Source organism: Rahnella inusitata (assembly GCF_965118895.1).
In the GTDB taxonomy this organism is placed as follows: Bacteria; Pseudomonadota; Gammaproteobacteria; order Enterobacterales; family Enterobacteriaceae; genus Rahnella; species Rahnella inusitata_A.
On sequence record NZ_CBCPJJ010000026.1, the window covers coordinates 1 to 57,671 of the forward strand.

Here is a 57,671-nt window from a genome sequence, read left to right on the forward strand (position 1 = left end):
AAGTGGAAAGCCCTGTACGAAAGTACAGGGCTTTTTGCTGTCTGGAATTTGAGGGAGAATTGGCAAATAAATACATTCTATTTGCTCTGGTTTTCCAGCCATGTAACGATAAATTCTCCGATTTCATCAATCTTATTAAGATCAAGTATCTTAATTGATTCCATGACGAGGGCTGGCAAACGATTAGTGGCCACGGCGATGACATGAGAATCGATGAGCCGCTCTAAAGATCTGCCGTTTTCCTCTCTGTGCAGCACAATTTTGTCGATTTCTTCATGTTTAAATCCTTCGACCAAAACCATATCCAGATTACTACGATCAAAACGCGATGCCAGATACCCAAGATCAGGAGCTTCCTGTTGTGGTGTTTCTGTCATTAAGGCCCATCGATGACTGCTAGCGACCATCGTCTGGTCCGCTCCTGCCTTTCTTAGCTCAAAACTGTCTTTACCGGGCGTATCGACGTCGACCTCATGATGAGTGTGCTTTATCAATCCGGTGCGGATACCGCGCTGTCTGAGATAAGGAATTAGCTGTTTCAGTAATGTTGTTTTACCTGTTCCACTGTATGCAACTATGCCAAGAAGTGGGATATCCGCTTTTTTCATTGTGGATGCCCTATCTGGTTGTTCTGCCAAAGTAAAACATCTCCCTGAGTATTGAGATTGGAGAACTGTGAAGCATCCTGAAATAAAACGGTTTTAGCATCAATATTATTGAAGAAAATCATCACTTTCCGGTCACCGTTTTCCAGATATGTTTTTAGTGTCGGGATAAGGCTACGGTTTAGCAAACAAAGAGTAGGGTGCTCGCGCACGGGATCTCGCGCATAGGCAGCTTGCTGGCCTGCAATTTCCGCCAGAAAAGCATTTGCTAAGTTGTATGGGAATCCAGGGACATCACAAGGTACGAACAACACCCATTCTGTTTTGCTTACTGTTAAAGCGGCCAACATCCCGGCGAGAGGGCCAGAGAAATTCTGGATAAGATCAGGGACAGTCCGGAAATCTTTGCCGTACCGGTCTGTGTTCTGATTGCAGCTGATCAGGATCTCTCCCACCTGCGGACGAAGCCTTTCAGCGATGTGTTCAAAGAGAGGCTTACCGTTAACCTTAACCAGCCCCTTATCCTCTCCCATTCTGCTCGACAGGCCACCGGCTAAAATGACGCCGGTAATACAACTGCGCTCCATGATATTCCCCTGCTAAAGTCTCAGTATTCTGGCCATTGTAACGTCTAACTTCCAACTCAAGCAGGTTTAACTTTGCCGCAATAAGCTTGTTCTTTCCCTAAGGAAATAACCCTGTTATTTTTAAGGTCTGATAAATATGGAAAGAGAACATCATGAAAGAACATCGCGTAAACGAGTTGATTGAGTTAATACACCCAGCATGGAAAGAAGACTGCGACCTTAACCTGATGGAGTTTATTCAGAAACTGGCGGGAGAGTGCGGATATCAGGGACCATTAACGGAATTGAGCGACGATACCTTGATTTACCACCTTAAAATGCGTGGCACTGACAGTTCAGCGGAAATCCCAGGTATGAAGAAAGACTATGAGGATGATTTTAAAACTGCGCTTCTGCGCGCCCGCGGCGTGATTAAAGATTGATGTAAACTTATGTGAACTTCATGCGAACCGCGAAAAATAGATGATACTATTTCCCATTGTCATTTTTCTGCGCGGCCAATCCGAATGAAGTTATGAATAATTCAGCTTTCAATTTTCAGGCATTGTCGCCGGATCTTATCCTTGATGCGCTAGAGAGTGTCGGACTGCGCGCAGACTCCGGCCTCACTGCATTAAACAGCTATGAGAATCGGGTATATCAGTTTCTCTGCGAAGACAGAAAACGCTATGTGGTGAAGTTCTATCGTCCGGAACGTTGGACTGAAGAGCAGATTCATGAAGAGCACCGTTTTTCACACGATATGTCTGAGGCTGAAATACCTGCAGTAGCCCCGCTTACCATCAATGAAAATACTTTACATCACCACCAGGGTTACATGTTTACTGTGTTTCCCAGCGTTGGTGGCCGTCAGTATGAAATTGATAATCTCGATCAGCTGGAGTGGGTTGGACGTTTCCTGGGGCGTATTCATCAGGTTGGTAGAGAAAGTCTCTTTACTGCCCGCCCGACGATAGGGTTGGACGAGTATCTGGCCCAGCCGCGTGAAGTTCTCGCGCAATGCTCATTGATCCCCAAAACCCTGCGTGAGCCATTCTTACTGGCAACAGATGATCTGATCAACACGACAAAAGAGTGTTGGCATACCGACTGGCAGCCGCTGCGTCTGCATGGCGATTGCCATCCGGGCAATATTCTCTGGCGTGATGGCCCGCTTTTTGTCGATATGGATGATGCACGCAATGGCCCCGCTATACAGGATCTCTGGATGTTGCTTCATGGTGATCAGAGCGAACAGCGCCTTCAGTTAGATGTCTTGCTGGAAGCGTATGAAGAATTCGCAGATTTTGATGCCCGCGAACTTGCATTAATTGAACCGCTGCGCGGGATGCGAATGGTCTATTATCTGGCCTGGGTAGCTCGCCGTTGGGAAGATCCTGCGTTCCCTAAAAGTTTTCCATGGATGACGGACGAAGACTTTTGGCGAGGTCAGATTGCTGCTTTTAATGAGCAAATTAAGAAACTAAAGGCACCTCCTTTGCAGTTGATGCCAATGTATTGAGTCATGATTAACGTCGAAATTTAATTAATTGGAGATAGGCTTTATATGAAAAAGATATTCCTGGCACTGGTTGGTATGGTTATGGCCTTCAGTGTATCTGCGGCACAATTTTCTGATGGTGCGCAGTACGTAACTTTAGATAAAACCGTTGCTAATGAGCCACAGGTACTCGAGTTTTTCTCATTTTATTGCCCACACTGTTATCAGTTTGAACAAGTCTGGCATGTTTCTGACAGCATCCGTAAGAACCTGCCTAAAGATGTTAAATACACCAAATATCACGTCGAATTCTTGGGTCCTTTAGGCAAACAATTAACTCAGGCGTGGGCTGTGGCCATCGCGCTGGGCGTAGAAGATAAAGTCAGCCCACTGATGTTTGATGCCGTACAGAAGCAACAGTCTGTGCAGAATGCTGATGATATTCGTAAAGTCTTTATTCAGGCAGGTGTGAAAGGCGAAGATTATGATGCAGCACTGAACAGCTTCGTGGTGAAATCTCTGGTTGTACAACAAGAGAAAGCTGCCGCTGACCTGGGTCTGCAAGGCGTTCCCTCTGTATTTGTAAATGGCAAATATATGGTGAAAAACGACGGCCTGGATACCAGCTCTATGGATATGTATGTCAAACAATATTCAGATGTGATCAATTTCCTCGCGACCAAAAAATAAGATTTTATCATCCCAATGCCAGCTAACAAGCTGGCATTATATCCTTCCCAAAATGGATGTTTAACCTTAAGAAAAAACCTGAAGTATAAATGATTTTAATAATGTTCCTCTTCCAATGAATATTACTATCCACAATACCTATTAAGTTTCTATTACATCAGAGTCTCATGTGAAAACACGATAACCTGATGATAGCAGTAGTTAAAATTAGCGATTATTTTCTCAACATCTTCAACCAATCAATTCTAATAAAAACTATTCACAAACTTATCCACAGGATGATCCTTCGAGATCTTCCGCAAGTTTGCAATGAATTTCCTTCGCAAGGTTCGTCTTTCCCGCCGGCTATGGCATCCTTAGAGCATGTCTGATCACGAATAAAGAAGAGTTATGGCCCAGATAGCAGAAAACCCATTGATCCTGGTAGACGGTTCGTCTTACCTCTACCGCGCTTACCATGCGTTTCCCCCGTTGACCAACTCCCAGGGTGAACCGACGGGCGCGATGTACGGCGTGCTGAATATGTTGCGCAGTTTGTTGCTGCAATACACGCCGAGCCATGTTGCTGTGGTGTTTGACGCGAAAGGCAAAACCTTCCGTGATGAACTCTTTGATCAGTACAAATCTCACCGTCCCCCAATGCCTGACGATCTGCGTTCGCAAATTGAACCCCTGCACCAGATGGTAAAAGCGATGGGATTACCGTTACTGGTGGTGTCGGGCGTAGAAGCGGACGACGTGATTGGCACACTGGCACTTGAAGCTGAGAAGGCTGGTCATGCCGTGCTGATAAGCACCGGCGACAAAGACATGGCGCAACTGGTCACGCCGGGTGTGACGCTGATTAACACCATGAACAACGCGGTCCTCGGGCCTGATGAAGTCGTTGAAAAATATGGCGTGCCCCCGGAACTGATTATCGATTTTCTGGCCTTGATGGGTGATTCCTCGGACAATATTCCTGGTGTGCCGGGCGTTGGCGAAAAAACTGCACAGGCATTATTGCAGGGGATTGGTGGACTTGATGCGCTGTATGCCGATCTTGATAAAATTTCTACATTAAGCTTCCGTGGTTCTAAAACTATGGCAGCGAAACTGGCTGATAATAAAGACGTTGCTTACCTCTCTTACCAGCTGGCGACGATCAAAACTGACGTCAAACTCGATGTAACCTGCGCCGAGCTGACAGTCTCTGAGCCGGACGCCGATGAACTTCATCAGCTGTTTGGCCGTTATGAATTCAAGCGCTGGCTGGCTGATGTTGAGTCTGGCACGTGGTTAAGCGGCAAGAAATCGGCGACTAAAACGACATCCTCCGCCAAAAAAGGCGCAGCAGCAGATGATCTACCCGACGCTGAACCTGTCGAACGTAACCAGCTAACTCAGGACGGCTACGTCACCATTCTCGATCAGGCCACGCTTGATGAGTGGATTGGCTACCTGAAAGCGTCGGAAGTTTTTGCATTCGATACTGAAACCGATGGTCTGGATACGCTGACCGCTAATCTGATTGGCTTATCGTTTGCGACCGAAGCGGGTAAAGCGGCTTATCTTCCCGTCGCACATGACTATCTGGATGCGCCGCTGCAACTGGATCGCACGGACGTACTGAAACAGCTCAAGCCTTTGCTGGAAGATGAGAAGCAGTTGAAAGTCGGACAGAACCTGAAATTCGATCGCGGCATCTTGCTGCGCTATGACATCGAAATGAAAGGAATTGCGTTTGACACCATGCTCGAATCCTACGTGCTCGACAGTGTTTCAGGTCGGCATGATATGGACAGCCTGGCAGATCGCTATCTGGGCCATAAAACGGTCGGTTTCGAAGAGATCGCCGGCAAAGGTAAAAACCAGCTGACTTTCAACCAGATCGCGCTTGAACAGGCTGCGCCTTATGCAGCGGAAGATGCCGATGTCACGCTACAACTGCATCAGACACTCTGGCCGCGTATTCAGGAAAGCGAATCGCTGAAGAAAGTATTCACCGATATCGAAATGCCGCTGGTGCCCATTCTGTCTCACATTGAACGTACTGGTGTCCTGATAGACCAGCATATTTTAGCTGCCCATTCCAAAGAACTGGCTATCCGCCTGAATGAACTGGAAAACAAAGCGCATGAGCTGGCGGAAGAACCTTTTAACCTGTCGTCGACTAAGCAGTTGCAGGCCATTTTGTATGAAAAACAAAAGCTGCCGATACTGAAAAAAACGCCGGGTGGTGCACCTTCGACAAACGAAGAGGTACTGGCTGAACTGGCACTGGATTATCCACTGCCGAAAGTCATTCTTGAGTATCGCGGTCTGGCGAAGCTGAAATCCACTTACACCGACAAACTGCCGTTGATGATCAATCCGCAGTCTGGCCGCGTACATACGTCTTATCACCAGGCTGTCACGGCGACCGGACGTCTGTCATCCAGTGATCCAAACTTGCAAAATATTCCGGTGCGTAATGATGAGGGCCGTCGTATCCGTCAGGCATTTATTGCGCCGAAAGATTACTGCATTCTGGCTGCCGACTACTCCCAGATCGAATTGCGCATCATGGCGCACTTATCGAAAGATGAGGGGCTGCTGAAAGCCTTTGCTGAAGGGAAAGACATTCACCGGGCCACAGCCGCGGAAGTCTTTGGCACGCCGCTGGAGAGCGTCACCGGCGAGCAGCGTCGTAGTGCGAAGGCCATCAACTTCGGCCTGATTTACGGCATGAGCGCATTTGGTCTCTCGCGGCAGCTGAACATTCCGCGTAAAGAATCCCAGCGTTATATGGATCTCTATTTTGAACGCTATCCGGGCGTTCTCGAATATATGGAACGCACGCGGACGCAGGCTTCTGAACAGGGCTACGTTGAAACACTCGACGGTCGCCGCTTGTATCTGCCGGACATTAAATCCAGCAACGCCATGCGTCGTAAAGGGGCCGAGCGCGCCGCAATCAATGCCCCGATGCAGGGAACGGCTGCTGACATCATCAAGCGCGCGATGATAAACGTCGCGGACTGGCTGAAACAACCTGATGCCCCGCGTGCCCGCATCATTATGCAAGTACACGATGAACTGGTTTTTGAGGTTCACAATGACGACGTTGAGGCTGCAAGTGAGAAAATCCGCAATCTGATGGAATCGAGCATGGAACTGGCCGTTCCGCTGAAGGTGGATGTAGGTACTGGCGAGAATTGGGATCAGGCTCACTAAGTGGATAGTTATTAAGCTTTTTTTGTAATTAAGCTACAGGATTATAGGTTCAGACCATGAAGGTGATCGCATAATCCTCGATTATTGTGTAAGTAAACTACAAAAAGTTCTTTTTCCCCGTCATGAAATAGGGTAAAGTTTCTCTCGTAGGGTACAGAGGTAAGATGTTCTATCTTTCAGACCTTTTACTTCACGTAATCGGATTTGGCTGAATATTTTAGCCGCCCCAGGCATTTATGTCTGGGGCGTTTTTTATTGTACTTTTCACAGGATCTCCGGTCGGTATTGCCTCTGATCTCTGTCCGCCAGCCAAAAAAAAGGGTGACCCGATGGCCACCCGTGATGTTCTTTACTTACAGCTTTTCCCTGCGGCTTATTCGCCTGAAAGTTCGTCTTCCAACACTTCTGGCGGAATTTCACTGAACCAGGTGTTCAGCTTGTCATTGAGTTTATCCACACCCATTTTCTTCGGTGAAGAGAACGCTTCAACCTGGATGTCACCCATAAATTCTTTCACCGCTTCACGGACCATTTTGACTTGCGCCTGACGTGCGCCCGAGGCCAGTTTGTCGGCTTTGGTCAGCAGCAACATCACCGGCGTACCGACATCAACAGCCCACTGAATCATCTGCTGATCAAGATCTTTAAGCGGGTGACGGATATCCATCAGCACCACCAGCCCTTTCAGCGAGTTACGCATCTGCAGGTATTCGCCCAGCGAGCGCTGCCATTTGCGTTTCATTTCTTCCGGAACTTGCGCATAGCCATAACCCGGAAGGTCGACCAGGCGGATACCTGGCTCCACTTCAAACAGGTTAATTAATTGCGTACGGCCAGGGGTTTTACTGATACGCGCCAGACTTTTCTGCTGGGTCAGCGTATTCAGCGCACTGGATTTGCCGGCGTTTGAACGACCAGCAAATGCGACTTCAATGCCTGCGTCACTCGGCAGATGCCGGATATCCGGGGCGCTAAGGACGAAATGGGTCATATGATAGTTGTAAGTTTGGCTGGTCAAAACGTGCGTCTCCGTGGGGATTATGTATCTGGCTGACTGGCGATTATAACTGCAACTGCGCCTGGATACGTTCAGTGTTTTTACAATCCGAATGATGATGCGAAGGGACCACAGAGATGAAGGCGGAGGAAAATGGCCTTCATGATGTAAGACATTTGCTATTCATAATGCGGGTAATTTCGCTTATTGAGTCGCCGTATTTTTTAATTCACTTTAGATTCAATGCGATAAAAATAAAGCACTGGTTGTAAGCAAAAGACGACAGGGCAGTATCTTGAGCCTTTGCGGCGATAGGGTAAAGTATTTCTTACGCAATGAAGGCAAGAATGGAAACATGGATGACAAGAGCCTTCAGGGAATACAGGAAATGCAGGGCGCTTTAAGGATGAACGGGGCTGGAGGCCCTGAAAGGCAAAGGAAAAACCGGGACGTTGACGCTATACAAGGAAAGTGTTTGATGGATATCCTTCGCACGAAGGAAAGAAAAAGGCAGCAAGGTCCACTTGCTGCCTTTTTTCTTTGGTCGCTTTCTGCTAGATTCCGCCGCAAATCTATACTAAATGTACACACCTAAGAGCAGAAGCCATGAAACAGCCAGCGAAAGCCCCGCGCGCCAATACCGCGACAGCTAAACCGAAGAGAAAAAAGAATCGCGTCGAGCTCGATATTGAAGCGCGTGAACGCAAGCGTGACAACCGCCGCCGCGGCCGTAAGGCAGGTTCCCGTGCGAACCCGGATGCAAACCAAAATCAAAGCGGTGCAGCAGCGAAGAAAACCGATCCGCGCATCGGCAGTAAAAAAGCTGTGCCATTGATCGTTGAAACCGTCATGAACAATGCACCGAAAGCGAAGAAAGCCGCGCAGCCAGTGCAAGATCCGAAACCAAAAATGACGCCGGAAGAAGAACTGACGTTGCTGGAAAATGATCAACGTTTGGATGGTTTGCTGGATCTTATCGATGACGGCAAAGCGCTGAGCGCTGAAGATCAGGCTTATGTTGATCAGACGCTGGATCGCATCGATGTTCTGATGGAATTGCTGGGTATCGAACTTGGCGATGACGAAGATGATGAAGAAGAAAAGAACGAAGACATGATGCAGCTGCTCAAGCGCGGGAACCCCACAGACGGTTTCTAAGCCATGAGCTGGGTCATTCCGGCAATAGCCTTACTCTTTGCATGTTATCTGCTTTGGTTATTCGGTAAACTATGGCGGTTATCGAAAACCAAAGCACGTTTGCGCAGAGCGACCTTTGCACGGCAGGCCAAAAGCCTGCCGGTAAGGCGAACCGGTAGCATCCGACGCCGGAAGGAGTGAGTCACCCATGTCAGAACAGACAACCGTCTGGGATTTAGCGCTGATCCAGAAGTACAACTATTCGGGTCCGCGATATACTTCCTACCCAACAGCACTTGAATTCAGCGAAAGCTACGACGACGCAGCCTTTGAAAAAGCCGCTGCCCGTTATCCCGAGCGTTCCCTCTCGCTTTATGTGCACATTCCGTTCTGCCATAAGCTCTGCTACTTCTGTGGCTGTAATAAGCTGGTCACCCGTCAGCAGCACAAAGCCGAAGAATACCTGAACGTACTCGAGAAAGAGATCCGCCACCGTGCGCCGCTCTTTAAGGGCCGTCACGTCAGTCAGCTCCATTGGGGCGGTGGTACACCCACTTATCTGACTAAAGCTCAGATAAGCCGTCTGATGGCCCTTCTGCGGGAACATTTCACTCTCCTGCCGGATGCGGAGATGTCGCTGGAGCTTGATCCGCGTGAAATAGAGCTGGATGTGCTGGATCACCTGCGCAACGAAGGCTTCAATCGTCTGAGCATGGGCGTGCAGGATTTCAACAAGGAAGTGCAGCGTCTGGTTAATCGTGAGCAGGACGAAGACTTCATTTTTGCTCTGATCGAACGTGCGCGCGCGCTGGGTTTTAACTCGACCAATATCGATCTTATTTACGGCCTGCCAAAACAAACGGCTGAAAGTTTTGCCTATACGCTGCAACGCGTCGCCGCGCTGAATCCCGATCGCCTTAGCGTATTCAATTACGCCCACATGCCGACTCTTTTCGCCGCTCAACGCAAAATCAAAGATGCCGATTTGCCCGGTGCTGAAGAGAAACTGAGAATCCTGCAGGAAACCATCAGTTCACTGACAGAATCCGGTTACTGCTTTATCGGTATGGATCACTTTGCCCGACCGGATGACGAACTGGCGATTGCGCAGCGCGAAGGCAAATTGCACCGCAATTTTCAGGGTTACACCACGCAGGGTGACAGCGATTTGCTTGGGATGGGTGTTTCTGCAATCAGCATGTTGGGCGATACCTATGCGCAAAACGAGAAAGACCTGAAAACTTATTACGCGCGGGTCGAAGAGCAGGGAAATGCGCTCTGGCGGGGTTTGGAAATGACCGACGATGACTGCCTGCGTCGTGATGTGATCAAAGCACTGATCTGCCATTTCGAACTGGATTTTGCAGATATCGAGAAACGCTATGGTATTCCGTTCAATGAATACTTTGCCGAAGACTTAGCGTTGCTGGTGCCGCTGGCAGAAGACGGACTGGTGGAGGTGAGTAAGAAACATATTCAGGTCACGCCGCGCGGACGCCTGTTGATCCGCAATATTTGCATGTGTTTTGATATCTATTTACGCCGTCAGGTTCGCCAGAAGCAATTCTCCCGCGTGATCTGACCTGCAAACTCAGCGTTTCCCCAAACAAAAACAGCCGCTTTTGCGGCTGTTTTGCTTTTGACGCGGATGTTATTCCATGCCCAGTTCTTTCAGTTTACGTGTCAGAGTATTACGCCCCCAGCCCAGTAAACGAGCGGCTTCCTGCTTGTGGCCTTGCGTATGGCGCAGCGCCGTGGTCAGCAAGGTGCGTTCCATTTCAGGCTGCGCTTCTGATAGCAGGTTTTGATGACCGGAACGCAGCGCGCGATCCGCCCATTGTGCCAGCAGCGTTGCCCAGCTGTCCGGCAAACTCTGCCCGCCCGCTTCGGGCGCCGAGGTTTCGAACAGCTCGCTCGGTAAGTCCTGAATCAGCACTTCCTGACCGGCCGCCATCACGGTTAACCAGCGACAGGTGTTCTCCAGCTGGCGCACGTTACCTTGCCACGGCAGACGCGTCAGTGCAGTTTCTGTTTCCGGATGCAGATTCTTCGCTTCTACGCCAAGCTCTTTCGCGGCAACTTGCAGGAAATAGCGTGCCAGACGCGGAATATCTTCACGACGTTCACGCAGCGGTGGCAAATGCACGCGGATCACATTCAGACGATGGAATAAATCCTCACGGAATTTGCCTTCCTGAACCCGAAGTTCCAGATTCTGGTGTGTCGCTGCAATGATTCGTACATCGACTTTCACCGGCGCATAGCCACCGACGCGGTAGAACTGACCGTCTGCCAGCACGCGCAGCAGGCGGGTTTGTACGTCGAGCGGCATATCGCCAATCTCATCGAGGAACAGTGTGCCGTTATCAGCCTGCTCAAAACGCCCCTGACGAACGGTATTCGCGCCGGTAAATGCGCCTTTCTCGTGGCCGAACAGTTCCGACTCGATCAGGTCTTTCGGGATTGCGGCCATATTTAACGCGATAAAAGGGGCTTTAGCGCGCGGGCTGTGGCGGTGAAGAGCATGAGCAACCAGTTCTTTACCGGTGCCTGATTCGCCGTTGATCAGGACGCTGATCGACGAGCGGGACAGGCGGCCTATGATGCGGAAAACATCCTGCATGGCTGGCGCTTCGCCAATAATGTCAGCCGTCGGACCGCTGGCGGGCTGAGTGCGCGCCGGTTGTTGCTGTTCCTGGTAATGACTGATGGCGCGTTCTACCAGCGCTACGGCTTCATCAATGTCGAACGGTTTTGGCAGATAATCAAACGCACCTTGCTGATACGCGCTGACGGCAGCATCCAGATCGGAATGCGCTGTCATTATGATGACCGGAAGCATCGGATGGCGCTGTTTAATCTGTTTCAGCAGCGCTAAACCGTCCATGCCGGGCATGCGGATATCTGATAACAAAACGTCAGGGGTTTGAGTCGCAATGGCTTCCAGCACTTCATTACCGCTGTCAAACGTAGTGCAGTGCAAACCTGCCCCAGTGAGCGCACGTTCAAGTACCCAGCGGATGGAGCTATCGTCATCGACGATCCAGACTATCCCTCGTTGCATAAGAACCTCACTGGCGAATAGGCAGGAAAACCGAGAATTCGGTATGTCCTGGCCAACTGTTAAATTCAACTTTACCCGAATGCTGATCAATCAAACTGCGCGCGATGGACAGGCCCAAACCGGTGCCCCCCTCGCGGCCACTGACCATGGGGTAAAAAAGGGTGTCCTGCAAATGGGCCGGTACGCCGGGGCCGTCATCTTCAATATCGATACGGGCCGCCAGACGATAACGCACGCCATGTAACGTTATCTGGAAAGCAGTGCGCGTACGCAGTGTAATTGTGCCGCCTTCCTCCCCGAGTGCCTGCAGAGCATTGCGGGTGATGTTCAATAAAATTTGTTCAATCTGATCGGGGTCATGCGCCAGTTCTGGCAGGCTTGGATCGTAGTCCCTCACGAGCTGAACGTTATCCGGCTTCTCCATCGACACCAGCTGGCAAACACGTTCTGCAACCTGATGAATGCTTTGCGTGACGTGCTGACTTGGGCGCTGAGGCCCCAGCAAACGATCAACCAGATTACGCAAGCGGTCGGCCTGCTCAATAATGACTTTGGTGTATTCCAGGAGCGCCGGATCCGGGAGCGCTCTGGATAACAACTGAGCTGCGCCACGTAATCCACCGAGCGGATTTTTAATTTCATGCGCCAGACCGCGGATTAAATCACGCGCGGCAACTTGTTGAGCATGCTGCAATTGTTCCTGGCTCAGCCTGCGCTGATTATCCATTGGGGCCAGTTCCACCAGAATGAAACCTTCCGGCAGCATCTGGGCAGTCAGTGACAGCACATGCGCGCGGCCATCCACCACCAAAGTGACTTCGCTGTCTGTAAAGCCCTGTCCGGCCGTCAGACTTTCACGCATCAACTCGATATTCAGCGAAAAATATCCCACCAGCTCTGGCAAAGGTGTGCCAAAAAGTTTGCGGGAACTTTGCGCCAGCAGCTGCTGAGCCGCCGGATTGGCGTAGTGCACCGCCAAATCGTCGTCCAACAACAGAACGCTGTTGATTAAGGAATTCAGGATCTGCCCAGCATCGGGCAGTTTGCCAGTTGCCATACCGCAGTCTCCCGCACCGGATGGGTGCATTTTATCTCGTTACCCGGCAGATTCACGGGCCAGAGGGGTTAAGCAGGAAAGAGTGTGGAGAAAAAAGCCCATCCGGAGATGGGCTGAAAGTTTCCACGGCAACAAATTAAATCGTCTTACTTGATTTTGACGCTGAAGGTTTTCTCACTACCTGACCTTCAGTCGGGTATTCCGCTCAGCGCCTGTACGAAGACGGGCGCTGAGTTCAGCTCTAATCGAAGAGTAGATGCTGATTTATTAAACGCTGTAGTACAGTTCGAACTCAACCGGGTGCGGAGTCATGCGAACACGGTCCATCTCTTCTTTACGCAGAGCAATATAAGCATCGATCGCGTCATCGGTGAACACGCCGCCACGGGTCAGGAACTCGCGGTCTTCGCTCAGGCAGTTCATCGCTTCTTCCAGTGAGCCTGCAACTTTTGGAATTTCTGCTTCTTCTTCCGGTGGCAGGTCATACAGGTTTTTATCCATCGCATCACCAGGATGGATTTTGTTGATGATACCGTCGACGCCAGCCATCATCAGTGCAGCGAACGCCAGGTATGGGTTAGCCGCTGGATCAGGGAAACGTGCTTCGATACGCATCGCTTTAGGGCTTGATACGTGTGGAATACGGATGGATGCAGAACGGTTACGCGCAGAGTACGCCAGCATTACTGGAGCTTCGTAGCCCGGGACCAAACGCTTGTAGGAGTTGGTAGTCGGGTTAGCGTAGGCGTTGATCGCTTTAGCGTGCTTGATGATACCGCCGATGTAGAACAGTGCCATTTCAGACAGGCCGCCGTATTTGTCGCCAGAGAACAGGTTATTACCGTTCTTGAACAAGGACATATGGCAGTGCATACCGGAACCGTTATCGCCAAACATTGGTTTTGGCATGAAGGTCGCGGTTTTGCCAAATGCGTGAGCCACGTTGTGAACCACGTATTTGTAGATTTGGATTTCGTCAGCTTTCTTGGTCATTGTGTTGAAGCGGGTTGCCACTTCGTTCTGACCAGCAGTTGCTACTTCGTGGTGGTGAGCTTCAACAACCAGGCCCATTTCTTCCATGGTCAGACACATGGTAGAACGCAGATCCTGAGAGGAGTCGACCGGAGGAACCGGGAAGTAGCCACCTTTTACTGCAGGACGGTGGCCTTTGTTGCCGCCTTCGTATTTAGTCGCAGAGTTCCATGCGCCTTCGATATCATCGATAGCGACGTGAGAACCGGAGATGCTGCTGCCAAAACGCACATCATCAAACAGGAAGAATTCTGGCTCTGGCCCGAACAGAACGGTGTCCGCGATGCCGGAAGCCCGCAGGAAATCTTCTGCACGCTTAGACGTTGAACGTGGGTCACGGTCATAACCTTGCAGCGTTGTTGGCTCAAGGATATCGCAACGAATGATCAGTGTGGTTTCTTCAAAGAATGGGTCCAGAACAGCAGTGCTGGCATCTGGCATCAGAACCATGTCAGATTCGTTAATGCCTTTCCAGCCACCGATTGAAGAGCCATCAAACATTTTACCTTCTTCGAAGAAGTCGGCGCTAACCTGGTGTGCAGGAATGGTGACGTGCTGTTCTTTGCCTTTGGTATCAGTGAAACGTAAATCTACGAATTTCACTTCATGCTCATTCAGCATCGTCAAAACGTGTTCAGCGGACATACTAGTTCTCCCGAATTTCTCATTATCGTCGTGGAACGAATAACCATTTTTTGGTCTTTAGTTGGAAATAACAGCCTTACTGGAACTGGCGTGTGGCCTAAACAGCACTATTATTGTCTGATAAGACTCTTTTCACCCTGTAAAAGGTATAGCGAAAACTGTGCCAACTTTGAGAAAATGCAAACAACGCCATTTTACAGGGCTCTTGCTCTCAATAAGTATGCACCATAACGGAAGTTATGCACTACAATGGTGCTAATCGTGAGATGTAAAGCACCAAAGTGGTGCGTCATATTGGTTCAGTGTTCTTTTTGCACCGTGAAAGGGATCACAAAGTAACCATCCTTAAGTTGTTTCAACAAGATCCTTGTGATCTTGTTTAGAACCTCGCTTAATACGTGTACAATAGCGCGCTATTTCTAATGCCTGAGGCAAAGCTGTGATCGAAAATTTGCGTAACATCGCCATTATTGCCCACGTTGACCATGGTAAAACCACCCTGGTCGACAAGCTGCTGCAACAATCCGGTACTTTCGGAGAACGTGCAGAAGCTACCGAACGCGTAATGGACTCCAACGATTTGGAGAAAGAGCGTGGGATTACCATCCTCGCAAAAAACACCGCCATTAATTGGAAAGACTACCGCATCAACATCGTGGATACCCCAGGACACGCCGACTTCGGCGGTGAGGTTGAGCGTGTGATGTCAATGGTCGACTCGGTGCTGCTGGTTGTGGATGCAATGGATGGCCCAATGCCGCAAACCCGCTTCGTGACTAAAAAAGCCTTCGCTAATGGTCTGAAGCCGATCGTGGTAATCAACAAGGTTGACCGCCCTGGCGCGCGTCCTGACTGGGTTGTTGATCAGGTCTTCGACCTGTTCGTAAACCTGGACGCAACCGACGAACAACTCGATTTCCCAATCATCTATGCATCTGCATTGTTGGGTATCGCGGGTACCGACCATAACGATATGGCCGAAGACATGACCCCGCTGTACCAGGCGATCGTTGACCACGTATCTCCGCCACAAGTTGAGATGGAAGCACCTTTCCAGATGCAAATCTCTCAGCTTGACTACAACAACTACGTTGGCGTTATCGGCATCGGCCGTATCAAGCGTGGTACTGTTAAGCCTAACCAACAGATCACTGTGATCGACAGCGAAGGCAAAACCCGTAACGGTAAAGTCGGTAAAGTTCTGACTCACATGGGTCTTGAGCGTATCGAAGCGACCGTTGCTGAAGCGGGCGATATCATCGCAATCACCGGTCTGGGTGAACTGAACATTTCCGACACTATCTGTGACCCGGCAAATGTTGAAGCACTGCCAGCGCTGAGCGTTGATGAACCCACCGTGACTATGTACTTCAACGTCAACACCTCTCCGTTCTGTGGTAAAGAAGGCAAGTATGTGACTTCACGTCAGATCCTTGATCGTCTGAACAAAGAACTGGTACACAACGTGGCATTGCGCGTTGACGAAACTGAAGATGCTGATGCATTCCGCGTTTCAGGCCGTGGTGAACTTCACCTGTCGGTTCTGATCGAAAACATGCGTCGCGAAGGTTTCGAGCTGGCGGTTTCCCGTCCTAAAGTAATCAACCGTAAAATCGATGGCCGCATGCAAGAGCCATTCGAGAACGTGACACTGGATATCGAAGAGCAACACCAGGGTTCTGTTATGCAGGCCATGGGTGAGCGCAAAGGCGATGTCAAAGACATGATCCCAGACGGTAAAGGTCGTATCCGTCTTGATTACCTGATCCCGGCACGTGGCCTGATCGGCTTCCGTACTGAATTCATGACCATGACTTCAGGTACCGGTCTGCTGTACTCCACATTCAGCCACTACGATGATGTTCGTCAGGGTGAAATCGGTCAGCGTCAGAACGGCGTGCTGATTTCTAACGGTCAGGGTAAAGCCGTTGCGTTCGCACTGTACAGCCTGCAAGACCGCGGTAAATTGTTCCTGGGCCACGGCGCAGAAGTGTATGAAGGCCAGATCATCGGTATTCACTCACGTTCTAACGACCTGACTGTGAACTGTCTGACCGGTAAGAAACTGACCAACATGCGTGCGTCTGGTACTGACGAAGCAACGACTCTGGTTCCTGCTATCAAAATGTCTCTGGAGCAAGCTCTGGAATTCATCGATGATGACGAACTGGTCGAAGTGACTCCTCTGTCTGTGCGTATCCGTAAACGTCACCTGACTGAGAACGATCGTAAACGTGCAATGCGTGGTCCTAAAGAAGCGTAATCTTCTTTAACGTAAAGCCGTTACACAGAAACAGGGTGCCTTTGGTACCCTGTTTTTTTTATGTTTTTTTTCTGCCCCTGCGCGTCATCCCGCAATTCTGTCACTGTTCAGCTGTACGTTTTACCGCTAAAGTTAACAGTCATCTTTGAAATCAGGAGCGTGCAATGCTGTACATTTTTGATATGGGAAACGTCATTATTGATATTGATTTCAAACGTGTTCTTGGCGTATGGAGCAATTTCAGCGGAACGCCGCTTGCGACGCTAACTGAGCGATTCTCAATGGGCGAAGTCTTCCAGAAGCACGAGCGGGGTGAAATCAGCGACGAAGAGTTTGCCGCCGAACTCTGCCATGAATTGGGTATCGCGCTGAGCTTCGAACAGTTCAGCCTTGGCTGGCAGTCAGTGTTTGTTGGCTTGCGCCCTGAAGTGATTGAGATCTTCAAAACGCTGCGCCAGCAGGGGCATCGCGTGGTGGTCTTATCGAATACTAACCGCCTGCATCTGGATTTCTGGCCGCAAAATTACCCTGAAATCGAAGCCAACACCGACGCCATTTATCTCTCACAAAACATCGGTATGCGAAAACCTGAGCCGGGCATTTTCCAGCATGTTCTGGCACATGAAGGCATCAGTGCTGGTGACGCTGTGTTCTTTGATGATGTGATCGAGAATATCGAAGCGGCACGTGCCGTGGGGATTGAATCCGTGTGGGTGGAAGATAATCAGACAGTACCGAAGTACTTTTCCTGAAGGATGTTGTGATGCAGAAACGGGCACTGAGCCACTACCCGAAATCATGCTGGAAATTTACGCGCCTTCTTCTGCGGCGTTCAGATAAAGATGGCCTGACGCTTCTGGCGGGCCATTTAGCCTATGTCTCTTTGCTTTCTCTCGTGCCGCTGATCGCGGTGGTTTTTTCGCTGTTCGCCTTATTTCCGGTTTTTTCGGATATCAGCGCGCAGCTCAAAACCTTTATTTTCTCTAACTTCATGCCTGCGACCGGCAATACCATCCAGCGCTATCTCGAACAGTTTGTGGCGAACTCCAGCAAAATGACCGCCGTGGGCACCTGCGGCTTAATCGTTACCGCGCTGCTTTTGATAGCCTCGGTAGACAGCGTCCTGAACAAAATCTGGGACAGCAAAACTAAACGCCCGATCGTATTCTCCTTCGCCGTGTACTGGATGGTGCTGACGCTCGGGCCTATCCTGCTGGTCGCCAGCGTGGCCATCAGCTCCTATTTGCTATCGCTGAACTGGCTGAATATCAGCGGCGTACATTCGCTGATTGACCATGCTCTGCGCATTCTGCCATTGCTGATTTCATGGATATCTTTCTGGCTGTTATATCAGGTTGTGCCGACGGTCAGAGTACCGGCGAAAGATGCGCTGATTGGTGCGCTCTTCTCGGGGGCATTATTTGAATTAAGTAAGAAAATCTTTGCTTTATATATCCAGCTTTTCCCGTCCTATCAGCTGATTTATGGCGTACTGGCGGTGATCCCAATTTTATTTCTTTGGGTCTATGTCAGCTGGTGTATCGTGCTTTTGGGAGCAGAAATCACCGTGACGCTCGGCGAGTTTCGTTCCCTGAGAAAATTGCAGTCTGCTCAAGATGTGGCAGCAGAATAATCAGTCAGAAGGATGTTTATGATTGCGTTAATTCAGCGGGTGTTAAATGCCAGCGTTACCATTGATGGCGACGTCTGCGGTGAGATCGGGCCGGGATTGCTGGTGTTACTGGGTGTCGAACAGGGAGATGATGAGCAAAAAGCCAAACGCCTGTGTGAACGGGTGATCGGGTACCGGATATTCGGTGACGAAAATGACAAAATGAATCTAAACGTCCAGCAGGCGGGGGGAAGCCTGCTGGTCGTATCGCAGTTTACGCTGGCGGCGGACACGCAAAAAGGCATGCGCCCCGGCTTTTCACGCGGCGCAGAGCCGCAGGAAGCCGACCGTCTATATCAGTATTTCTGCGGGCAGTGCCGTGAAAAAGGTATCGCTACCGAAACCGGCCGCTTTGCTGCGGATATGAAAGTGGCGCTGGTGAACGACGGGCCGGTGACCTTCTGGCTACAAGTCTGATCGAAAAGGCATAAACGCCGGAGAGAACACAATTATGTATCACCTGAGAGTACCGACGACCGAAAAAGAACTGGCCGACTATTACCGATTTCGCTGGGAAATGCTGCGCAAGCCATTGCGTCAGCCCGAAGGTTCAGAGCGCGATGCTTACGATTCCATTGCGCATCATCAGATGGTGGTGGATGAACAGGGCTGCCCGGTCGCTGTGGGCCGTTTATATATCAATGCCGACAATGAGGCCTCTATCCGCTTCCTGGCGGTTGACCCGAACGTGCAGGATAAAGGGCTGGGAACGTTGGTGGCGATGACCCTGGAGTCTGTGGCGCGTCAGGAAGGCGTTAAGCGCGTGGTGTGTAGTGCCCGTGAAGACGCCGTAGAGTTTTTTGCCAAACTGGGTTTCATCAATCAGGGAGAAATTACCACGCCGCAAACCACGCCGGTGCGACACTTCCTGATGATCAAACCGGTTGAAACGTTGGATGACATTCTCCATCGCCCCGACTGGTGTGGTCAGCTGCAACAGGCCTGGTACGATCATATTCCTCTCAGTGAAAAAATGGGCGTGCGCATCAGCCAGTACACTGGCCAGCGGTTTGTTACCACGATGCCGGAGAACGGCAATCAGAATCCGCACCACACGCTGTTTGCGGGTAGTTTATTTTCACTCGCGACGCTGACCGGCTGGGGGCTGATTTGGCTGTTGCTTCGTGAACGTCATCTTGGCGGGACTATTGTTCTGGCCGATGCGCATATCCGCTACAGTTCGCCTGTGACCGGCAGGCCGCGTGCGGTGGCCGATCTCGGTTCAGTTAGTGGCGATCTGGACCGCCTGGCGCGCGGGCGTAAAGCACGCGTGCAGCTTGAAGTGAATTTGTACGGCGATGAGGCCGAAGGCGCAGTATTTGAAGGTACTTATCTTGTTCTGCCGGCAGCTCCCGGTGCGCCGCTGGAACCTGCAATTAACTAATTTTCAGCCTAAATATAAGCGCATAAAAAAGCACCGCGATGGCGGTGCTTTTTCTTTTCAGAAAACAGTGCTGGCAGTTACGGTGTTACTGCGCCGGAAACCAGTCCGTTCAGCATTCTCTGATTGATAATCTGACCGTTGGCGCCGTTCACCTGAAGTGTGCCATTGAGCGTGGGCTTGTAATCCACGTTAGCCGGCATCTGCCCTTGCAGATTGAGCTGCATGTTGGCGTTACCGTCAAGCTGCAGATGCGGCCATCCCCAGTTTTCCAGTTGATTAGCTGGCACGGCGCGCCCGGTCATTTTCACCGAGAACTGGCGCTGTGGTTGCTGATCCACCGTCCCGGTGGCTTCCAGCAATCCTTCTTTAGTGAACGCGCTCAGCTCAGAAATATTCACCTGACGGTCACTGGCCTCCAGCGTAATGGAAGGGCGGCGCACGTCGTTCCGGTTGAACGTCGCTTCGCTGGCGTTCAGATTCAGCTTACCATTCCAGATCCCCCACTGGTGATTACGCGCCAGCAGCAGATTGTTACCCAGCCCATCCAACGCCGTTAGCTGGAAGGGGAACTGTGGATTGATATCAATGATCAGATTTCTGTTGGCAATAAACCGGCCAATCGAGATTTCAGCCAGGGAATCCGGCAGTGGCTGTAACCAAAGTTGTCTCCAGTTTTGCGGCAGCGTGTATTCCAGCCCGGCGACAGAAAGCTCATCAAGTTGCAGGCGTTTATTGGCGCGGAGCCAGTTGCCGGTGGTACGCAACAAACTGCGCTCCCAGCGTGCCGTAGCCTGCTTGATAGAAATGCCTTGCGCAGTCAGATCGAGATTGATGATCGGATCCTGAATATGCAAATTGCCGTTAATCATATCAGTCGCGTTTAGCGAGATTTCGCCGTCATTGCTTTGCCAGTCGCCTTTTTCCAGCGTCACATCCTGTACGGAAAGATCAACATCGCTGAATGCCCAGTCGGTTCCCTGCAAACGGGCGTCGATCAGATCAAGCCGTTCGATGGTGACTTTTGGCAGCGTCTGGAAATCATCGAAAAACTCAGAAAGCGATTTGGATGTTTGCAGGCGCACATTGCTCAGGCGCAGGTTTTCGATATTCCAGCTGCCATCCGCTGCCTGAGTGGCTTTGCCGGTGAGCTGACCGCGCGCTAAATCACCCCCAAAATTGCCCAGCGTGAGAATTTTATTATTCAGGTTACCCTGAATCAGGACGTTTTCGGCGGGAAGCCCGTTGACGGTAAGGTTCGCCGCACTGAGCTGAAAATCCGCTTTATCGCCCAACAGCTGGAGGGGTTTGGGTTGCCATGGGGAAATCCCGGCATTGATCTGCTGACCCTGAATCTCCAGTCCGGCGGCGTTTCCGGTCAGCGCCATTTTGCTCAGTTGCAGCGTATTGGCCTGAAAAGGCAGGTTCATGGCGGAGGGGCTGACGTTCAGGCGTCCGTTAATCAGCACGACGCGATCGAAAAAGCGCGGTTCAGTAATCTGACGCCAGCTTAAATCGAGATCGACTTCACCGGCGCTGAGCGTTTCAGGCTGATTTTTCTGCCCGAAGATGACATTAGTGAGCGTCACCCGCCCCGGCGTTGACCAGTCGTGGTCCAATTTTTCGACGGCGAGCCGGTAATCACTGTTATCCGTGACCCAGGTACTGAGTTTACCCGCCGCCCAGCGGGTCTGTAATAGGACGTACACCAGCACAATCGCCAGTACCAGAAGCAGGACGAACGTCAGCAAAATTTTACCGATAAATCTCATCGTCTGGGGCCTGTAGCGTAAATTAAGGATATAGGTTCTCTGTTTATGCCGCAAACAGCGAAATTTCTCAACAGCTTAGCAGACTGCAGACAATAAAAAGCGGCAGGGGTTCCGAACCACCTGCCGCCGTTGCATGCGTATTACAGTCGGTTATGACTTTTCGTGAGGAAAAACCAAATTCAGAACAATCGCAGTAATCCCGCCCGCAGCAATCCCGGAGGAGAGCAGGGTTTTGATCCAATCTGGCGCGAATTGCAGGATCAATGGCTGCTGGGATACTCCCATACCGACTGCCAGAGACAGCGCCATGATCATAATCGCGCGGCGGTTCAGACGTTCACGGGAAACAATACGTACACCGGAAGCCGCGATGGTACCAAACATCACGATGGTCGCGCCGCCAAGAACCGGTTCAGGGATGTGCTGAACGAATCCGGCAACCGCAGGGAAAAGTCCCAGGACAATCAGCATCAGCGCCACGACAAACCCTACATAACGGCTGGCAACGCCGGTCAGTTGGATTACGCCGTTATTTTGGCCGAAGCAGGAATTCGGGAAGGTATTGAACACCGCAGAGAGCATGGAGTTCAGGCCGTTGGCCAGCACGCCGCCCTTGATGCGCTTCATGTAAAGCGGGCCGCTGACCGGTTGCTCGGAAACGTCGGATGTCGCGGTGATATCACCAATAGTTTCCAGCGAGGTGACCATAAAGATAAGCATCAGCGGGATCAGAAGATTCCAGTCAATTCCCAGACCGTAGTAAAGCGGCGTCGGGAAGGTGATCCAGCTGGTTTGTGACGAGGGTGCCACGGTCGGCAACATCCCCATCATCCATGCGGCCAGATAGCCCACTGCCATCGCAATAACCAGCGAGGCCACACGCAGGTAAGGGTTACGCTGGCGGTTGAGTAAAATAATCACCACCAGAACCACAGCGGCCAGCATCAGGTTTTTCGGTGCGCCAAAGGTGTGGTCGCTCATCGCGGCATATCCGCCACCGATGGATGTCAGACCGACCTGAATCAGCGAGAGGCCGATAATCATCACTACAATCCCGGAAACCAGCGGGGTGATCACGCGCCGGGCGAGGTGCAGGAAGCGTGAGAGAATGATTTCAGTACAAGACGCCAGCATCAGCGTCCCGAACAATGCGGCCATCATGGTCGGGACATCGGCACCGCCATTTTTCAGCGCCAGACCGCCCATAATCAGCGGCGAAACAAAGTTAAAGCTGGTGCCCTGAATCGAGAGAAGTCCCGATCCCACCGGACCCCAGGTTTTAATTTGTAAAATGGAAGCCAGACCAGAGGCAAAAAGCGACATGCTGATGATGTGCTGGGTGTCCTGCGCGGGGAGCCCCAATGCCTGACAAATCAGTAATGCCGGGGTGATCACGGCTACAAACATCGCCAGCAAATGCTGGCAGGCGGCAAATAACGTCTGAGGAATTGGGGGGCGGTCTTCGAGCCGGTAAATCAGTTCACTTTTAGTCTGGCGGGAAAGGTCGGATTGCGGTGTTTCTTGTTCTGCTGTTTGCGTACTCATGTTGTGGCATTCCAATAAGCGGCAAAGCGGGCATTTTTATTGAAATCGACAATAAAAGCAATCGTTTGCTAACACGGATTTATCGTCATTAATTTGAGTTAATGGGTTTGTTAAGCCCTGTTTTTCTTGCGTGATTTAGCGTTATTGACTTCTAATTCACCCTCTGGGGAAAAATAATGAATTGAGAAATTTATAACTCAATAATTTTATTGGATTTATTACAAGATGGAGTTCGTGAATGATTCAGCTCGATACCTACGGCACGCTGGTGGCTGCCACGCTGGTTCTCCTTTTAGGGCGCAAATGCGTTCAGTCGATTAACTTTCTTAAAAAATACACCATTCCTGAACCTGTCGCGGGCGGTTTGTTAGTTGCCGTTGTGCTGCTGATCGCCAACCGGATATTTGGCTGGGAAATTGGTTTTGATATTTCGTTAAAAGAACCTCTGATGCTGGCATTCTTTGCCACCATCGGTCTTAACGCGAATCTGGCCAGTCTGCGTTCCGGCGGAAAAAGCCTGATGCTGCTGGTGTTTGTCGTCGTCGGATTGCTGTTGCTGCAAAACGTTATTGGCATAGGCATGGCAAAAATGTTGGGAATGGATCCCCTGATGGGGCTGCTGTCCGGTTCCGTAACGCTGTCCGGCGGCCACGGTACTGGCGCAGCTTGGAGTAAGGTGTTCATAGAACGCTATGGCTTTGAGAATGCCACCGAAGTAGCGATGGCCTGTGCGACATTCGGGCTGGTGCTCGGCGGCATTATTGGCGGGCCGGTGGCGCGTTATCTGGTGAGTCACTCTTCAACGCCTAACGGCTCGCTTGATGATTCAGCCGATCCGAGCGCATTCGAAAAACCTGCAATTGGCCGCATGATCACTCCGCTGGTGCTCGTGGAGACGATTGCGCTGATCGCCATCTGTCTGAGTGCAGGCACCCGTATTTCCGAACTACTGCATGGCTCCGCTTTCGAAATTCCGACCTTTGTCTGTGTCCTGTTTGTTGGCGTGATCCTGAGTAATCTTCTCGCATGGTTGGGTTTCTACCGCGTATTTGATCGTGCGGTCTCGGTGCTGGGCAACGTCAGCCTGTCGCTGTTTCTGGCGATGGCGCTGATGAGCCTCAAACTCTGGGAAATGGCGTCGCTGGCGTTGCCGATGATGGCCATCCTGCTCGCGCAGACTATCGCGATGGCGCTTTACGCGATTTTCGTCACCTATCGCGTGATGGGCAAAAATTACGATGCAGCGGTGCTGGCAGCAGGCCATTGCGGATTTGGTCTGGGCGCAACGCCAACAGCGATTGCTAATATGCAGGCGATCACAAACAAGTTCGGTCCTTCACATCTGGCATTTTTAGTTGTTCCTATGGTCGGCGCGTTTTTCCTTGATATCGCCAATGCCATCGTCATTAAATTGTTCCTGATGCTGCCGGTCTTCCCGGCAATTGCTTAACTGCCTTAACTAAATAAGGGCACAAAAACCCATGTTTTTGTGCCCGATTCATCACTCCAAATTTGCTTAATTTGCTGCGTCAGCTTGCTCAGTAAAGACTTTTTCGGCTTCCGCTGCTTTCTCCTGAGTCAGTAACTGCTTCTCGTAGACTTTGAAGAACGGGTAGTAAATCATCATAGACAGCGCCATCAGCATGATGACCAAAATCGACACTTTGAAATCCCAGCCCATCGCCCAGGCTGCGCCAATCGGCGCCGGGGATGTCCACGGAACCAGTGAGATCATGTGCGGGAGAAGATCCGTGGAAACGGCCAGATAAGCGATCACGGCATTGACCATCGGGGCCAGCAGGAACGGGATGAAAAATACCGGGTTCATAACGATTGGGGTACCGAAAATCACCGGCTCGTTGATGTTGAAACAGCTCGGCACCAGACTGAGTTTCCCCATGGTCCGCAGATGCGCTGACTTACTGCGACAAAACAGCAACACCAGACCGATTGTCGCGCCAGAACCGCCAATGACGATAAGGAAATTCCAGAACGCCTCAGTCATGATGTGCGTCATCGGCAATCCGGCGGCCAGCGCGGTCTGATTCAGCCCGAGATTGGTCAGCCAGAATGCCTGTAACATCCCTGAGACAATCGCCGAACCGTGGATCCCGGCGAACCATAGGAGATGACAAATCAGCACCGCCACCAGAACGGCCGGAAGCGAGTCGGCGGCAGAAATCAGCGGCTCAAACAACGCCATAATGGCCTGCGGCAGCAGCATATCGAAGCCCGCCTGCACCAGTAAGCTGATCGGAAACAGCGTAATCACCACGGCAATAATCGGGATCAGCAGATCAAATGAATGTTTAATGTTTGAAGGTACCTGCTCAGGAAGCCGTATGCCGATATTGTATTTCTTTAGCAGCCGCGTCAGTTCGGTGACATAAATCGCGACCAATATAGCGGTGAAAATACCTACACCGCCCAGCGCCTCCGTTGACATCTTTTTATCAACCTGAGGCGCAGCGACTAACAGGAACGACATCAACGACAGCATCGCGGTCATAAAGGGGTCAAGTTTGTAGCTTCTCGCCAGATTGTAGGCAATAGACGCCGCGATGTAGATCGACATGATGCCCATCGTCATATTGAACGGTGTCAGTATCTGAAGCTCATATTTCGCTGATAACGCCAACCAGTTGCGGGCAAATCCCCAGGAGGATTCCGGCGAAAAAGGAGGATGCACGAAAACTAACAGAAACGAGCCAACAATCATAAACGGCATTGCTGAAATAAAGCCGTCGCGCACTGCCATAACATGACGTTGAGAGGATAAGCGGGCCGCGAACGGGCTGATTTTTTGTTCAATAAACTGAAACAGAGACTGGCTGATGCTCATAATGATATTGGCCTTATGGTGAAGGAATCACACAGGGTTGCCTTAATTATCATCAGTGTAGATGTGGGATGTGAAACCGGTTACAGACTTTATGTGAGTCTGTGAAGGTCATCAAATAACCAGGGAAGAAAGTGGTTAAGGATGATTTTCTAACAAAACTCTGAGGAATAGTTGCTAAGGAAGCATCATTTTTAATGATGTTTTGGCAGAAAAAGGCGGGATCAGGCGTTGGTATAACGCACTCTTTCCGGCAGCCAGCGTTCAATCAGCGCTTTGGCATGATCGGGGAACTGTTGCTGAAGATAGCGCGCGATGCGCTGCACATCTGGGATCATTGCCTGATCGCGCAGCAAATCCGCCACTTTGAATTCGGCGCTGCCGGTCTGACGGGTACCCAGCAATTCACCCGGACCACGAATTTCTAAATCCTGCTGAGCAATCACAAAACCGTCATTACTGTCGCGCAGTACCTGCAAACGCTTCTGAGCCGTCTTGCTGAGCGGCGTTTTGTATAACAGTACGCAGTGGGAAGCTACCGCACCACGGCCAACGCGGCCGCGTAGCTGATGTAGCTGCGCCAAACCCAGACGTTCCGGGTTTTCGATGATCATCAGGCTGGCATTCGGCACGTCGACTCCCACTTCAATCACAGTCGTTGCCACCAGCAGCTGTACTTCGCCTTTTTTGAACGCCTGCATGACGGCTTGTTTTTCCTGAGCCTTCATACGGCCATGAACCAACCCGATATTCAGTGCAGGTAGCGCTTCTTTCAGACCTTCCCATGTGGCTTCTGCCGCCTGCGCTTCCAGCATTTCTGATTCTTCGATCAGCGTACAGACCCAATAGGCCTGACGATTTTCCAGCTCACAGGCGCTTTTAACGCGGCTGATTATGTCGCTGCGTCGTGTATCCGCAATGGCAACGGTAGTCACCGGCGTGCGTCCCGGCGGTAACTCGTCAATCACCGAGGTATCCAGATCTGCGTAAGCCGTCATCGCCAGCGTTCTTGGGATGGGCGTAGCGGTCATGATCAACTGATGCGGATGGAAGCCTTGCTGTAACCCTTTTTCCCACAATGCCAGCCGCTGATGAACACCAAAGCGGTGTTGTTCATCAATGATCACCAGAGATAACGAGGAGAAAAGCACCTGTTCCTGGAAGATGGCGTGAGTGCCAACCACCATGGATACCTGGCCGCTGGCAATCGCTTCCTGCTGTGCCTGCCGGGCTTTGCCTTTTTGCTTACCGGCCAGCCAGCCAACCTGAATTCCCAGCGGTTCGAACCACTGGCGAAAGTTATTGGCGTGCTGTTCGGCGAGTAATTCCGTCGGTGCCATCAGGCCTACCTGCTGCCCCTGCGCGATGGCGCAAAGTGCGGCGAGGGCAGCGACCAGCGTTTTACCTGAGCCGACATCGCCCTGGACCAGACGCATCATCGGATAACTTTTTGCCAGATCCTGCTCAATTTCGGCCACAACGCGATCTTGTGCACCGGTAGGGCTGAACGGAAGAGAAGCGAGGAACTGTTTTTTCAGGCGATCGTCGTGATGTAACGGCAACGCTTTATAACTTTGCGTACCCGCGCGCACGGCCAGCATGCTGAGATTATGCGCCAGTAACTCTTCCATTATCAGACGGCGCTGTGCCGGATGATGACCTTTCTCGAGGTCGGCCAACTGAATGTCGGGTGGTGGACGATGGAGAAGATGCAGCGCCTCGGGCAACGAAATCAACGAGCGACTTAGCTCTTCCGGCAATAGCTCGACGACAGGAACGGTATCAAGCAGCTCAAGCGCCTGATCGGTCAGTTTGCGCAGAGTCGCCTGACGAATGCCTTCGGTGGTTGGATAAACCGGCGTCAGCGATTCCTGCAAAACGACTTCGCTGTTTTCGCCCTGAATGCGGTATTCGGGATGAATAATTTCTGCGCCAATCGTGCCGCGTTTGATTTCGCCATATGCGGTCACGCGTCGGCCTGCGGCCAGACTGTTTTTCATCGCGGCATTGAAATTGAAGAAGCGCAGTGTGACCAGCCCGGTGCCGTCACTGATCTGGCAGGTAAGCATTCTGCGACGACCAAAGCTGATGTCACTGCGCAGCACTTCACCTTCAATGGTGGCAAACAGTCCGGGTTGTAAATCGTTTATGGCGTACAGACGGGTGCGGTCTTCATAGCGCAGGGGAAGGTGAAGCAGTAAATCCTGAATAGTTTCAAGGCCGAGCTTAGCGAGTTTGTCTGCCTGACTGGCTCCGACGCCAGAAAGTGACGTGAGTGGGATAGCGTCGAGCAGGCGGCCTTTCATCTTTTTTTGACCGTCATTTGCATCGCCGTCCACCATTCGTCATCAGCAATAATCTGACCGGTTTCATCAATGAACGGGCGAGGTAACTTCTTTCTTTTCGCCACGTTAGACAGAACCGGATAGCCACCTTCAAACAGCAAACGCTGTTGTTCTTTCTCGCTCAACACGGTGCTTTCGCGACGATACATTCCGGCATTTTCGCGCTGGCGTTGGGCTTCATAAAGAATCAGGGCCGAGGCCACTGAAACATTTAACGATTGCACCATGCCAATCATCGGAATGATGATATCGCTGTCTGCCAGTGCGAGTGCTTCAGGCGTAATGCCGGTTTTCTCCTGACCCAGTAAAATACAGGTCGGAAGGGTGTAATCAATCGCGCGAAAGTCGACGGCTTTTTCAGAGAGGTTTGTGGCTAAGATTTGCATGCCCTGCGCCTTCATTTTGGCGACGGCATCTTGAATAGTTTTGTGTGTTTTGACCTGAACCCAACTGTTGCTGCCTGCGGCAGAAGAGACCAGCGTTTTCATTCTTGTCGTCGGCCAGACTGCATGAATTTCATGCACGCCAACAGCATCGGCGGTGCGAATGACAGCAGAAACGTTATGCGGTTTATGCACCTGTTCCATACAGACTGTGAGGTCTGGCTGGCGGGCCGTCAGCATTTCACGAATACGTGCATAACGTTCTGGGGTCATAACAATCAGTTTCGGTTGCGGGTTACTTTGATAACGTCCGGCATGATACGAATTTTACGCATAATATTCGCCAGATGAACGCGATCGCGGGTCGTCAGGCGGATAAAGGCGCTGTAGACACGGCCGTCTTTTTCTTCCGTGCTCAGACTCTGGATATTCGACTGCGCAGCGTTGATCGCTGCGGTCAGGTTGGCCAGAGCACCCTGATGATTGAACATATCGACTTTAATTTCAGCGATAAATTCCTGATCGGTTTCCTGATGGTCATCCCAGTCAACCGCCATGAATTTCTCAGGTTCTTTCTGATAGCCGCGGATATTGCGGCAGGATTCATGGTGGATAACCAGACCTTTGCCAGGACTGATGTGGGCAATGATCGGGTCACCTGGAATTGGGCGACAGCATTTGGCGAAGGTAATCAGTACGCCATCCGCGCCTTTAATCGGCAGATTGCGTGTGCCTGAGCTCGCCATAGAAGACTGGTCACCCATCAGATTTTTAGCAACAACAACACTCATCGCGTTACCGAGGCCTATTTCAGCCAGTAAATCATCCATCGCCGTGAGCTTCATACGATCCAGCTCATTTTTGATGTTCTCTGGTGGAATGTCTGAAAGTTTCTTACCAGCTCCCAATGCATGATTCAGCAGGCGACGGCCCAGAGAAACGGAGTCATCACGCTTGAGGTTCTTGAGCATCTGGCGAATTTTGGCGCGTGCGCGCGAACTCACCACAAAGTTTAACCATGCGGCATTCGGGCGGGCACCCGGAGCGGTAATGATTTCGATAGTCTGGCCGCTGGTCAGCGGTTGTGAAAGCGGATACGGCTGGCGGTCAACGCGTGCACCTACGCAGGCATGACCGATATCGGTATGCACAGCGTAAGCGAAGTCGACCGGCGTCGCGCCCGCAGGCAGTTCTACGATTCTGCCTTCCGGCGTAAAGACGTAGATCTCATCCGGGAACAGATCTGATTTCACGCTCTCGATAAATTCAAATGAGTTACCCGCACTTTGTTGCAGTTCGAGCAAACTCTGTAACCAACGCTGGGCGCGAATTTGCGCCGTCGTGCTGGTTTCACTGTTCTCTTTATAAGCCCAGTGAGCGGCAACCCCCATCTCTGCCATCTGATCCATATCTTCAGTACGGATCTGTACTTCAACCGGTACGCCGTGAGGCCCGATCAGAGAAGTATGGAGAGATTGATAGCCATTGGCCTTGGGGATCGCGATGTAATCTTTTACCCGACCCGGACGCGGTTTGTACAGGCTGTGCGCCTGTCCTAATACGCGATAACAGGTATCAAGTTCTTTTACGATCACCCGGAACGCGTAAATATCCATAATCGAATGGAAACGCTGTTCTTTGAGGTGCATTTTGCAATAGATAGAGTACAGGTGCTTTTCGCGACCGCTGACGCGACACTGAATACCGGCTTCAGTTAAACGCCCTTCTATCTCGGAGAGGATTTTCTGAATCATCTCTTTACGGTTACCACGCGCGGCTTTCACCACTTCTTTAATGACGCGATAACGGTTCGGATAAAGGGCTTCGAAGCCCAGCTCTTCGAGCTCGGTTTTCAGATGATGAATACCCAAACGGTGAGCCAGCGGGCTGTAAATTTCCAGCGTTTCGCGGGCAATGCGGCGACGTTTGTCCGGGCGCAAGGAGCCCAGTGTGCGCATGTTGTGGGTACGGTCAGCGAGTTTGATCAAAATGACACGGATGTCTTGCACCATCGCCATGACCATTTTGCGAAAGTTTTCCGCCTGGGCTTCTTTCTTATCGCGGAATTTCAGCTTGTCTAACTTTGAAACGCCTTCAACCAGTTCAGCAACGCTTTTGCCAAACAGTTGTTCCATATCCTGGTAGGTTGCAGGCGTGTCTTCGATAACGTCGTGTAATAACGCCGCCATCAGAGTCTCATGATCGAGCCTCATTTCAGCCAAAATACATGCCACGGCGACCGGGTGAGTAATATAAGGCTCACCGCTGGAACGTGTCTGCCCCTCATGCGCGTCCCGCGCAACAAGGTAAGCCTGCACGAGGCGCTTAATTTGCTCCTCCGGCAGGTATTTTTGAATCAGTTGATTCAGGCTTTCAAAGATATACAAGTGAGATCCGTTTCGTTAATTAACGACGACCTTCAGCGATGGCAGTAACTGCCTGAATCTCTGCGGCTTCCTGCTCTTGCTGTTCCTGACGATCGCGAACATCAAGGATTTTGTTCGTGATCAGGCCTTCTTCGATTTCGCGCAGAGCGATAACGGTGACCTTGTCATTTTCTTCAGCGACCAGTGGATCTTTACCACCAGATTGCAGCTGGCGTGCGCGACGAGCAGCCACCAACACCAGGTCAAAACGGTTACCAATTTTTTCTACAGCGTCTTGAACAGTTACGCGTGCCATATATGTGCTACTCCACAGGGTGACGAAAGACTGGGCATAATACTGAAAGTGACTTCAGTCTGCCAATAGTTTGGTGATTAATCCGTCATGACGGAGTTTTTGACGGCTCAGACGAAGACGTTCGGCGCGAATAATGGTTTTTAAATCCGACAGAGCCAGATCAAAATCGTCATTCACGATTAAATAATCGTATTCAGCATAGTGCGTCATTTCTGCCACAGCTTGTGCCATACGTTTTGCGATCACTTCTTCGCTGTCCTGACCACGGCCACGCAGGCGACGGTCTAGTTCATCTTTCGACGGCGGCAGCACGAAAATACTGCGCGCCTGCGGCATTTTATTGCGGATTTGCTGCGCGCCCTGCCAGTCAATATCCAGAAAAACATCCACGCCAGACGCTAAAACCTGCTCAATGGTGACACGTGAAGTTCCGTAGTAATTACCGAAGACTTCGGCATGCTCTAAAAAATCATCTTTTTCGATCATCTCAAGAAATTCTTCTTTTGAGACAAAGAAATAGTGCTCGCCATGTTTCTCGCCCGGACGTTCTGAACGGGTAGTGTGAGAAATAGAAACCTGCGTGTCGTAGAGCGGTTGCGTTTTAAGTAAAGCCTGAATCAGACTTGATTTACCTGCTCCACTGGGAGCGGAGATGATATACAGCGTGCCTTGAACCATGATGATGACGTTTCAACTGAATGGGTTGATAGGAAGTATGCGAAGAGTGATCTCTCGCACAGTATACACGCTCGCCGCATCCGGTGCAGCGTCCAGTCGTATTTCATCGCAACTTCGCGACAGAAAATAGCCCTTTATTATGGATTTCCGGGCCGTGTTCCAACATTTCTCGCCGTTGCTGCAACAAATGAAATAACCGGGAAGGCATCGCGCAATCATGAAAAGTGGCTCTGGCATGATAAAAGTCACCGGCGTTTACTTGCACCCACAAGGAGGTGCCTATGCGCCATTTCATTATCAGTCTGATGTTTCTATCGTTTTATTGTGCTGCTGGTAACGTCTCGCCAGAGACATGTCCCGTATGGTCATCAGCGCGCCTGACTCAGGAAACCCGCCAGCTCACAACGCAGTTGGCACAGTGGGATAAGGATTATCACCAGTCCGGCAGCAGCCCGATTGAAGATGCGGTTTACGATAATTTGCGCCAGAAACAACAATTGTGGCTGGCATGTGCCGGTCAATCCGTCCCGGTCATGGCTGTTCCGGGTGGTGAGGAGGCGGTTTATGCTCATCCTGTTGCCCATACCGGACTGAGTAAGCTACGTGACAAACAAGGCGTTGCGAACTGGATGCGCGGGCGCAAAAATCTTTGGGTCCAACCTAAAATCGACGGCGTTGCCGTCTCACTGGTCTATCGGCATGGACAACTTGCCGCATTACTCAGCCGCGGTGATGGTCAGAAAGGCCAAAACTGGACGACCAAAGCGGCGTTTATACCTTCAATACCTCTTAAGATCGCAGACATCAGCCCCGAACTGGTATTGCAGGGGGAGTTGTATCTGAAGATGACCGGTCATCAGCAAAGTGTTGAGGGTGGTGTAAATGCGAGATCCAAAGTGGCTGGCGCAATGATGCGTACTTCCGCCACTGAACTGCTGAATCAAATGGGTGTATTCATCTGGTCATGGCCAGACGGTCCCGCTGTGATGTCCGATCATCTTCAGCGACTGAGTCAGCTCGGGTTCCCCGTTGTTTCAGAATTTACTCTTCCGGTGAGTTCGGCGGATGACGTCGCGAAATGGCGCGATGCCTGGTTTATTCAGCCATTGCCTTTTGCGACTGACGGTGTGGTAATCCGCCAGGAGGAAGAGCCCGCCGGGAAATACTGGCAGAACAAACCTGCCACCTGGGCTGTGGCATGGAAATACCCACCCGCGCGACAACTCACGGAAGTTTCAGGAATTACGACGACGACGGGGCGCAGCGGAAAGGTAACGGTCATTCTGAATCTGAAAGCCTTAAAGCTCGATGATAAATGGGTGAGCAAAGTGAATGTGGGTTCCGTCTCCCGTTTTAAACAATGGAATGTGCTTGTCGGGGATCAGGTGGCTATTACGCTGGCCGGTCAGGGGATCCCCAGGCTGGATGAAGTGGTATGGCGGGTAAGTGAGCGGCCACTCATGGAATTACCAGACTCTCAGTCATACGGTCCACTTTCTTGTTTTACGCCGGAAACAGGCTGCAGAGCGCAGTTTCTCTCACGGTTAATATGGCTCAGCGGTGCGGAAGGACTCGATATGACGGGCTTTGGTGGAGCGACATGGCAAAAGCTGGTGGATGGAATTCCGCTTAACTCTTTAACTGACTGGCTCACGTTGAATGAAAAAGAAATGTCGGCAGTTCCGGGGATAAGTATTAAACAGGCGCAGAAACTGATGGCGCAAATTCAGCTGGCTCGGGATAAAAGCTTTCGACGCTGGTTGTCTGCGTTAGGTTTCCCGTCGTTTGCCCTGACATTTGCACAGCAGCAGCAAACGTGGCGTCAGATCCAACAGCTGACATCGCAAGACTGGGAGATGACGGCAGGTGTGGGTAAAAAACGCACCTCTCAGGTATTGGACTTTATCCATCATCAAAAAGTTGCCGCTATGAGCGAGGCGCTAAAACAGGAAAAAATAGCCGCCTTTCAGTGACCGGTAAGCGTGATAAATATTTAGTGATCTGAGTGCGGATAATTAAAGACCGGCAACCCAAGGCGGAATCGCAGGGCGATCAGCCGGGCAATGAAGCCAACCAGCAGGGTAATGATGATCACCAGATTATGTGGCAGGGAGAAATATTGCAGGCCGATGTATACCCAGGCCGAGGCGAATGAAATACCCGCGTAAATTTCCTTCTGAAATACCAGCGGGATCTGATTACACATCATATCCCGCAGTACGCCACCAAATACGCCAGTGATCACCGCACTGACGGAAGCAATAATGGCGCCATGGCCCATATCGAGCGCGACCTGTGTCCCGATAATTGAGAACACGACCAGACCCAATGCATCAAGCACCAAAAAGAGCCTGCGCAGATGTTGCATTAGCGGGGCAAGCCATGTGGTCATAATCGCGGCTACGGCAACAATGACAATATATTCCGGGTGTTTGACCCATCCGAGCGGGTAGTGACCCAGCAACATGTCACGCACCGACCCCCCGCCAATTGCCGTGGCAGAGGCGATAATGATGACGCCAAAGGAGTCCATCTTGCGCCGTCCGGCAGCCAGAGCACCGGTCATGGCTTCTGCGGTAATCCCAATAATATAAAGAACAGTGAGTAACATGAGCGCGCCGCACGTGTCAGAAAGAATAAGAAAACAGTAGCCGCGTAGAGTAATGGGGTTTTCAACTCCCCTCGACTGATTTTTTCTTTTGCATTGCCTTTAGGATTATTAAAACTAATCTGAAGTATCGCCAGATCTGGCATTGTAAAAGGTATTGAATGAACAATGATTTATTTTAGATTAGAAAAATCGCAAGTGCTCAGCTATTTGCTGTTCCCCCACAAGGTTAAGACAACGTGTTCCGCGCTGCGTCTTGTTAAATATCACCTGCTTATTGGTGACGAATATGTATAATCGTTACTCATTTACACATGCCTAATTGCTTTACCTACCCGGAGGAGTTTATGAAACCCGTGAATCCGGTTGCGTTAACTCAGCGTGGACCAGCCGAACATGAACGGCGTGAGCAGATCATCAATGCTGCATTCGAGCATTTTCGTCTTTACGGTTATGCAAAAACCTCTGTGGCCGATTTGGCAAAATCCATCGGTGTTTCAAGTGCTTATATTTATAAGTTTTTTGAATCAAAACAGGCTATTGGTGAAGCGATTTGTTCACAACGTGTGGGGCAGATTGATCAGGCCTTATTGCTGATTGCGCAAAGTGATCAAAGTGCCACTCTGCGCCTGCGATCTATTTTTAAAACGCTGCTTACGCGTAGTCTTGATCTCTTCTTTCAGGACAGAAAGCTGCACGACCTCGCGGCGACAGCCTCTGCACAGCAGTGGAAATCTACGTTAAATCATCGGGCTATGATGTACAGCATCATCGAGAAAATTGTCACTGACGGCCGTGAGTCCGGTGAGTTTGAGCGTAAAACCCCGCTTGACGAGGTGTGTATGGCGATCACCACCGTGACGACACCATTCTCACATCCGCTATTGCTGGAGCAAAAAACCCCAGAGCAACTTGAAGAACGTGTAACCGCCATCACCAGTCTGGTTCTACGCAGCCTGGCGAAATAGCGGCAACAAAATTTTCGGGTTACGGGTTTACAAAACCGTAATTCGTCACATACTGTCAGCCTTTACAAAAACCTGTTTCTGCCGGACTTCAGAAAGTCCCAGCAAAAACGTATGCATTAACGGACAGAGAGGAACATTTTATGACTCATCGTCGAGTGGTTATTACCGGCATGGGGGCTGTGAGTCCTCTGGGCTGTGATATCGAAACTATCTGGAAGCGCCTGCTGGCCGGTCAGTCTGGTATCCGTGTATTGCCGGAAGAGATTGTGGAAACGCTGACCGTCAAAATTGGTGGTCAGGTGCAAACCAAAGAACAAGATCCCGAGTCTGGTTTCGATCCAGATCAGTTCGTGGTGCCGAAAGACCAGAAAAAAATGGACCGTTTCATTCTGTTCGCGATGGCAGCAGCGGATATGGCTATTACTAATGCGGGCTGGAAAGCGGAAACGGCGGAACAGCAGGAACGTACAGCGACCGTGATCGGTTCTGGTATTGGTGGTTTCCCGGCCATTGCCCATGCGGTGCGTACTAATGACAGCCGTGGTGCCAAACGTTTGTCGCCGTTCACCATTCCTTCATTCCTGGTGAATCTGGCTGCGGGTCAGGTCTCTATTAAGCATCAGTTCAAAGGCCCGATTGGCGCACCGGTTACCGCTTGTGCGGCAGGTGTTCAGGCAATCGGCGATGCCGTGCGCTTGATTCGTAACGATGAAGCCGACGTTGCCCTCTGTGGCGGCGCCGAAGCAGCGATCGATACTGTCAGCCTTGGCGGTTTCGCGGCTGCCAAGGCGATGTCCGCAGGTCACACCGATCATCCTGAGAAAGCATCCCGTCCATTCGATAGCGGCCGTGATGGTTTCATCATGGGCGAAGGCGCAGGTATGCTGGTCATCGAAGAGCTGGAACATGCGAAAGCGCGTGGCGCCAACATTCTGGCTGAGATCGTGGGTTACGGTACCAGCGGCGATGCTTATCACATGACATCGGGTGCGGAAGACGGTAATGGCGCGGGTCGTGCGATGAAAATCGCATTGCGTCAGGCCGGCATTCAGCCTTCAGACGTGCAGCATTTGAACGCGCACGCGACCTCTACTCCGGTAGGCGATCTCGGCGAAATCAACGCGATCAAAACCCTGTTCGGTACCGATGGCAAACTGGCCGTGACTTCTACCAAATCCGCGACCGGCCATCTGCTGGGGGCGGCTGGTGGTCTGGAAACCATCTTCACCATTCTGGCCATCCGTGATCAAATTGTTCCACCGACGCTGAATCTGGAAAACAAAGATGAAGCCGCAGCGGGCCTGAACATCATCGGTAATACTGCCCAAAAGCACGGCATTACCTATGCTTTATCGAACGGTTTCGGTTTCGGCGGCGTGAATGCGTGCGTATTACTGAAACGCTGGGAAGCGTAATTCGTTCCTCAGAAAAAGCATAAAAAAACGCCTCCGGTCATACTGACGAGAGGCGTTTTTTATTGTTAGGGTCAATCAGGTGTTTTACTCGATATTCTGAATCTGCTCGCGCATTTGTTCGATCAGCACTTTCAGTTCGATTGCTGATGTGGTGACATCGGCATTGATTGATTTAGATGCCAGCGTGTTCGACTCGCGGTTGAATTCCTGCATCATGAAATCAAGACGGCGGCCGACAGCTTCCTCTTTCTTCATGATTTTGTGCGTTTCTTTGACGTGCGCTTCCAGACGGTCCAGCTCTTCAGCGACATCAACACGTTGTGCCATCAGCACTAATTCTTGTTCCAGACGGGTGTTTTCCAGTTGAACCTTTGCGTCTTCCAGTTTGCTGACCAGACGCTCACGCTGCCATTGCAGAATATTCGGCATATGGGCGCGAACTTTCAGCACTTCGGCACTGACGCCGTCGAGACGTTGCTCGATCATGACTTTTAGTGCGGCACCTTCGCTTTCACGGGCGCTGATAAAATCATCCAGTGCGGTTTCCAGTGCCAGCAGCAGCTCTGTGCTGATCGCATCCAGATCCTGTTCTTCTGCCAGCATAACGCCCGGCCAGCGCAGTACTTCCAGCGGATTGATTTCGCCTTCGTCGCTCTGCATTTTCACCCACTGCGCCGCTTCAACCAGTTGCTTAGCCAGTTTTTCATTGAGCTGCAATGAGCTTTGCGCGCCAGGATCGAGATCAAAACGCAGATTACATTCGACTTTACCACGGGTCAGACGGGCACGAATGCGCTCGCGCACGACCGGCTCCAGGCTGCGGAATTGCTCCGGAAGACGGATATAAGTTTCAAGATAACGTTGGTTTACAGAGCGGAGTTCCCACGCTGCGCTGCCCCAGTCACCCTTAATTTCGCGTCGGGCATAAGCGGTCATACTACGAATCATGTATGCGTACCTGTTAATGTAAAGATGGAGCGATTATAGCTGCGGTGAGCGGGTCATGATAGGCATTACCTCATGAAGTCCGTAGATCCCCGTCATCCTTCAAGCTTCCTCTGCGTTGGCCGCCTTTACTCACTTTGGTCTCTTACTTGAGTAGGCCCCCGGCGTTCGTTCAGTTGCCGCCTTGATGCAACTCGAATGATTTTGGGTATAATGCGCAGCCAAACATGATTTCGCGACCCGGAGTATTATCCATGCGTCCAGCAGGCCGAACTGCACAACAAGTGCGCCCCGTAACACTGACCCGCCATTACACTAAACACGCTGAAGGTTCCGTGCTGGTGGAGTTTGGTGAGACCAAAGTGCTGTGTACCGCGACGGTGGAAGAAGGTGTTCCGCGTTTTCTTAAAGGCCAGGGTCAGGGCTGGATCACCGCAGAATACGGCATGTTGCCGCGTTCTACCCACACTCGTAACCCGCGTGAAGCCGCCAAAGGTAAGCAGGGTGGCCGTACTCTGGAAATTCAGCGTCTGATTGCCCGTTCGCTTCGTGCCGCGGTAGATCTGAAAAAACTGGGTGAATTCACCATCACTCTCGACTGCGATGTGTTGCAGGCTGACGGCGGCACGCGCACCGCGTCCATCTCCGGCGCCTGTGTTGCGCTGGCGGATGCGCTGAATGCACTGGTTGCTGCGGGTAAACTGAAAGCCAATCCGATGAAGGGGATGGTGGCTGCGGTATCTGTGGGCATCGTAAAAGGTGAAGCGCTGTGCGATCTTGAGTATGTCGAAGACTCCGCCGCTGAAACCGACATGAACGTGGTGATGATGGAAGACGGCCGCATGATTGAAGTGCAGGGCACCGCCGAAGGTGAACCGTTCAGTCATGAAGAGTTACTCAATTTACTGGCCCTCGCACGAGAGGGAATCGACACTATCTTCCAGGCGCAGAAAGCGGCCCTGGCGGAATAATTTTTATAAGGCGACTGAGAAGTCGCCTTTTTTATGGCCTGCGGGCTGAGAATATCAGAAACACGACCTTATCAAGGAGACCATCAATGAAAGCCTATCAGCGCCAATTTATTGAGTTCGCACTGAACAAGCAGGTTTTGAAATTCGGCGAGTTCACCCTGAAGTCCGGGCGCATCAGTCCTTACTTCTTCAATGCCGGTCTGTTTAATACCGGCCGCGATCTGGCGTTACTGGGACGTTTTTATGCCGAAGCATTGATGGATTCTAAAATAGATTTCGATTTAGTGTTTGGCCCGGCCTACAAAGGTATCCCTATCGCGACGACCACCGTGGTTGCGCTTGCTGAGCATCACGAACGCGATGTCCCGTATTGCTTCAACCGTAAAGAAGCCAAGGATCACGGCGAAGGTGGCTTGCTGGTCGGCAGTCCGTTGCAGGGACGTGTCATGCTGGTCGATGATGTGATCACCGCCGGGACGGCCATCCGTGAGTCTATGGAAATCATCAATGCGAATAATGCTACGCTGGCCGGTGTACTGATTTCTCTCGATCGTCAGGAGCGCGGGCGTGCAGATGTTTCCGCTATTCAGGAAGTTGAGCGTGATTATCACTGCAAAGTGATTTCAATTATCACGCTGGCAGACCTGATCGACTATCTGGAAGAGAAAACAGAAATGGCCGACCATCTGGCCGCTGTGCGCGCGTATCAGCAAACCTACGGCATATAAGATTTTGCATAAATGAAAAGGGCCTTCCGGCCCTTTTTTAACATCTGATGCTTAACGCTATTGCAACTGCGCTGAAATAAGCGGCCAGCGGGTATCAAAGTCCTGAGTGGGACGATACTTGAACTCTGAACGCACAAACCGCGACAACATACCTTCGCAGTAGGCCAGTAACTGGCTGGCGAGCAGAGTTTCATCGTACGTAAATCCGCTGCCTTCGCGCATTTTCTTCTCCCGTAAAACCTGACGCAGTTGCGCTTCAATCCGCTCGAAAAGCTGATTAATACGGCCCTGCAGGCGGTCCTGTTCGAACATCAATGCGTGACCGGTCATAATACGTGTCAGGCCAGGATTGCGTTCTGCAAACCCCAACACCAACAGCAAAATCAACCGTATCCGGTTTAACGTATCTTTTTCGTCTTGCAAGATGAGATTGATACGGCTGATCAGACTGTCTTCGATAAACTCGATTAAGCTGTCGAACATCCGCGTTTTACTGGGAAAATGACGATAAAGAGCTGCTTCCGAAACCCCCACGCTGGCGGCAAGTTTCGCGGTAGTGATCCGCTGGCTGCCATCGCTGGACTGAAGCATTTGCGCTAACGCCTGCAAAATCTCTTCGCGCCGGTTCCTTTTTGTCGTTTCTTTCTCTGCCATGTCTGAATAGACCCTTGCTAAAAAACGGCTAAAATCATGGAGAAACCGCACAACTGCCGCATGAATCACTGTGATCCTGCGGCTTATTTCGTTCCCTTGGGTTGTTACGGTCTGATAGTGATAAGGATCTGTTTAATATCGCATCAAAATCTGCGGTGCTGAACAGGTTCTTATTGACGGCCTGAGTGGCCAAAACCACCTTCACCGCGTTCACTGGCGTCAAAATCTTCCACCAGATTGAATTCTGCCTGAACGACAGGCACAAAGACCATTTGAGCAATACGCTCGCCTGGCTCGATTACAAACGTTGTCTGCCCGCGGTTCCATACGGAAACCATCAGCTGGCCCTGATAATCGGAATCGATAAGCCCCACCAGATTGCCAAGAACTACGCCGTGTTTATGACCCAGACCAGAACGAGGCAAGATCACCGCCGCCAGATTCGCATCACCAATGTGGATTGCCAGACCGGTTGGCAAAAGCGTGGTTTGGCCGGGTTTCAGTTCAACAGAAGCATCCAGACAGGCGCGTAAATCCAGACCTGCTGACCCTGGCGTAGCGTAGGCCGGTAAAGGGAAAGTCGAACCGATGCGCGGGTCGAGAATTTTAATGTCGATTTTTTTCATCATAACGGCTGACAATCTCTTCTAATAAACGTTGACCAAGCAGGGACTTATCGCTGAGCGGTAAAATTTTATCCCCGTCATGCCAAAAAAGATGCAGAGCATTGGTATCGGTATTGAAACCTTGCCCGGCAAGTGAAACGTCGTTGGCACAGATCAGATCCAGATTCTTGCGGATCCGTTTTTGCCGCGCGTATTCTTCCACATTCTGGGTTTCGGCAGCAAACCCAACGACGTATGGTCGCTGCTCTTTCAATGCGGCAACGCCGGCCACAATGTCCGGGTTCTTGATCATTTTCACAGTGATTTCATCACCTTGCTTTTTGATCTTCTCATCGGCAATGAGCTCTGCGCGGTAGTCCGCAACCGCGGCGCAGGAGATGAAAATATGTTGCGAGCCCACTGAATCATGGACGGCCTTCTGCATTTCGAGCGCGCTTTCCACATCAATACGGAGAACATTGGCAGGCGTAGGTTGCGTTACCGGGCCGGCGATGAGCGTGACTTGCGCACCGCGATCTGCAGCGGCTTTGGCAATAGCAAAACCCATCTTTCCTGAACTGTGATTACTGATGAAGCGTACCGGATCCAGCGCTTCGCGCGTCGGGCCAGCGGTCACCATGATGTTCAGATGTGCTAAATCTTTACGCGAGGAGAAATGGCTGTTGGCCATATCGACAATCACCAGTGGATCAAGCATTCGTCCCGGGCCAATATCGCCGCAGGCCTGACTGCCACTGTCCGGACCCCATAATAAGGTGCCTCTGGCGGCAAGTCTTTGCAGATTTTCCTGTGTGACGGCGGCGCGATACATTTGCTGGTTCATCGCCGGTAGCACCGCGATGGGCGCTGCGGTGGCCAGACACACCGTGGTCAGCAGGTCATTGGCCATACCGGCCGCCATGCGTGCCAGTAAATCCGCCGTGGCGGGCGCGATCAGCACTAAGTCCGCCCATTTACCTAACTCAATATGGCCCATCGCCGCTTCGGCTGCGGGATCAAGCAGGTCATCAGACACCGGATAGCCGGAAACGGCCTGCAGGCTCAACGGCGTCACAAAAGATTTCGCCGCATCCGTCATGACTACGCGCACTTCTGCGCCCCGCTCACGTAAGCGACGTACCAGTTCTGGTGCTTTATAGGCAGCGATACCACCGCTGATACCGAGCACAATATGTTTGCCGGAAAGTCCCGTCATCATCATTGTCCGATTAATTGAAAGCCTGAAGAAGCGACATTTTAGCATAACGCGCAATGATGACAGCTATTGGCGATGCTGCGGATCAGGAGGAATAAAATTTCTGCGCGATGTCTCGCAGGCTGATGATGCCGAAAAGCAGGAGGGCTGGCGCTGTGGCACAATCGCCGCGAAAAAGGAGTCAGGATGACAAAATCACAAAGCGGCTGGCAAGATACGTTGAAACCCCGCGAAAAATTATTAGAGCAGGGTGCGAAGGGGTTGACCGATCAGGAACTGCTGGCGATTTATTTGCGCATTGGTTCGCGCGGCCAGCATGTGATGGAGCTGGCAAAGAATCTGCTCGACGAGTTCGGTTCGCTGCATAAATTGTTGATGGCGGATTTTGACGCCATGTCGCGCATCAAAGGCATGGGTGTGGCAAAATTTGCCCAGCTTGTTGCGGTCTCCGAATTGTCTCGCCGTGCCTATCTGCGACATCTCAGCGCTGAAAATGCCATGCTCAGCCCGGAGGTTATCAGGGAATATCTGCAAAATTTGCTGGTTTTTCGTGAAAGGGAGGTTTTTCTGGTACTTTTTCTCGACAACCAGCATCGGGTTATTCGCCATGAGGAGATGTTTGCTGGTACTATTGGGCACGTAGAAGTGTATCCCCGCGAAATTGTTCGTGGAGCGATGAAGGTTAATGCGGCAGCGTTAATTCTGGCGCATAATCATCCGTCTGGTCGGGCTGAACCCAGCCTGATGGACAGAAAAGTGACTGAACAAATTATTCGAGCGTGCCAACTGCTGGAAATTCGTGTTCTCGACCATTTGGTTGTAGGTCACGGAGAAACGGTGTCTTTTGCCGAACGCGGTTGGATTTAGCGTCGTTTTTTGAAGATCCTTTGGGATCTTTAGCTGTTCGGGACTTGAGCACTTACGCTACAGAGCGTATACTACGCCACCTTTGAGAATCTTGGGTTTGGCGTTAAGAGCCTATCTCAGCAGGTTTCATACCTGATGAAATGGTTTTTACCCGACGACAGTGAGTCGGTTCTCAGTGGAGTTTGCTGAGATGGGCTCTAAAAGCCTGACGAGGCGGCCATACCCTATACGAAGCTCGAGCTGATTTGATTTTTGGAGATATAGACATGTCCCGAGTCTGCCAAGTTACTGGCAAGCGCCCGGTGAGCGGTAACAACCGTTCCCACGCAATGAACGCGACCAAACGCCGTTTTCTGCCAAACCTGCACTCACACCGTTTTTGGGTTGAGGCTGAGAAGCGCTTTGTAACTCTGCGCGTATCTGCTAAAGGTATGCGTGTTATTGATAAGAAGGGTATTGAGACGGTCTTGGCCGATCTGCGTACCCGCGGTGAGAAGTATTAAGGAACTGAATCATGGCTAAAGGTGTTCGCGAGAAGATCAAGCTGGTTTCTTCTGCTGGTACTGGTCACTTCTATACCACTACGAAGAACAAGCGTACTAAGCCGGAAAAATTGGAACTGAAGAAATTCGATCCAGTTGTCCGTCAACACGTGATCTACAAAGAAGCTAAAATTAAGTAATTTTAGCGGATTAATAAAACCCGGCTCCGGCCGGGTTTTTTATTGCCTGAAATCCGGCATACAGGGCGGAAAGACTTTTGTTTGCCTGATACCGACGTCTGCGACACACTCTAATCACGATTCTGTTACGGGAGAGGATATGCCTGAATTACCTGAAGTTGAAACCAGTCGCAGAGGGATTGAGCCCTTTCTCAAAGGCCACACGATTATGCACGCCGTCGTGCGTAATTCGCGTTTACGCTGGCCGGTCTCTGCGGAAATTTTGGCGTTAAGCGATCAGCCCGTTATCAGCGTTCAGCGCCGTGCAAAATACCTGCTGGTAGAGCTCAGAACGGGCTGGATCATCATTCATCTGGGAATGTCAGGCAGTTTACGAGTATTACCGGAAGAGACCGAGCCGGGCAAACACGATCACGTCGATTTGGTGATGGATACTGGCCATGTGCTGCGCTATACCGACCCACGTCGTTTTGGCGCATGGCTTTGGTCGACCGATCTGGCAGGCAGTAACGTCCTGTCCCACCTGGGCCCTGAGCCGCTAAGTGAGGATTTCACGGCGGATTATCTGTTTGAAAAATCGCGCACTAAGAAATCACCGATTAAGCCATGGCTTATGGATAACAAACTGGTGGTCGGCGTCGGGAATATCTACGCCAGCGAATCTCTGTTTGTCGCCGGAATTTCCCCTGACAGGCCCGCGCATTCACTAAAACGTGATGAAACCGCATTGCTGGTGAGTACCATCAAAGCTGTGTTGTTACGTTCGATTGAGCAGGGCGGAACTACGCTGAAAGACTTTTTACAGTCAGATGGAAAACCGGGATATTTTGCGCAGGAATTGCAGGTGTATGGCCGTGCAGGAGAGCCCTGCCGGGTCTGTGGCACGCTGATAGAGAGCAAAAAACATGCTCAGCGCACCACATTTTTCTGCCCTCGCTGCCAGCGTTAAGCCTGAACTCAGGCGCTGATTTTTTCCATCAGTGCCTGCGTGACTACCTGCGGCAGGAACGGGGTGATGTCACCGCCGTGACGGGCGACTTCTTTCACCAGCGAAGAAGATATAAATGACCATTCCTTTGACGGCATCATAAACACGCTTTCCAGCGTCGGTAGCAAATGCCGGTTCATATTCGCCAGCTGCATCTCATATTCAAAATCAGACACTGCACGTAAGCCGCGCACCAGCACATTCGCCCCTTGTACTTTGGCGAAGTTCGCCATTAAATCGCTGAAACCAATCACTTCAACATTCTTCAGATGCGAAGTGACTTGTGTCGCCAGCGCAACGCGTTCTTCCAGCGTAAACATCGGTTTTTTGCTCGGGCTGGCGGCAATCGCCAGAATAACGTGATCGAACATCAATGCCGCACGGCTGACGATATCGAGATGTCCGTTAGTCATTGGATCAAAAGTGCCGGGATAAATTGCTTTAGTGCTCATGCTGGCTCACTTTTGCAGTTGGTGGCTGAATGCCCACAGGGCAGCATATTTATTGAAAGTATACTGTGCATTGACGCCCGCCAGGATCAGACCCTGTTTGCCATCCAGAAAACCAGCGCGCAGGATCCAGGTTTTCACGAACGCGCCCAACGTATGGGAAATCACCGAGAAGAAACTGCAACGGCGCCCCTGTTGATGACGCTGTGTTGCCCAGGCTTCAGCATAGTTAAGCTGTTTGCGCTGAAAAGTGAAGAAATCACGGCACGTCAGGTGCAGCAAATCGCCCTGCAACGGAACGACTTTCGCGTCTTTCGTCTCAAGGGATTCATGAACGAGATCGTCGTTATAATGAAAATGGGCAGGATAAAGGCGGTTAACGCGATCCGGATACCAGCCGCTGTGCCGCATAAATTTCCCGAGGAATAAGTTGCTGCGGCCAAGACTGTACACGGTATTTTCCTGCGGATTATTCAGGACCTTTTCAACCGACTGGCGAAGTTCGGGTGATACCCGTTCATCAGCATCAATCATCAAAATGTAGTCGCCAGTAGCATGACTTTGCGCCAGCTGACGCTGTTTGCCAAAGCCCGGCCAGTCCGTGTGCGTAAAGACTTTTGCGCCAAACTCGCGCGCAACGTCTAACGTCTCGTCTTCACTGCCGGAATCAAGCAAGATGATTTCGTCCGCCCAGGAGACTGACTCCAGACATTCTGCTAATAAACCGGCTTCGTTGCGTGCAATCAGTACGACCGATAAACGTTTTTTGTCAGCCATCAATGACCCCGCACAGGCAGGTAAGGCTCCAGTAAATGCAGTAGTCGTTGCAGTGCACCCTGATTCTGGTGCAACACTTCAACGGCGTGACGCCCGTAGTACAGACGATAGTCTTCGTCTGTCAGCAGCGTAGAGATCTCTTTCACCAGTGATGCGGTATCAGTGACGGTGATGAGACCATCGTCCTGAGCCAGTTTGGCGCAAATATCTTTGAAGTTGATGGTGTGCGGCCCCATCAGCACAGGAATAGCATGCGCCGCAGCTTCCAGTGGGTTATGACCCCCACGTTCTACCAGACTGCCGCCGACGAAGGCTAAATCGGCGATTCCGTACAGCAGCATTAATTCGCCCATGGTGTCGCCGATAACGACCTGTGTTCCTGAGGAGGGGACTTCACCGGTGCTGCGCTGTGTGAATGTCAGACCGGCTTTACGGGTGAGTTCACAAGCAACCGGGAAACGCTCCGGGTGTCTCGGCACCAGAATAAGCAACAACGTCGGATGGTTTTTTAGTAACTCTTTATGCGCTTCCAGCAGCAGGGTTTCTTCACCCTCGTGCGTACTGGTCGCAATCCATACCTGACGGCGCGATGCCCACTGGCTACGCAGCGCGATGGCTTTAGCCGCCAGCTCCGGAGTGACAGAAATATCAAATTTTAGGCTGCCGGTGACGGCGAGCTGATTGCGCTTCAGGCCTAAAGAAAGAAAGCGCTCGCCGTCTTCCTGATTTTGCGCGGCAATGAGAGTGATACGTTGCAAGATGGTTCGAATGAATTTACCGAGTTTTTGGTAACCCTTGGCTGAACGGGCGGAAAGACGCGCATTGGCAATAACCAGCGGGATTTTACGGCGATGCAGGGCGCTGATGAGGTTTGGCCACAGCTCGGTTTCCATGATGATAACCAGCTTGGGGTTCACTTCATCAAGGAAGCGATTAACTGAACCTGCCAGATCGTAGGGTAGATAAACGTGATGTACGCCTTTACCAAATGCCGACTGAACGCGTTCGGAGCCTGTCGGCGTCATCGTTGTGACGGTAATGGGCAACGATGGATAACGATGGCGCAATGCACGTACCAAAGGAATTGCCGCCAGCGTTTCGCCAACGGAGACAGAATGCAGCATGATGCCGCCAGGCACGACTTTACCTTTGCAAAAGCCATAACGTTCAGCCCAACGTTTACGGTAGGCCGGTGATTTACGGCTGCGTAACAGTAAACGGATCCAAATTAATGGCTGAATTAAATATATGATTATATTGTAAAAAATATTCATTTTTTATGAGGCATTGCGTTAGGGAAAGTCAATTTCATAGAGTGAAAATAATCCCGGCGGTTAGATAGGCACATGGTATCAGATAAGTGCTATCGACTCATCATGCCTGCGTAAACGTCATCAGATAAGCAGCGAGTGATATAGCGCGACCAGCTGTTGTGAAAGGTTTTTAGGTGAATAAGGCAATATGCGTTCTCTGGCGGCGTGGCCCATTGCGGCATTTTCCACACGGGAAGGGATTTTCTTCACATATTCGCTGAGCCTGGCTACGTCCAGAGCATCGCAAACATAGCCCTCCTGCCCTTCAGTAATGAATTCTGCACCACCACAGGTCTGGCTGGTGATCACCGGCAAACCACAGGCCATTGCTTCGAGGATCACGTTGGGGAACGGGTCATACAGCGTCGGCAGGATCATGCCGTCAGCGGCGTGATAATAAGGCAGCACGTTATTTTGCACGCCCATAAAGCGGATGCGATCAAAACACCCAAGCTGGCGTGCCAGAGATTCATATTTTTTCTGCGATTTATCCTGGCCGACGACGATGAGATAGCGGTCACTTGACGCTATGGCCTGAATGGCAGGTTTTAGCCCTTTACGCTCAAAACCTGACCCGACATAAATCAGTGTGACAGCCTGTTCCGGGATCGACATTTCGGCCCGCACTGAGCGGCGCTGCTCTTGCGTTGCTGGCGTAAACTTCTCAGCATCGATGGCGTTATAGATGACCTCAAAGCGGGAAGCATCCACACCATAACACCGCATGATGTCGTGCTTTACCATCTCCGAGTTACAGATGATTTTTTTCAATTGTGCAGAATGAAACATCTCTTCTTCAGCACGTAACACGTAGCGATGATACGGGCTGAGACGCGTGAGAAAGCGCTGAACCGGGGAGATAACCCGTGCGCGCTGTTCCAGCCAGACGCGGTGCGCGCCATCGCCGGCGCGGAAAATATCACAGCCCGGTATACGCTCATGGCTTTGGACAATATCGAACTGTGCGGCTTGCCAGCATTTTTTGGCCGCTACGGCGAAGCCTTTCTCCCGTGAGACCCGACCCTGTTTTGCAGGATTACACAGGTGAATTTTCCACTTTGGATTAGGTTTGCCTTCCCATTGACGGGTAATGATATTCAGCTCGATATTCTGATCGTCCAGCGCCTCAAGCGCGCGGGAGATGAAGCGCTCGGCTCCGCCATCCGGCCGGTATTTTTGCCTGACGATCGCCAGCCGGATAGTCTTCATCGCATCAGCCATGCAAATAACTCCTGGCAGCATCCAGCACATCGCTAACCGGAATGGCATGCAGATAACGTTGCTGTGTTTTCGTATCGATGGAATCAGGTGTTGGCAGCGGCGCGTAATCACCGGCCCAGATTGTGGTGTTGTTGTTGCCCCATGGCCGCCAGTGCTGCATTTTCGTTGGTCCGAATAACGCGACGCAAGGCGTGTTCAACGCCGCAGCCATGTGCATCGGCGCGGAATCAACCCCAATAAAAAGTTTTGCGCCGTCAATCATGGCAGCCAGTTGCGTCAGCGATAACTGACCAGCGACAGAAATTACCTGAGGATTATGTGTGAGATCCTGAATCTTACGCACCATCTCCAGCTCTTTTTTATCGGGGCCGGCCGTCATGACGATAGTCATTCCTGTATCGCCTAAACCATCGATAACACTGGCAAATTTTTCGTCGTCCCAGCATTTAAAAATCCAGCGCGACGTAGGCTGAATGACAATATATCCGCCGTCGACCTTATTCTTCTTCAGCAACTGCTGGCAGAATGCCTTATCGCTTTGTGAATAATGCATAGACGTTTGGGCATCTTCGACAGAAAGGCCGAGCGCGGACAGAATCGACATGTTCTGCTCAACAGTATGCAATTTGCCGTGGTTTTCAGTGGTCACCAGATGAGTATGACCCGCACGCCAGAGTAAAGAACGGCGTTTTTTGTAGTCAAAGCCCAGCCGCACCTTCGCGCCTGTGAGCATCGAAAGCAGGGAACTGCGCCACTGATCGGCGAGGTTGATGACCAGGTCATAATGCCGCGCACGCACGGCTTTAAGTAACAGCAATTCCTGCTTTAGCTGATAGCGAATGCCTTGTTTTTTCCATGTTCTGTCAATGACATGAATAACGGAGAGGGCAGGATGTTCGCTCAGAATTGGTCGTGTTTCTTTATATAAAAGCACGTCAATTTCAGCATCAGGATAATGTTGGTGGAGCCTGTTTATCACCGGCGTCGTCAGCACCATGTCTCCGTGATGACGGAGTTTGACCAGCAGAATTCTTCTGGGGGTGAACGCTGCGTATTTGGCTTCGGAGTTAGGCATTCTATTATCTGATTTAGAAGATAGTGAGTTGATTCTAGGTGAAGAATCGAATGCTGTGAAGTTATTTATCTGGCTGATATAGAAAGATAAATAACTTCGTTTATGAATGAGTTATAACGCAGTTACAGACGTAAAAGAATCATCTCTTTCTGAAACATCCTAAGCGAGTTTGTTGCGCAAGGTGCGAAGGCGTTTCAGCCACAGCAACAATTGCCACCACTGCTTAGGGCCACGCGCATTACGCATCATTATCTGGCGGGTGCCGCTGGAGTAGATATCGTCAATCATGGCCTTTTGCGCGGCAGGATCGGGTTCCCGGCGGACGGAGTGACACACGGTCAATGCTTCGCGGGTTACCTGTCTCGGAAACTCAGAATAGATTTTGATTTTGCTTTTGTAACGCTGATTGAGCTCATCGAGCATTTTGGCAATCTTTAGGTAGTGCCTCTGATACTCAACATTTTTCATCCCGGTACGTTTCTGATTACTGATTGACTGCCCATGAATGTAATAACGATAAAGTATTTTTTGGGTATATCTCACGCGCTGAGCGTTGAACATGACCTCAGTCGTCCAGGGAATATCCTGATGATGTAAACCGGGTTCAAAATAGAGCTGGTGCTTCTTAATCAGCGCCAGACGATAAACACCGAGCCAGACAACGTGCAGATAGCGGTTGGTTGCCAGAGCCGTTTTAAGCCAGGTGGCGCCATCCATCACCGCCGTGGATGTTAAACGGTCAACGGGAATGATCGGTTTTACTTTTTCTGACCCAACAAAGTAACGCTCACCGTTGCACTGTGCGACGTCTAAGTCATCCTGTTCACACATATCAATTAACGTTTGGTACATCTGCGGATTGAGTATGTCATCGGCATCGGGGAAGGTGACATAAAGGCCTTTGGCGATATTTAAACCAGCATTGCGCGCACGGGAAACGCCACCGTTAGGCTGACTGATAACCGTGATATGCGGGTATTTTTCGGCATATTCTCGTGCAACCTGCTCGGATCCATCGGTTGAACCATCATTCACAATGATGATTTCAAGGCTGCTCAGCGTCTGCGCGACCAACGAATCCATGAAGTTTCTGAACATCTCCCCTGCGTTGTATAAGGGGATGATCGCGCTAAGCCTGATGTCTTCAGGCATCGATGTCGGGGTCATATCCACAATTTCCACTGATAAGGATGACAAGCAAACGGGGAGTCAGGTTAGCGTACTCCCCGTAAAATCACTTTTTCTCTAACGAAATGCGGTGACACATTCTCAGCATCAGCAAGTAACCAAACACCAGCACAACAAAATACGGTGATTCGCGATTATAGAACTGAGTGTCACCCTGACTGAAATAAATTACCGGCACCGAGAGCAGTAAGAACTCGTATCCTTTGGGGACCAGTTTGAACGGATACAGCAATAAAACCGCGAAGAACAACAACATAATGATGCCGCCAAAAATCCCCTGCAAGGAGAGCGTATCGATAATGTCATTATGCAGATGGAATTGCAGGTTACGGATTGCTTCCGGATTACCGCCTTCATGCTGATTGATGAAGGTGGTTGCCAGAGCGTTACGACTATCCGCTGACTGACCCAGCGGGTGCTGTTTGAATACGTCTATTCCTGCGCGCCACATTGAAAAACGAGCACCCACTGACGTATTTCGGTCGCCCTGATTATAGGAGGTAACTTCGGTTTGGAGATTATCAATACGGTCTAAAACTCTGTTGTAGTAAGGATGTCCAGAGATAACTCCGGCCAGAATTAAACCGCCGATAGCGAAGCCGTAAATGACTTTTGAGGTAGGAGAGCTTTTGGCGAAGTCGATAATAATGCTGCCAACACTAAATAGTACAAACAGCATAATGGCTGAGCGGGTTTCTGTTGCCGCCAGTACAGCAAAAGTCATTGTCATGACAATCAGACAGGCGAGTCTGTAATGTTTCAACACATGGTACTTCAGGCTATACATAAGCAGAAGTGAGAAAATAGTGAAGGTGTACGCCCCGGATGTAGGAGCGTCAGAATTTATTTTTATTCTTTCGCCGGTTTTTAAATAAAAAAGAATATGCGAAATGGAAATGACGATAAACAGCAATGTCATGATGGTGACACCAATGCGCAGCGTTAAAATGGATATCTTCCATTTGTGAAAATTATGCTCTATCGCGTAAAGGACAAAGGCGGCCAGTATCAGTCGTTTACCACTAATCTGATAATGGTAAGCAATTAACGGATACTGTTCATTTGTCGTTAACATTACCCACAGTAATTTACTGACGCCCAACGAAAAAACTATCCATGAGAAAACGTAAAAATGGATTTTCTTTTCTTTTTTAAAAGTAATGAAGATGAAATAGACAATGGCGACATAGGTGATGATGTAGAAGAAGTTGCGTGTAACCTCACCTGAGTACATAAAAAATGAAATAGATATCGATATAAACAGGAAGAAAATTGTAGCCAATTTATCGTCCATAGATATTTTATTCATTGCTGACAGCCAGTTCCTGATCATAAAGATTGATTCCTAAAAACCTTACTGCTCATATACTTAACCATCCAGCGCAAGCTATTCATATATTGGCGTTCGTGCCAGAGCGCCCGCGCATAACGTTTCATCTCTTTGTAAGAAACCGGCATATCATGAGGAACGTCATGCCATGGTGATTTCTCATAGTACTCATCATAAAGACTGGCTAATTCACCCATTCCCCAACGATGCCAGGGCTTACATTTACCTGTATAATGAATCAGGATTGTATCCTCCGGAACGGGTGTTTTCTTCCCCACTTTATTCAGGATAATGTCACAAACAAGATTGTATTTTTTAGGTAGCAATAAAACTTCATGTTCAAGAGCAATGTTTAGCGCATCCTGATCCGGGAAATTTAGCTCTGTGCCATGAATCGCCAACGTCTGAATAATTCTGTCTGTTGTTTTTTTATCAATCCATAACGGAATGTTGATATACAAAAAACCAGAGTTAAAATAGTTACCACTGGTCAGGCCTAAGTGGGGGCACAGTTTGTTACGCGCCCGCTCAGTGTCATTAACCGCAGCCAGTGTGTAGCGGCTGATATCTTTTTGATGAAGTTCTTTATAACTCCCTAAACATAATGTGTCAGCATCCAGGTAAATGAATTTTGATGTGACATCCGCAAGAATATAGGGAGTAAACAGGCGGTAATATATCGCCTGAGGATAGCGGCCTATTAATGGTAAATCGGCAAATGCAGACTCTTTAAAAACATAACAGGTGATGGCTAAAGAATGATCTACGGCCAGTTCGAGAAGCCGGGATTTTGAATTTTCATCCAGCGGACTGCCAAACACGTGAATATGGAAAACTAAGTCGGGATTATTTTCCAGAATCGAAAAAACAGTGATGCCCATACCACGCGCATACGCGTTATTGATGCCGAAGGCGATATGGACAACCGGCAACTCTGAAAACCCTAAATTGTTAACGAGCTCTTCTTTGTGCTCAAGATAACTCAGGTATTCCTGATTAGGCATGGTTCTGTTCCTGACCTGTTTTGCTGATGACAAAAGAACGTATCTGATTCAACTGTGCATCACTGAGCGAAAAGAGTTCTTCCGCGCTGTGTCTGAACGTATAGGGCGCTGAGAAAATGAAGGATTCCGGCGTGAGCTGTGGATCTTCCGGCGTTAAAATTAACGGCGCAAACGTCGGATGCTGTTCAGCTAAATCACAAGGCCCTGCGAGGCAAATCACCGGCGTTTCTACTGCATCGGCGATATAAATATTGCCCGAATCAGAAGCGATATATACATTCATCTGCGAGATGGCATAAGGCACTTCGTGCAATTTTAACTGACCAATCAGACTGATAATGTGTTCACTTTCAGTCAGTTTAGCGAGCAGCTGGTCAAGATAGTGTTGTTCATTTTCAGGGCCAAAAACGTAAAACTGACAAGGTAAACCGCGCAGACACTTGAAAATTTCTATCCATACATCAGTCGGAATGGTTTTTGCTTTGTTGCCTGCAGAAATACTGATACCGATTTTTATCTGCTGATTCTTTGCCAGCGCTGGCAGCGTTTGTTCCGGAATCCACAGTGGCCAGGTGGCATGCTTTTTGTAGCTATCGGCGGTAAACGTGGGGTTGGCCAGTTTCAGGTAACTTTCCAGCGTGAAATCTGTTTTTCTGTGTAAGCGAATAATATCTGCTGTCTGATAAAAAATGCTGTGGTACCACTTACGCGTATATGCGATCAGAAAAGCTTTTCCCGGCGCATTACAGAATGCGGCATAGAAAGCATTCACGCTGTTTGGCTGCAGCAGATACACGTTGTCGTAGCGATTGAGTAAATTGAATGCGAGACGAATCTTACTGAGTAAGGATTTTTTGTAATCTTCAATCAAATAAATGGAATCAATCGTTGCATCATGTTCCGCCAGCGGTAATACCGTTTTACTGATGAGTACGTCAGATTTCTTTAAATGCCTCAGCAGCGGGGTAATATTAACGAAATCCCCAATCTTAGCGGTTTGGATCACCAGATTGCGCCCGGTACCTCGATGAAAAGGTTTCATCAGCATTTTGAACGGCCACAGCAAGATAAAAATTATCACGTAGCTCATGGTCGGGTCGTTTCCTTTTCGACGGACATTACGGCATTCAGCTGTTCAAATACGCGTTCTGCCGGCAGGTTTTCCAGCGAATTTTTCTCAGCTTTCAGGATGAACTGATTTTGTCCGTAACCCCCAATTAAACCCGGATCGGTGGGGCCGTAGAGCGTGATATTTGGGCGATCCAGTGCCGCAGTCAGATGGCTTAAACCGGTATCTACGGAGATGACGGCTTTCGCGCCAGCCAAGACTTCGGCGACTTTTTCCAGACTTAATTTTGGTAGCACGTCTACGTTCGGGAAGCCTTCCGCCAGACGCAGCGCTCGCTGATATTCGTGCTCAGCGCCCCAGGGAAGTTTAATGCGAATTTGTTGCGCACTGAGCATGCCGATTAACTCCCGCCAGTGTGCTTCCGGCCAGTGTTTGTCTGCACGCGTGGTCGCGTGGAGAAATACCAGATACTGACCGGCATCAGCGGGAAGGTGTGCCAGGAAGCGTGCCGCGATGGCGTAATCGCCCTGAACGGAGGGTTTCTCATAGCCCAGACTTTTGGCAAACAGTTCTCTGGTGCGTTCTACCGCATGTTGTTTCTTATCGATTTCATGACGATGGTTGTAGAACCAGCTGGCAAAGGGCTCGCGGGCACTTTTGCAGTCCTGCCCGTGTTTTTCACCTTTAGCGACGCGGGTGATCAGTGCTGCGCTTTTGATCAAACCCTGTGCGTCTATCACGGCATCATAAGTCTGAGACTGTACTTCACGCTTGAAGTCACAGCGCTGCTGACGGGTTTCCGAACCGAACCAGTTTTTACGCCAGCGCCGTATGGCAACCGGAATCACGCGAACGACCGCCGGATGCCAGCCAGGAATCTGTGCAAAGCCCTCTTCCACGACCCAGTCAAAGCGGATCCCCGGAATAGCCTGTAACGCATCTGTCAGTGCAGGAAGCGTGTGCAATACGTCACCCATTGACGATGTTTTGACGATGAGAACCCGCATTACTGCTCCTTCCTTGTGCTCAACAACAGGTTTAATTCCTGATAAACCTGTTCTGGCTGAATATCGATCAGGCTTTGATGATAGCCTTCTTCGGCATCACCTTTGCGGACTTTATGATAGCCGGTGATCAGGCGGATAACTTTTGCCTGATGGCTGAGTGGTGGCGTGAAATCAGGGCTGCTTGGGCCGTAGAGCGCCACAAGTGGCTTATCCAGTGCAGCTGCGACGTGCATCAGGCCGGAGTCATTACTGACCACGGCGTTGCAGGCAGCGATCATCACCACCGCCTGATCCAGCGAGGTTTTTCCAGCCAGATTTAGACAGAAAGGCTGTGCGTTTTCAGTCAGCGCAAGGCGAATTTGCTCGCCTGCGGCATGGTCTTTGGCGGAGCCAAACAAAACTACCTGCTGGCCTTCGGCGATCAGTTTTTCTGCTAACGCCGCGTAATGATAATGTGGCCAGCGTTTTGCCGGGCCGAATTCTGCACCGGGGCAAAAACCAATTAACGGCCGGTCATTGTTGACCGAAAATGCGTTTTTAACGGCAATCACTTCTGCTTCAGAGACCTGCAATTTCGGCCACAGAATCGGTTGCGGCAAATCTTCGGCAGTGTGGATTTGCGCAGCATCGTAGCCCAATGCGGCGTAGCGCTGAACCATCAGTGGGAAAGCGGCTTTATCCAACACGCGTAAATCATTAAGCAGGCCGTAGCGCATTTCGCCGCGCCAACCTGTACGCACAGGAATGCGCGCAAAGAATGGCACCAGCGCGGATTTGAACGAGTTTGGCAACACGTAGGCGTGCTGATAACTTCCGTTGCGCAGAGAAATGCCCAGACGGCGGCGCTCACCCAATTCCAATGCGCCATGACCCAGCGGCATCGACAGCGCCTGATTTACTTCTGGCATTCTGTCGAGCAGCGGACGGCACCATGCGGGTGCCATCACGTCAATCTGTGCGTCCGGGTGCGCCACCTTCAGGGTGCGGTAAAGACTTTGTGACATCATCATGTCACCGACCCATGACGGCCCAATTACCAGTATTTTCATACCGTTAATCCATTCCTCAATGTGCGGTTCTTAGACTGTGCGGTTGAGCCAGCTCATGTATTCCGTCACACCTTCGGCAACCGTTTTGAACGGCTTGTCATAACCCGCTTTACGCAGAGCCGTCATATCAGCCTGCGTGAAAGACTGGTAACGACCTTTCAGTTTTTCCGGGAATGGAATGTATTCGATATCGCCGGATTTGTGATAGGCAACCACGGCATCCGCCACAGCCTGGAAAGATTCTGAACGGCCGGTGCCGCAGTTGAAAATACCGGATACGCCGTTCTGCCAGAACCACAGGTTTACCGCTGCTACATCACCTACATAGATGAAATCGCGTTTGAAACCTTCGCTGCCTGAGAACAATTTAGGGTTCTCACCGGCGTTGATTTGGTTATTCAAATGGAATGCAACGCTCGCCATGCTGCCTTTATGACCTTCACGTGGGCCATAAACGTTGAAGTAGCGGAAACCGCAGATCTGGGATTCAGCGTGAGGCAAAATTTCACGAACATACTGGTCAAACAGGAACTTGGAGTAACCGTAAACGTTCAGCGGCTGCTCGTACTGACGCTCTTCAACAAAGCTGGTGCTCTGGCTGCCGTAGGTCGCAGCGGAAGAGGCGTACAGGAAAGGAATGCTACGATCGAGACAGAAATGCAGGATATCTTTCGAATACTGATAGTTGTTATCCATCATGTATTTGCCGTCCCACTCAGTGGTGGACGAGCAGGCGCCTTCATGGAAGATCGCGTCGATATCACCGAGATCGTCGCCGGCAACGATGCTGGCGATGAAGTCTTCTTTATCGCAGTAATCCGCAATATCCAGATCGACCAGATTGACGAATTTGGTGCCGTCTTTCAGGTTGTCGACCACTAAAATATCGCGGTATCCCATATCATTGAGCGATTTAATAATATTGCTGCCGATAAAACCAGCGCCGCCAGTGACGATTATCATGGGACTCACCTTTAATCATTTTAAAATCACGCACCATGCGTAATTTATACAGTTGGTAATATCATAACACTTCATTATCAAGCTCACATTGGGAAGGTGTCCGATAACACGCATTCTTGTGTTTCAGGGCGTAAGGCGTGAACTATGCTGCAAAATGAAGATATTGTGAGCGTTTTCATCGTTATTTCATATACAGATTAGTAATGTATTCCGTGAATGAGTCATTTCAGGAGAATACTGTATGTCTGTTTCGTTTTATCGCCAATTGGAAGACCAGCTCGATCAGGCGCGGGTTGAGGGATTGTTTAAGGAAGAACGCATTCTCACCACGCCGCAGCAGCCAGAGGTTTCGGTGGCCGGTGGAAAGCCGGTCATTAATTTTTGCGCGAATAACTATCTCGGGCTGGCGAACCATCCTGCATTAATCCAGGCCGCCAAGGCCGGGCTCGACAGCCACGGTTTTGGCATGGCCTCGGTGCGCTTTATCTGCGGTACACAAGATACGCATAAAGAACTCGAACATCGTCTGG

Annotated in this window: 53 protein-coding genes (1 of these 53 running past the window's edge); 22 read left to right on the forward strand and 31 right to left on the reverse strand. The window is 50.6% G+C overall.

Features of this window, described 5'->3' with window-relative positions:
* Positions 1-77: 77 nt before the first annotated feature.
* Together mobB and mobA are read right to left on the reverse strand one after the other, a co-directional pair.
* The gene (mobB, locus tag ACMHLI_RS20960) at positions 78-608 is read right to left on the reverse strand and encodes a molybdopterin-guanine dinucleotide biosynthesis protein MobB (protein ID WP_413531151.1); all 531 of its coding nucleotides are present in this window, start codon (positions 606-608) and stop codon (positions 78-80) included.
* Positions 605-1,192 (reverse strand): molybdenum cofactor guanylyltransferase MobA, encoded by a 588-nt coding sequence (gene mobA / locus ACMHLI_RS20965; RefSeq protein WP_413531152.1) that lies wholly within the window; start codon positions 1,190-1,192, stop codon positions 605-607. The genes mobB and mobA overlap by 4 nt, the downstream gene beginning before the upstream one ends.
* A gap of 152 nt (positions 1,193-1,344) precedes the next feature.
* On the opposite strand from mobA, the gene ACMHLI_RS20970 reads away from it, so the two are divergent.
* From ACMHLI_RS20970 to polA, 4 genes are all read left to right on the forward strand, one after another.
* Positions 1,345-1,614: a YihD family protein gene (locus ACMHLI_RS20970; RefSeq protein ID WP_413531153.1), complete on the forward strand. Its 270-nt coding sequence runs from the start codon at positions 1,345-1,347 to the stop codon at positions 1,612-1,614.
* A 92-nt stretch (positions 1,615-1,706) separates the two neighbouring features.
* Positions 1,707-2,693, forward strand: coding sequence for a serine/threonine protein kinase (locus ACMHLI_RS20975; RefSeq protein ID WP_413531154.1), 987 nt, complete (start codon positions 1,707-1,709; stop codon positions 2,691-2,693).
* A 45-nt stretch (positions 2,694-2,738) separates the two neighbouring features.
* The gene (gene dsbA, locus ACMHLI_RS20980) at positions 2,739-3,362 is read left to right on the forward strand and encodes a thiol:disulfide interchange protein DsbA (protein ID WP_056777623.1); all 624 of its coding nucleotides are present in this window, start codon (positions 2,739-2,741) and stop codon (positions 3,360-3,362) included.
* Positions 3,363-3,752: 390 nt separating this feature from the next.
* The gene (gene polA, locus ACMHLI_RS20985) at positions 3,753-6,557 is read left to right on the forward strand and encodes a DNA polymerase I (protein ID WP_413531155.1); all 2,805 of its coding nucleotides are present in this window, start codon (positions 3,753-3,755) and stop codon (positions 6,555-6,557) included.
* A gap of 373 nt (positions 6,558-6,930) precedes the next feature.
* Here polA and yihA read toward each other — a convergent pair whose 3' ends face one another.
* Positions 6,931-7,575: a ribosome biogenesis GTP-binding protein YihA/YsxC gene (yihA, locus tag ACMHLI_RS20990; protein WP_413531156.1), complete on the reverse strand. Its 645-nt coding sequence runs from the start codon at positions 7,573-7,575 to the stop codon at positions 6,931-6,933.
* Between the two features lie 585 nt (positions 7,576-8,160).
* Here yihA and yihI point away from each other — a divergent pair.
* Both yihI and hemN read left to right on the forward strand, forming a co-directional pair.
* Entirely contained in the window at positions 8,161-8,712 is a 552-nt protein-coding gene (yihI, locus tag ACMHLI_RS20995; RefSeq protein WP_413531157.1) for a Der GTPase-activating protein YihI, read from the forward strand.
* A 187-nt stretch (positions 8,713-8,899) separates the two neighbouring features.
* Positions 8,900-10,273, forward strand: coding sequence for an oxygen-independent coproporphyrinogen III oxidase (gene hemN, locus ACMHLI_RS21000; RefSeq protein WP_413531158.1), 1,374 nt, complete (start codon positions 8,900-8,902; stop codon positions 10,271-10,273).
* A 69-nt stretch (positions 10,274-10,342) separates the two neighbouring features.
* On the opposite strand, the gene glnG is transcribed toward hemN, so the two are convergent.
* The 3 genes from glnG to glnA all read right to left on the reverse strand — a co-directional run bounded on the left by glnG (position 10,343) and on the right by glnA (position 14,489).
* Positions 10,343-11,755, reverse strand: coding sequence for a nitrogen regulation protein NR(I) (gene glnG / locus ACMHLI_RS21005; RefSeq protein ID WP_413531159.1), 1,413 nt, complete (start codon positions 11,753-11,755; stop codon positions 10,343-10,345).
* Between the two features lie 7 nt (positions 11,756-11,762).
* Positions 11,763-12,812 (reverse strand): nitrogen regulation protein NR(II), encoded by a 1,050-nt coding sequence (gene glnL, locus ACMHLI_RS21010; protein WP_112289289.1) that lies wholly within the window; start codon positions 12,810-12,812, stop codon positions 11,763-11,765.
* A gap of 267 nt (positions 12,813-13,079) precedes the next feature.
* The gene (glnA, locus tag ACMHLI_RS21015; RefSeq protein ID WP_112165209.1) at positions 13,080-14,489 is read right to left on the reverse strand and encodes a glutamate--ammonia ligase; all 1,410 of its coding nucleotides are present in this window, start codon (positions 14,487-14,489) and stop codon (positions 13,080-13,082) included.
* A 439-nt stretch (positions 14,490-14,928) separates the two neighbouring features.
* Here glnA and typA point away from each other — a divergent pair, with 439 nt between their 5' ends.
* The 5 genes from typA (at position 14,929) to fabY (ending at position 19,808) form a co-directional block, all read left to right on the forward strand.
* Complete coding sequence (typA, locus tag ACMHLI_RS21020) at positions 14,929-16,752, forward strand: ribosome-dependent GTPase TypA (RefSeq protein WP_413531160.1); 1,824 nt, start codon at positions 14,929-14,931, stop codon at positions 16,750-16,752.
* A 164-nt stretch (positions 16,753-16,916) separates the two neighbouring features.
* Positions 16,917-17,504, forward strand: a complete 588-nt coding sequence (yihX, locus tag ACMHLI_RS21025) for a glucose-1-phosphatase (RefSeq protein WP_413531161.1) — start codon at positions 16,917-16,919, stop codon at positions 17,502-17,504.
* Between the two features lie 11 nt (positions 17,505-17,515).
* Complete coding sequence (locus ACMHLI_RS21030; protein ID WP_112165203.1) at positions 17,516-18,385, forward strand: virulence factor BrkB family protein; 870 nt, start codon at positions 17,516-17,518, stop codon at positions 18,383-18,385.
* Between the two features lie 18 nt (positions 18,386-18,403).
* The gene (gene dtd / locus ACMHLI_RS21035) at positions 18,404-18,841 is read left to right on the forward strand and encodes a D-aminoacyl-tRNA deacylase (RefSeq protein WP_413531162.1); all 438 of its coding nucleotides are present in this window, start codon (positions 18,404-18,406) and stop codon (positions 18,839-18,841) included.
* Positions 18,842-18,875: 34 nt separating this feature from the next.
* Positions 18,876-19,808 carry a fatty acid biosynthesis protein FabY gene (fabY, locus tag ACMHLI_RS21040; RefSeq protein ID WP_413531163.1) on the forward strand — a complete coding sequence of 311 codons (933 nt, stop codon included), beginning with the start codon at positions 18,876-18,878 and terminating at the stop codon, positions 19,806-19,808.
* 77 nt (positions 19,809-19,885) lie between these two features.
* Here the strand turns inward: fabY and ACMHLI_RS21045 are convergent, their stop codons facing one another.
* Both ACMHLI_RS21045 and ACMHLI_RS21050 read right to left on the reverse strand, forming a co-directional pair.
* The gene (locus ACMHLI_RS21045; RefSeq protein ID WP_413531164.1) at positions 19,886-21,577 is read right to left on the reverse strand and encodes an AsmA family protein; all 1,692 of its coding nucleotides are present in this window, start codon (positions 21,575-21,577) and stop codon (positions 19,886-19,888) included.
* Positions 21,578-21,727: 150 nt separating this feature from the next.
* Positions 21,728-23,122 (reverse strand): nucleobase:cation symporter-2 family protein, encoded by a 1,395-nt coding sequence (locus ACMHLI_RS21050; RefSeq protein ID WP_413531165.1) that lies wholly within the window; start codon positions 23,120-23,122, stop codon positions 21,728-21,730.
* A 238-nt stretch (positions 23,123-23,360) separates the two neighbouring features.
* Between ACMHLI_RS21050 and gltS the strand changes: the two genes are divergently transcribed.
* Positions 23,361-24,572, forward strand: coding sequence for a sodium/glutamate symporter (gene gltS, locus ACMHLI_RS21055; protein WP_413531166.1), 1,212 nt, complete (start codon positions 23,361-23,363; stop codon positions 24,570-24,572).
* Between the two features lie 66 nt (positions 24,573-24,638).
* On the opposite strand, the gene ACMHLI_RS21060 is transcribed toward gltS, so the two are convergent.
* From ACMHLI_RS21060 to gmk, 6 genes are all read right to left on the reverse strand, one after another.
* Positions 24,639-25,964, reverse strand: a complete 1,326-nt coding sequence (locus ACMHLI_RS21060; protein WP_413531167.1) for a PTS sugar transporter subunit IIC — start codon at positions 25,962-25,964, stop codon at positions 24,639-24,641.
* Between the two features lie 221 nt (positions 25,965-26,185).
* A complete protein-coding gene (gene recG, locus ACMHLI_RS21065; protein WP_413531168.1) occupies positions 26,186-28,267 on the reverse strand; it encodes an ATP-dependent DNA helicase RecG in 2,082 nt (693 codons plus the stop codon).
* Positions 28,264-28,962, reverse strand: coding sequence for a tRNA (guanosine(18)-2'-O)-methyltransferase TrmH (trmH, locus tag ACMHLI_RS21070; protein WP_413531169.1), 699 nt, complete (start codon positions 28,960-28,962; stop codon positions 28,264-28,266). The genes recG and trmH overlap by 4 nt, the downstream gene beginning before the upstream one ends.
* Positions 28,963-28,967: 5 nt before the next feature.
* Positions 28,968-31,076 carry a bifunctional GTP diphosphokinase/guanosine-3',5'-bis pyrophosphate 3'-pyrophosphohydrolase gene (gene spoT / locus ACMHLI_RS21075; RefSeq protein WP_413531170.1) on the reverse strand — a complete coding sequence of 703 codons (2,109 nt, stop codon included), beginning with the start codon at positions 31,074-31,076 and terminating at the stop codon, positions 28,968-28,970.
* 19 nt (positions 31,077-31,095) lie between these two features.
* The gene (gene rpoZ, locus ACMHLI_RS21080) at positions 31,096-31,371 is read right to left on the reverse strand and encodes a DNA-directed RNA polymerase subunit omega (protein WP_056777549.1); all 276 of its coding nucleotides are present in this window, start codon (positions 31,369-31,371) and stop codon (positions 31,096-31,098) included.
* 54 nt (positions 31,372-31,425) lie between these two features.
* On the reverse strand, positions 31,426-32,049 hold the full coding sequence (gmk, locus tag ACMHLI_RS21085; RefSeq protein ID WP_413531171.1) for a guanylate kinase: 624 nt from the start codon (positions 32,047-32,049) through the stop codon (positions 31,426-31,428).
* Positions 32,050-32,330: 281 nt separating this feature from the next.
* Here gmk and ligB point away from each other — a divergent pair, with 281 nt between their 5' ends.
* Positions 32,331-34,022: an NAD-dependent DNA ligase LigB gene (ligB, locus tag ACMHLI_RS21090; RefSeq protein WP_413531172.1), complete on the forward strand. Its 1,692-nt coding sequence runs from the start codon at positions 32,331-32,333 to the stop codon at positions 34,020-34,022.
* 20 nt (positions 34,023-34,042) lie between these two features.
* On the opposite strand, the gene ACMHLI_RS21095 is transcribed toward ligB, so the two are convergent.
* The gene (locus ACMHLI_RS21095; protein WP_112165178.1) at positions 34,043-34,660 is read right to left on the reverse strand and encodes a trimeric intracellular cation channel family protein; all 618 of its coding nucleotides are present in this window, start codon (positions 34,658-34,660) and stop codon (positions 34,043-34,045) included.
* A 344-nt stretch (positions 34,661-35,004) separates the two neighbouring features.
* On the opposite strand from ACMHLI_RS21095, the gene ACMHLI_RS21100 reads away from it, so the two are divergent.
* On the forward strand, positions 35,005-35,625 hold the full coding sequence (locus tag ACMHLI_RS21100; RefSeq protein WP_413531173.1) for a TetR/AcrR family transcriptional regulator: 621 nt from the start codon (positions 35,005-35,007) through the stop codon (positions 35,623-35,625).
* 140 nt (positions 35,626-35,765) lie between these two features.
* Complete coding sequence (gene fabF / locus ACMHLI_RS21105) at positions 35,766-37,040, forward strand: beta-ketoacyl-ACP synthase II (protein WP_413531174.1); 1,275 nt, start codon at positions 35,766-35,768, stop codon at positions 37,038-37,040.
* Between the two features lie 84 nt (positions 37,041-37,124).
* Here fabF and ACMHLI_RS21110 read toward each other — a convergent pair whose 3' ends face one another.
* Positions 37,125-37,988 (reverse strand): YicC/YloC family endoribonuclease, encoded by an 864-nt coding sequence (locus ACMHLI_RS21110; RefSeq protein ID WP_413531175.1) that lies wholly within the window; start codon positions 37,986-37,988, stop codon positions 37,125-37,127.
* 251 nt (positions 37,989-38,239) lie between these two features.
* Between ACMHLI_RS21110 and rph the strand changes: the two genes are divergently transcribed.
* Both rph and pyrE read left to right on the forward strand, forming a co-directional pair.
* Positions 38,240-38,956, forward strand: coding sequence for a ribonuclease PH (gene rph / locus ACMHLI_RS21115; protein ID WP_413531176.1), 717 nt, complete (start codon positions 38,240-38,242; stop codon positions 38,954-38,956).
* An 86-nt stretch (positions 38,957-39,042) separates the two neighbouring features.
* Entirely contained in the window at positions 39,043-39,684 is a 642-nt protein-coding gene (gene pyrE / locus ACMHLI_RS21120; RefSeq protein ID WP_413531177.1) for an orotate phosphoribosyltransferase, read from the forward strand.
* 57 nt (positions 39,685-39,741) lie between these two features.
* On the opposite strand, the gene slmA is transcribed toward pyrE, so the two are convergent.
* The 3 genes from slmA to coaBC form a co-directional block, all read right to left on the reverse strand.
* Entirely contained in the window at positions 39,742-40,338 is a 597-nt protein-coding gene (slmA, locus tag ACMHLI_RS21125; protein ID WP_056774442.1) for a nucleoid occlusion factor SlmA, read from the reverse strand.
* A gap of 170 nt (positions 40,339-40,508) precedes the next feature.
* Complete coding sequence (gene dut / locus ACMHLI_RS21130; RefSeq protein ID WP_413531178.1) at positions 40,509-40,967, reverse strand: dUTP diphosphatase; 459 nt, start codon at positions 40,965-40,967, stop codon at positions 40,509-40,511.
* On the reverse strand, positions 40,945-42,162 hold the full coding sequence (gene coaBC, locus ACMHLI_RS21135) for a bifunctional phosphopantothenoylcysteine decarboxylase/phosphopantothenate--cysteine ligase CoaBC (RefSeq protein ID WP_413531234.1): 1,218 nt from the start codon (positions 42,160-42,162) through the stop codon (positions 40,945-40,947). Before coaBC ends, dut begins: the two co-directional genes overlap by 23 nt.
* 183 nt (positions 42,163-42,345) lie before the next feature.
* Between coaBC and radC the strand changes: the two genes are divergently transcribed.
* The 4 genes from radC to mutM all read left to right on the forward strand — a co-directional run bounded on the left by radC (position 42,346) and on the right by mutM (position 44,657).
* The gene (radC, locus tag ACMHLI_RS21140) at positions 42,346-43,026 is read left to right on the forward strand and encodes a RadC family protein (RefSeq protein WP_413531179.1); all 681 of its coding nucleotides are present in this window, start codon (positions 42,346-42,348) and stop codon (positions 43,024-43,026) included.
* A 266-nt stretch (positions 43,027-43,292) separates the two neighbouring features.
* The gene (gene rpmB, locus ACMHLI_RS21145) at positions 43,293-43,529 is read left to right on the forward strand and encodes a 50S ribosomal protein L28 (RefSeq protein ID WP_004953342.1); all 237 of its coding nucleotides are present in this window, start codon (positions 43,293-43,295) and stop codon (positions 43,527-43,529) included.
* Between the two features lie 11 nt (positions 43,530-43,540).
* Positions 43,541-43,708, forward strand: a complete 168-nt coding sequence (rpmG, locus tag ACMHLI_RS21150; protein ID WP_004392084.1) for a 50S ribosomal protein L33 — start codon at positions 43,541-43,543, stop codon at positions 43,706-43,708.
* Positions 43,709-43,847: 139 nt separating this feature from the next.
* Entirely contained in the window at positions 43,848-44,657 is an 810-nt protein-coding gene (gene mutM / locus ACMHLI_RS21155; protein WP_413531180.1) for a bifunctional DNA-formamidopyrimidine glycosylase/DNA-(apurinic or apyrimidinic site) lyase, read from the forward strand.
* Positions 44,658-44,665: 8 nt separating this feature from the next.
* On the opposite strand, the gene coaD is transcribed toward mutM, so the two are convergent.
* The 12 genes from coaD to rfaD form a co-directional block, all read right to left on the reverse strand.
* The gene (gene coaD / locus ACMHLI_RS21160; RefSeq protein ID WP_413531181.1) at positions 44,666-45,148 is read right to left on the reverse strand and encodes a pantetheine-phosphate adenylyltransferase; all 483 of its coding nucleotides are present in this window, start codon (positions 45,146-45,148) and stop codon (positions 44,666-44,668) included.
* 6 nt (positions 45,149-45,154) lie between these two features.
* Complete coding sequence (locus tag ACMHLI_RS21165) at positions 45,155-45,922, reverse strand: glycosyltransferase family 2 protein (protein ID WP_413531182.1); 768 nt, start codon at positions 45,920-45,922, stop codon at positions 45,155-45,157.
* Positions 45,922-47,196, reverse strand: a complete 1,275-nt coding sequence (gene waaA / locus ACMHLI_RS21170) for a lipid IV(A) 3-deoxy-D-manno-octulosonic acid transferase (protein WP_056774466.1) — start codon at positions 47,194-47,196, stop codon at positions 45,922-45,924. Before waaA ends, ACMHLI_RS21165 begins: the two co-directional genes overlap by 1 nt.
* Positions 47,197-47,316: 120 nt before the next feature.
* Complete coding sequence (locus ACMHLI_RS21175) at positions 47,317-48,444, reverse strand: glycosyltransferase family 4 protein (protein ID WP_413531235.1); 1,128 nt, start codon at positions 48,442-48,444, stop codon at positions 47,317-47,319.
* 4 nt (positions 48,445-48,448) lie between these two features.
* A complete protein-coding gene (gene rfaQ / locus ACMHLI_RS21180) occupies positions 48,449-49,531 on the reverse strand; it encodes a putative lipopolysaccharide heptosyltransferase III (protein WP_413531183.1) in 1,083 nt (360 codons plus the stop codon).
* Positions 49,532-49,690: 159 nt separating this feature from the next.
* Positions 49,691-50,698 (reverse strand): glycosyltransferase, encoded by a 1,008-nt coding sequence (locus tag ACMHLI_RS21185; RefSeq protein WP_413531184.1) that lies wholly within the window; start codon positions 50,696-50,698, stop codon positions 49,691-49,693.
* Positions 50,699-50,765: 67 nt separating this feature from the next.
* Positions 50,766-52,013, reverse strand: coding sequence for an O-antigen ligase family protein (locus ACMHLI_RS21190; protein ID WP_413531185.1), 1,248 nt, complete (start codon positions 52,011-52,013; stop codon positions 50,766-50,768).
* 35 nt (positions 52,014-52,048) lie between these two features.
* Positions 52,049-53,053, reverse strand: coding sequence for a glycosyltransferase family 8 protein (locus tag ACMHLI_RS21195; protein ID WP_413531186.1), 1,005 nt, complete (start codon positions 53,051-53,053; stop codon positions 52,049-52,051).
* On the reverse strand, positions 53,046-54,143 hold the full coding sequence (locus ACMHLI_RS21200) for a glycosyltransferase family 9 protein (protein WP_413531187.1): 1,098 nt from the start codon (positions 54,141-54,143) through the stop codon (positions 53,046-53,048). The genes ACMHLI_RS21195 and ACMHLI_RS21200 overlap by 8 nt, the downstream gene beginning before the upstream one ends.
* Entirely contained in the window at positions 54,140-55,129 is a 990-nt protein-coding gene (gene rfaC, locus ACMHLI_RS21205) for a lipopolysaccharide heptosyltransferase RfaC (RefSeq protein WP_413531188.1), read from the reverse strand. The genes ACMHLI_RS21200 and rfaC overlap by 4 nt, the downstream gene beginning before the upstream one ends.
* The gene (rfaF, locus tag ACMHLI_RS21210; RefSeq protein WP_413531189.1) at positions 55,129-56,178 is read right to left on the reverse strand and encodes an ADP-heptose--LPS heptosyltransferase RfaF; all 1,050 of its coding nucleotides are present in this window, start codon (positions 56,176-56,178) and stop codon (positions 55,129-55,131) included. The genes rfaC and rfaF overlap by 1 nt, the downstream gene beginning before the upstream one ends.
* Before the next feature lie 30 nt (positions 56,179-56,208).
* Positions 56,209-57,141: an ADP-glyceromanno-heptose 6-epimerase gene (gene rfaD / locus ACMHLI_RS21215; protein WP_112165143.1), complete on the reverse strand. Its 933-nt coding sequence runs from the start codon at positions 57,139-57,141 to the stop codon at positions 56,209-56,211.
* Between the two features lie 241 nt (positions 57,142-57,382).
* On the opposite strand from rfaD, the gene kbl reads away from it, so the two are divergent.
* A protein-coding gene (gene kbl, locus ACMHLI_RS21220; protein ID WP_413531190.1) for a glycine C-acetyltransferase crosses the window boundary here: on the forward strand, positions 57,383-57,671 show its 5' end (the start). The gene runs 908 nt beyond the window's last position; the window shows 289 of its 1,197 coding nt (coding positions 1-289); it begins with the start codon at positions 57,383-57,385; the stop codon falls past the right edge of the window.

What these genes read in the sequence shown, in the direction of transcription:
- radC (WP_413531179.1), top strand. Translation starts at nt 42,346, where the DNA reads ATGACAAAATCACAAAGCGGCTGGCAAGATACGTTGAAACCCCGCGAA.
- ACMHLI_RS21185 (WP_413531184.1), bottom strand. Translation starts at nt 50,698, where the DNA reads ATGACCCCGACATCGATGCCTGAAGACATCAGGCTTAGCGCGATCATC.
- rpoZ (WP_056777549.1), bottom strand. Translation starts at nt 31,371, where the DNA reads ATGGCACGCGTAACTGTTCAAGACGCTGTAGAAAAAATTGGTAACCGT.
- rfaF (WP_413531189.1), bottom strand. Translation starts at nt 56,178, where the DNA reads ATGAAAATACTGGTAATTGGGCCGTCATGGGTCGGTGACATGATGATG.
- glnL (WP_112289289.1), bottom strand. Translation starts at nt 12,812, where the DNA reads ATGGCAACTGGCAAACTGCCCGATGCTGGGCAGATCCTGAATTCCTTA.
- coaD (WP_413531181.1), bottom strand. Translation starts at nt 45,148, where the DNA reads ATGAGCACTAAAGCAATTTATCCCGGCACTTTTGATCCAATGACTAAC.
- ACMHLI_RS21060 (WP_413531167.1), bottom strand. Translation starts at nt 25,964, where the DNA reads ATGAGCATCAGCCAGTCTCTGTTTCAGTTTATTGAACAAAAAATCAGC.
- fabF (WP_413531174.1), top strand. Translation starts at nt 35,766, where the DNA reads ATGACTCATCGTCGAGTGGTTATTACCGGCATGGGGGCTGTGAGTCCT.
- ACMHLI_RS21165 (WP_413531182.1), bottom strand. Translation starts at nt 45,922, where the DNA reads ATGGCTGACAAAAAACGTTTATCGGTCGTACTGATTGCACGCAACGAA.
- ACMHLI_RS21030 (WP_112165203.1), top strand. Translation starts at nt 17,516, where the DNA reads ATGCAGAAACGGGCACTGAGCCACTACCCGAAATCATGCTGGAAATTT.
- hemN (WP_413531158.1), top strand. Translation starts at nt 8,900, where the DNA reads ATGTCAGAACAGACAACCGTCTGGGATTTAGCGCTGATCCAGAAGTAC.
- gmk (WP_413531171.1), bottom strand. Translation starts at nt 32,049, where the DNA reads ATGGTTCAAGGCACGCTGTATATCATCTCCGCTCCCAGTGGAGCAGGT.
- glnG (WP_413531159.1), bottom strand. Translation starts at nt 11,755, where the DNA reads ATGCAACGAGGGATAGTCTGGATCGTCGATGACGATAGCTCCATCCGC.
- ACMHLI_RS21200 (WP_413531187.1), bottom strand. Translation starts at nt 54,143, where the DNA reads ATGAGCTACGTGATAATTTTTATCTTGCTGTGGCCGTTCAAAATGCTG.
- mobB (WP_413531151.1), bottom strand. Translation starts at nt 608, where the DNA reads ATGAAAAAAGCGGATATCCCACTTCTTGGCATAGTTGCATACAGTGGA.
- fabY (WP_413531163.1), top strand. Translation starts at nt 18,876, where the DNA reads ATGTATCACCTGAGAGTACCGACGACCGAAAAAGAACTGGCCGACTAT.
- mobA (WP_413531152.1), bottom strand. Translation starts at nt 1,192, where the DNA reads ATGGAGCGCAGTTGTATTACCGGCGTCATTTTAGCCGGTGGCCTGTCG.
- pyrE (WP_413531177.1), top strand. Translation starts at nt 39,043, where the DNA reads ATGAAAGCCTATCAGCGCCAATTTATTGAGTTCGCACTGAACAAGCAG.
- rfaD (WP_112165143.1), bottom strand. Translation starts at nt 57,141, where the DNA reads ATGATAATCGTCACTGGCGGCGCTGGTTTTATCGGCAGCAATATTATT.
- dsbA (WP_056777623.1), top strand. Translation starts at nt 2,739, where the DNA reads ATGAAAAAGATATTCCTGGCACTGGTTGGTATGGTTATGGCCTTCAGT.
- gltS (WP_413531166.1), top strand. Translation starts at nt 23,361, where the DNA reads ATGATTCAGCTCGATACCTACGGCACGCTGGTGGCTGCCACGCTGGTT.
- ACMHLI_RS21110 (WP_413531175.1), bottom strand. Translation starts at nt 37,988, where the DNA reads ATGATTCGTAGTATGACCGCTTATGCCCGACGCGAAATTAAGGGTGAC.
- waaA (WP_056774466.1), bottom strand. Translation starts at nt 47,196, where the DNA reads ATGAATATTTTTTACAATATAATCATATATTTAATTCAGCCATTAATT.
- slmA (WP_056774442.1), bottom strand. Translation starts at nt 40,338, where the DNA reads ATGGCAGAGAAAGAAACGACAAAAAGGAACCGGCGCGAAGAGATTTTG.
- yihX (WP_413531161.1), top strand. Translation starts at nt 16,917, where the DNA reads ATGCTGTACATTTTTGATATGGGAAACGTCATTATTGATATTGATTTC.
- recG (WP_413531168.1), bottom strand. Translation starts at nt 28,267, where the DNA reads ATGAAAGGCCGCCTGCTCGACGCTATCCCACTCACGTCACTTTCTGGC.
- mutM (WP_413531180.1), top strand. Translation starts at nt 43,848, where the DNA reads ATGCCTGAATTACCTGAAGTTGAAACCAGTCGCAGAGGGATTGAGCCC.
- polA (WP_413531155.1), top strand. Translation starts at nt 3,753, where the DNA reads ATGGCCCAGATAGCAGAAAACCCATTGATCCTGGTAGACGGTTCGTCT.
- dtd (WP_413531162.1), top strand. Translation starts at nt 18,404, where the DNA reads ATGATTGCGTTAATTCAGCGGGTGTTAAATGCCAGCGTTACCATTGAT.
- yihI (WP_413531157.1), top strand. Translation starts at nt 8,161, where the DNA reads ATGAAACAGCCAGCGAAAGCCCCGCGCGCCAATACCGCGACAGCTAAA.
- ACMHLI_RS21050 (WP_413531165.1), bottom strand. Translation starts at nt 23,122, where the DNA reads ATGAGTACGCAAACAGCAGAACAAGAAACACCGCAATCCGACCTTTCC.
- glnA (WP_112165209.1), bottom strand. Translation starts at nt 14,489, where the DNA reads ATGTCCGCTGAACACGTTTTGACGATGCTGAATGAGCATGAAGTGAAA.
- ACMHLI_RS20970 (WP_413531153.1), top strand. Translation starts at nt 1,345, where the DNA reads ATGAAAGAACATCGCGTAAACGAGTTGATTGAGTTAATACACCCAGCA.
- ACMHLI_RS21190 (WP_413531185.1), bottom strand. Translation starts at nt 52,013, where the DNA reads ATGGACGATAAATTGGCTACAATTTTCTTCCTGTTTATATCGATATCT.
- rpmG (WP_004392084.1), top strand. Translation starts at nt 43,541, where the DNA reads ATGGCTAAAGGTGTTCGCGAGAAGATCAAGCTGGTTTCTTCTGCTGGT.
- ACMHLI_RS21175 (WP_413531235.1), bottom strand. Translation starts at nt 48,444, where the DNA reads ATGAAGACTATCCGGCTGGCGATCGTCAGGCAAAAATACCGGCCGGAT.
- ACMHLI_RS21100 (WP_413531173.1), top strand. Translation starts at nt 35,005, where the DNA reads ATGAAACCCGTGAATCCGGTTGCGTTAACTCAGCGTGGACCAGCCGAA.
- ligB (WP_413531172.1), top strand. Translation starts at nt 32,331, where the DNA reads ATGCGCCATTTCATTATCAGTCTGATGTTTCTATCGTTTTATTGTGCT.
- rfaC (WP_413531188.1), bottom strand. Translation starts at nt 55,129, where the DNA reads ATGCGGGTTCTCATCGTCAAAACATCGTCAATGGGTGACGTATTGCAC.
- ACMHLI_RS20975 (WP_413531154.1), top strand. Translation starts at nt 1,707, where the DNA reads ATGAATAATTCAGCTTTCAATTTTCAGGCATTGTCGCCGGATCTTATC.
- ACMHLI_RS21195 (WP_413531186.1), bottom strand. Translation starts at nt 53,053, where the DNA reads ATGCCTAATCAGGAATACCTGAGTTATCTTGAGCACAAAGAAGAGCTC.
- dut (WP_413531178.1), bottom strand. Translation starts at nt 40,967, where the DNA reads ATGATGAAAAAAATCGACATTAAAATTCTCGACCCGCGCATCGGTTCG.
- ACMHLI_RS21095 (WP_112165178.1), bottom strand. Translation starts at nt 34,660, where the DNA reads ATGTTACTCACTGTTCTTTATATTATTGGGATTACCGCAGAAGCCATG.
- ACMHLI_RS21045 (WP_413531164.1), bottom strand. Translation starts at nt 21,577, where the DNA reads ATGAGATTTATCGGTAAAATTTTGCTGACGTTCGTCCTGCTTCTGGTA.
- rpmB (WP_004953342.1), top strand. Translation starts at nt 43,293, where the DNA reads ATGTCCCGAGTCTGCCAAGTTACTGGCAAGCGCCCGGTGAGCGGTAAC.
- coaBC (WP_413531234.1), bottom strand. Translation starts at nt 42,162, where the DNA reads ATGATGACGGGACTTTCCGGCAAACATATTGTGCTCGGTATCAGCGGT.
- rph (WP_413531176.1), top strand. Translation starts at nt 38,240, where the DNA reads ATGCGTCCAGCAGGCCGAACTGCACAACAAGTGCGCCCCGTAACACTG.
- trmH (WP_413531169.1), bottom strand. Translation starts at nt 28,962, where the DNA reads ATGACCCCAGAACGTTATGCACGTATTCGTGAAATGCTGACGGCCCGC.
- rfaQ (WP_413531183.1), bottom strand. Translation starts at nt 49,531, where the DNA reads ATGCCTAACTCCGAAGCCAAATACGCAGCGTTCACCCCCAGAAGAATT.